The organism is Flavobacterium litorale (assembly GCF_019613795.1).
Lineage (GTDB): Bacteria > Bacteroidota > Bacteroidia > Flavobacteriales > Flavobacteriaceae > Flavobacterium > Flavobacterium litorale.
This window is the reverse complement of the sequence record NZ_CP080429.1, coordinates 1602951-1660000: the sequence shown is the minus strand read 5'-3', so window position 1 is coordinate 1660000 and position 57050 is coordinate 1602951. Positions and strand designations below refer to the sequence as shown.

General features: G+C 37.4%; 57 protein-coding genes, 7 tRNA genes and 2 rRNA genes (2 of these 66 cut by a window edge). 38 read left to right on the top strand and 28 right to left on the bottom strand.

The genetic code is table 11. The features are described from left to right. The 4 genes from K1I41_RS07545 to K1I41_RS07530 all read right to left on the bottom strand — a co-directional run. Nucleotides 1–642, bottom strand: a 23S ribosomal RNA gene (locus tag K1I41_RS07545) (it extends 2180 nt beyond the left edge of the window). A gap of 109 nt (nucleotides 643–751) precedes the next feature. Then, nucleotides 752–825, bottom strand: a tRNA-Ala gene (locus K1I41_RS07540). A gap of 103 nt (nucleotides 826–928) precedes the next feature. Continuing rightward, nucleotides 929–1005, bottom strand: a tRNA-Ile gene (locus K1I41_RS07535). A 165-nt stretch (nucleotides 1006–1170) separates the two neighbouring features. Beyond that, nucleotides 1171–2690 (bottom strand): 16S ribosomal RNA (locus tag K1I41_RS07530). The 16S and 23S rRNA genes sit together here with 2 tRNA genes alongside, the layout of an rRNA operon. 709 nt (nucleotides 2691–3399) lie before the next feature. On the opposite strand from K1I41_RS07530, the gene K1I41_RS07525 reads away from it, so the two are divergent. The 6 genes from K1I41_RS07525 (at nucleotide 3400) to rplT (ending at nucleotide 8050) form a co-directional block, all read left to right on the top strand. Beyond that, nucleotides 3400–3906 carry a hypothetical protein gene (locus K1I41_RS07525; protein WP_220639759.1) on the top strand — a complete coding sequence of 169 codons (507 nt, stop codon included), beginning with the start codon at nucleotides 3400–3402 and terminating at the stop codon, nucleotides 3904–3906. 106 nt (nucleotides 3907–4012) lie between these two features. Beyond that, complete coding sequence (locus K1I41_RS07520) at nucleotides 4013–4591, top strand: NAD(P)H-dependent oxidoreductase (protein WP_220639758.1); 579 nt, start codon at nucleotides 4013–4015, stop codon at nucleotides 4589–4591. Nucleotides 4592–4776: 185 nt separating this feature from the next. After that, complete coding sequence (gene thrS / locus K1I41_RS07515; RefSeq protein ID WP_220639757.1) at nucleotides 4777–6723, top strand: threonine--tRNA ligase; 1947 nt, start codon at nucleotides 4777–4779, stop codon at nucleotides 6721–6723. 29 nt (nucleotides 6724–6752) lie between these two features. After that, nucleotides 6753–7301: a translation initiation factor IF-3 gene (gene infC, locus K1I41_RS07510; protein ID WP_220641830.1), complete on the top strand. Its 549-nt coding sequence runs from the start codon at nucleotides 6753–6755 to the stop codon at nucleotides 7299–7301. A gap of 110 nt (nucleotides 7302–7411) precedes the next feature. Beyond that, the gene (gene rpmI, locus K1I41_RS07505) at nucleotides 7412–7609 is read left to right on the top strand and encodes a 50S ribosomal protein L35 (RefSeq protein WP_220639756.1); all 198 of its coding nucleotides are present in this window, start codon (nucleotides 7412–7414) and stop codon (nucleotides 7607–7609) included. Between the two features lie 96 nt (nucleotides 7610–7705). Beyond that, complete coding sequence (rplT, locus tag K1I41_RS07500; protein ID WP_220639755.1) at nucleotides 7706–8050, top strand: 50S ribosomal protein L20; 345 nt, start codon at nucleotides 7706–7708, stop codon at nucleotides 8048–8050. A 94-nt stretch (nucleotides 8051–8144) separates the two neighbouring features. On the opposite strand, the gene K1I41_RS07495 is transcribed toward rplT, so the two are convergent. Next, a complete protein-coding gene (locus tag K1I41_RS07495) occupies nucleotides 8145–8675 on the bottom strand; it encodes a DUF4833 domain-containing protein (protein WP_220639754.1) in 531 nt (176 codons plus the stop codon). Nucleotides 8676–8750: 75 nt separating this feature from the next. On the opposite strand from K1I41_RS07495, the gene K1I41_RS07490 reads away from it, so the two are divergent. Then, on the top strand, nucleotides 8751–9074 hold the full coding sequence (locus K1I41_RS07490) for a hypothetical protein (protein WP_220639753.1): 324 nt from the start codon (nucleotides 8751–8753) through the stop codon (nucleotides 9072–9074). A 6-nt stretch (nucleotides 9075–9080) separates the two neighbouring features. Here K1I41_RS07490 and K1I41_RS07485 read toward each other — a convergent pair whose 3' ends face one another. Further along, on the bottom strand, nucleotides 9081–10340 hold the full coding sequence (locus K1I41_RS07485; protein ID WP_220641829.1) for an asparagine synthetase B: 1260 nt from the start codon (nucleotides 10338–10340) through the stop codon (nucleotides 9081–9083). 258 nt (nucleotides 10341–10598) lie between these two features. Here K1I41_RS07485 and ppsA point away from each other — a divergent pair, with 258 nt between their 5' ends. Continuing rightward, nucleotides 10599–13040, top strand: coding sequence for a phosphoenolpyruvate synthase (gene ppsA / locus K1I41_RS07480; protein ID WP_220639752.1), 2442 nt, complete (start codon nucleotides 10599–10601; stop codon nucleotides 13038–13040). Nucleotides 13041–13250: 210 nt separating this feature from the next. Here the strand turns inward: ppsA and dnaB are convergent, their stop codons facing one another. The 5 genes from dnaB to tgt all read right to left on the bottom strand — a co-directional run bounded on the left by dnaB (nucleotide 13251) and on the right by tgt (nucleotide 19148). Beyond that, nucleotides 13251–14801, bottom strand: a complete 1551-nt coding sequence (gene dnaB / locus K1I41_RS07475) for a replicative DNA helicase (protein ID WP_220639751.1) — start codon at nucleotides 14799–14801, stop codon at nucleotides 13251–13253. 153 nt (nucleotides 14802–14954) lie between these two features. Beyond that, on the bottom strand, nucleotides 14955–15908 hold the full coding sequence (locus K1I41_RS07470) for an acetyl-CoA carboxylase carboxyltransferase subunit alpha (RefSeq protein ID WP_220639750.1): 954 nt from the start codon (nucleotides 15906–15908) through the stop codon (nucleotides 14955–14957). Between the two features lie 78 nt (nucleotides 15909–15986). Further along, nucleotides 15987–16871 (bottom strand): DMT family transporter, encoded by an 885-nt coding sequence (locus tag K1I41_RS07465; protein ID WP_220639749.1) that lies wholly within the window; start codon nucleotides 16869–16871, stop codon nucleotides 15987–15989. Next, nucleotides 16858–17934 carry an LptF/LptG family permease gene (locus tag K1I41_RS07460; protein ID WP_220639748.1) on the bottom strand — a complete coding sequence of 359 codons (1077 nt, stop codon included), beginning with the start codon at nucleotides 17932–17934 and terminating at the stop codon, nucleotides 16858–16860. Before K1I41_RS07460 ends, K1I41_RS07465 begins: the two co-directional genes overlap by 14 nt. 83 nt (nucleotides 17935–18017) lie before the next feature. Next, a complete protein-coding gene (gene tgt / locus K1I41_RS07455; RefSeq protein WP_220639747.1) occupies nucleotides 18018–19148 on the bottom strand; it encodes a tRNA guanosine(34) transglycosylase Tgt in 1131 nt (376 codons plus the stop codon). Nucleotides 19149–19246: 98 nt separating this feature from the next. On the opposite strand from tgt, the gene K1I41_RS07450 reads away from it, so the two are divergent. The 5 genes from K1I41_RS07450 to K1I41_RS07430 all read left to right on the top strand — a co-directional run bounded on the left by K1I41_RS07450 (nucleotide 19247) and on the right by K1I41_RS07430 (nucleotide 23392). Continuing rightward, nucleotides 19247–19675, top strand: coding sequence for a MarR family winged helix-turn-helix transcriptional regulator (locus K1I41_RS07450; RefSeq protein ID WP_220639746.1), 429 nt, complete (start codon nucleotides 19247–19249; stop codon nucleotides 19673–19675). A gap of 226 nt (nucleotides 19676–19901) precedes the next feature. Beyond that, nucleotides 19902–20393 carry a hypothetical protein gene (locus K1I41_RS07445; protein WP_220639745.1) on the top strand — a complete coding sequence of 164 codons (492 nt, stop codon included), beginning with the start codon at nucleotides 19902–19904 and terminating at the stop codon, nucleotides 20391–20393. 118 nt (nucleotides 20394–20511) lie between these two features. Continuing rightward, complete coding sequence (locus K1I41_RS07440; protein ID WP_220639744.1) at nucleotides 20512–21360, top strand: transketolase; 849 nt, start codon at nucleotides 20512–20514, stop codon at nucleotides 21358–21360. A gap of 76 nt (nucleotides 21361–21436) precedes the next feature. Then, nucleotides 21437–22390 (top strand): transketolase family protein, encoded by a 954-nt coding sequence (locus K1I41_RS07435; protein ID WP_220639743.1) that lies wholly within the window; start codon nucleotides 21437–21439, stop codon nucleotides 22388–22390. A 78-nt stretch (nucleotides 22391–22468) separates the two neighbouring features. Further along, nucleotides 22469–23392 (top strand): hypothetical protein, encoded by a 924-nt coding sequence (locus K1I41_RS07430; RefSeq protein ID WP_220639742.1) that lies wholly within the window; start codon nucleotides 22469–22471, stop codon nucleotides 23390–23392. Between the two features lie 57 nt (nucleotides 23393–23449). Here the strand turns inward: K1I41_RS07430 and K1I41_RS07425 are convergent, their stop codons facing one another. Further along, nucleotides 23450–24340 (bottom strand): FKBP-type peptidyl-prolyl cis-trans isomerase, encoded by an 891-nt coding sequence (locus K1I41_RS07425; RefSeq protein WP_220639741.1) that lies wholly within the window; start codon nucleotides 24338–24340, stop codon nucleotides 23450–23452. Nucleotides 24341–24420: 80 nt separating this feature from the next. On the opposite strand from K1I41_RS07425, the gene K1I41_RS07420 reads away from it, so the two are divergent. The 3 genes from K1I41_RS07420 to K1I41_RS07410 are packed head-to-tail and all read left to right on the top strand — an operon-like array spanning nucleotide 24421 to nucleotide 25891. Beyond that, nucleotides 24421–24813 carry an RNA-binding S4 domain-containing protein gene (locus K1I41_RS07420; protein ID WP_220639740.1) on the top strand — a complete coding sequence of 131 codons (393 nt, stop codon included), beginning with the start codon at nucleotides 24421–24423 and terminating at the stop codon, nucleotides 24811–24813. Next, on the top strand, nucleotides 24800–25384 hold the full coding sequence (locus K1I41_RS07415) for a methyltransferase (RefSeq protein ID WP_220639739.1): 585 nt from the start codon (nucleotides 24800–24802) through the stop codon (nucleotides 25382–25384). Before K1I41_RS07420 ends, K1I41_RS07415 begins: the two co-directional genes overlap by 14 nt. A 12-nt stretch (nucleotides 25385–25396) precedes the next feature. Beyond that, nucleotides 25397–25891: a phosphoribosyltransferase family protein gene (locus K1I41_RS07410; RefSeq protein ID WP_220639738.1), complete on the top strand. Its 495-nt coding sequence runs from the start codon at nucleotides 25397–25399 to the stop codon at nucleotides 25889–25891. Here K1I41_RS07410 and K1I41_RS07405 read toward each other — a convergent pair. Beyond that, entirely contained in the window at nucleotides 25888–26403 is a 516-nt protein-coding gene (locus tag K1I41_RS07405) for a shikimate kinase (RefSeq protein WP_220639737.1), read from the bottom strand. The genes K1I41_RS07410 and K1I41_RS07405 overlap by 4 nt on opposite strands. A gap of 130 nt (nucleotides 26404–26533) precedes the next feature. On the opposite strand from K1I41_RS07405, the gene K1I41_RS07400 reads away from it, so the two are divergent. From K1I41_RS07400 to K1I41_RS07370, 7 genes are all read left to right on the top strand, one after another. Next, a tRNA-Lys gene (locus K1I41_RS07400) sits at nucleotides 26534–26606 on the top strand. Nucleotides 26607–26635: 29 nt separating this feature from the next. Continuing rightward, nucleotides 26636–26708, top strand: a tRNA-Lys gene (locus K1I41_RS07395). Between the two features lie 52 nt (nucleotides 26709–26760). Beyond that, nucleotides 26761–26842, top strand: a tRNA-Leu gene (locus K1I41_RS07390). Between the two features lie 179 nt (nucleotides 26843–27021). Continuing rightward, the gene (locus K1I41_RS07385; protein ID WP_220639736.1) at nucleotides 27022–27840 is read left to right on the top strand and encodes a class I SAM-dependent methyltransferase; all 819 of its coding nucleotides are present in this window, start codon (nucleotides 27022–27024) and stop codon (nucleotides 27838–27840) included. A gap of 115 nt (nucleotides 27841–27955) precedes the next feature. Beyond that, a complete protein-coding gene (locus K1I41_RS07380; RefSeq protein WP_220639735.1) occupies nucleotides 27956–29074 on the top strand; it encodes an amidohydrolase in 1119 nt (372 codons plus the stop codon). Beyond that, nucleotides 29074–30219 carry an alanine racemase gene (alr, locus tag K1I41_RS07375; protein WP_220639734.1) on the top strand — a complete coding sequence of 382 codons (1146 nt, stop codon included), beginning with the start codon at nucleotides 29074–29076 and terminating at the stop codon, nucleotides 30217–30219. Before K1I41_RS07380 ends, alr begins: the two co-directional genes overlap by 1 nt. An 88-nt stretch (nucleotides 30220–30307) precedes the next feature. Then, nucleotides 30308–31357, top strand: a complete 1050-nt coding sequence (locus K1I41_RS07370) for an endonuclease/exonuclease/phosphatase family protein (protein ID WP_220639733.1) — start codon at nucleotides 30308–30310, stop codon at nucleotides 31355–31357. Between the two features lie 3 nt (nucleotides 31358–31360). On the opposite strand, the gene K1I41_RS07365 is transcribed toward K1I41_RS07370, so the two are convergent. The 7 genes from K1I41_RS07365 to proS all read right to left on the bottom strand — a co-directional run bounded on the left by K1I41_RS07365 (nucleotide 31361) and on the right by proS (nucleotide 34973). Then, entirely contained in the window at nucleotides 31361–31687 is a 327-nt protein-coding gene (locus K1I41_RS07365; RefSeq protein WP_220639732.1) for a hypothetical protein, read from the bottom strand. A gap of 145 nt (nucleotides 31688–31832) precedes the next feature. Continuing rightward, nucleotides 31833–32201 (bottom strand): hypothetical protein, encoded by a 369-nt coding sequence (locus K1I41_RS07360; RefSeq protein WP_220639731.1) that lies wholly within the window; start codon nucleotides 32199–32201, stop codon nucleotides 31833–31835. Nucleotide 32202: 1 nt separating this feature from the next. Beyond that, on the bottom strand, nucleotides 32203–32757 hold the full coding sequence (locus tag K1I41_RS07355; protein ID WP_220639730.1) for an RNA polymerase sigma factor: 555 nt from the start codon (nucleotides 32755–32757) through the stop codon (nucleotides 32203–32205). 168 nt (nucleotides 32758–32925) lie between these two features. Next, nucleotides 32926–33177, bottom strand: coding sequence for a 30S ribosomal protein S20 (gene rpsT, locus K1I41_RS07350; protein WP_220639729.1), 252 nt, complete (start codon nucleotides 33175–33177; stop codon nucleotides 32926–32928). Between the two features lie 37 nt (nucleotides 33178–33214). After that, a tRNA-Glu gene (locus K1I41_RS07345) sits at nucleotides 33215–33286 on the bottom strand. A gap of 59 nt (nucleotides 33287–33345) precedes the next feature. Then, a tRNA-Glu gene (locus K1I41_RS07340) sits at nucleotides 33346–33417 on the bottom strand. 80 nt (nucleotides 33418–33497) lie between these two features. Then, nucleotides 33498–34973 (bottom strand): proline--tRNA ligase, encoded by a 1476-nt coding sequence (gene proS / locus K1I41_RS07335; RefSeq protein WP_220639728.1) that lies wholly within the window; start codon nucleotides 34971–34973, stop codon nucleotides 33498–33500. Nucleotides 34974–35076: 103 nt separating this feature from the next. Between proS and K1I41_RS07330 the strand changes: the two genes are divergently transcribed. Further along, nucleotides 35077–36162: a hypothetical protein gene (locus tag K1I41_RS07330; protein WP_220639727.1), complete on the top strand. Its 1086-nt coding sequence runs from the start codon at nucleotides 35077–35079 to the stop codon at nucleotides 36160–36162. Nucleotides 36163–36229: 67 nt separating this feature from the next. Next, a complete protein-coding gene (locus tag K1I41_RS07325; protein WP_220639726.1) occupies nucleotides 36230–37726 on the top strand; it encodes an OmpP1/FadL family transporter in 1497 nt (498 codons plus the stop codon). A 492-nt stretch (nucleotides 37727–38218) separates the two neighbouring features. Here the strand turns inward: K1I41_RS07325 and K1I41_RS07320 are convergent, their stop codons facing one another. The 4 genes from K1I41_RS07320 to K1I41_RS07305 all read right to left on the bottom strand — a co-directional run bounded on the left by K1I41_RS07320 (nucleotide 38219) and on the right by K1I41_RS07305 (nucleotide 41433). After that, on the bottom strand, nucleotides 38219–38746 hold the full coding sequence (locus tag K1I41_RS07320; protein WP_220639725.1) for a hypothetical protein: 528 nt from the start codon (nucleotides 38744–38746) through the stop codon (nucleotides 38219–38221). A gap of 12 nt (nucleotides 38747–38758) precedes the next feature. After that, nucleotides 38759–39166, bottom strand: a complete 408-nt coding sequence (locus tag K1I41_RS07315) for a hypothetical protein (protein WP_220639724.1) — start codon at nucleotides 39164–39166, stop codon at nucleotides 38759–38761. Nucleotides 39167–39272: 106 nt separating this feature from the next. Continuing rightward, entirely contained in the window at nucleotides 39273–39803 is a 531-nt protein-coding gene (locus K1I41_RS07310; RefSeq protein WP_220639723.1) for a hypothetical protein, read from the bottom strand. 10 nt (nucleotides 39804–39813) lie between these two features. Further along, complete coding sequence (locus K1I41_RS07305) at nucleotides 39814–41433, bottom strand: T6SS effector amidase Tae4 family protein (RefSeq protein ID WP_220639722.1); 1620 nt, start codon at nucleotides 41431–41433, stop codon at nucleotides 39814–39816. Nucleotides 41434–41614: 181 nt separating this feature from the next. On the opposite strand from K1I41_RS07305, the gene rimO reads away from it, so the two are divergent. Further along, nucleotides 41615–42934 (top strand): 30S ribosomal protein S12 methylthiotransferase RimO, encoded by a 1320-nt coding sequence (gene rimO, locus K1I41_RS07300; RefSeq protein ID WP_220639721.1) that lies wholly within the window; start codon nucleotides 41615–41617, stop codon nucleotides 42932–42934. 73 nt (nucleotides 42935–43007) lie between these two features. Then, nucleotides 43008–43433: a hypothetical protein gene (locus tag K1I41_RS07295; protein ID WP_220639720.1), complete on the top strand. Its 426-nt coding sequence runs from the start codon at nucleotides 43008–43010 to the stop codon at nucleotides 43431–43433. On the opposite strand, the gene K1I41_RS07290 is transcribed toward K1I41_RS07295, so the two are convergent. Then, nucleotides 43430–45664, bottom strand: a complete 2235-nt coding sequence (locus tag K1I41_RS07290; protein ID WP_220639719.1) for a B12-binding domain-containing radical SAM protein — start codon at nucleotides 45662–45664, stop codon at nucleotides 43430–43432. The two genes, K1I41_RS07295 and K1I41_RS07290, sit on opposite strands and share 4 nt — an antisense overlap. A gap of 128 nt (nucleotides 45665–45792) precedes the next feature. Here K1I41_RS07290 and rluF point away from each other — a divergent pair, with 128 nt between their 5' ends. After that, nucleotides 45793–46593, top strand: coding sequence for a 23S rRNA pseudouridine(2604) synthase RluF (gene rluF / locus K1I41_RS07285; protein WP_220639718.1), 801 nt, complete (start codon nucleotides 45793–45795; stop codon nucleotides 46591–46593). Nucleotides 46594–46603: 10 nt separating this feature from the next. After that, nucleotides 46604–46813 (top strand): zinc ribbon domain-containing protein YjdM, encoded by a 210-nt coding sequence (locus K1I41_RS07280; RefSeq protein WP_220639717.1) that lies wholly within the window; start codon nucleotides 46604–46606, stop codon nucleotides 46811–46813. Between the two features lie 61 nt (nucleotides 46814–46874). On the opposite strand, the gene K1I41_RS07275 is transcribed toward K1I41_RS07280, so the two are convergent. Together K1I41_RS07275 and ffh are read right to left on the bottom strand one after the other, a co-directional pair. After that, the gene (locus K1I41_RS07275; protein WP_220639716.1) at nucleotides 46875–47759 is read right to left on the bottom strand and encodes a bifunctional 5,10-methylenetetrahydrofolate dehydrogenase/5,10-methenyltetrahydrofolate cyclohydrolase; all 885 of its coding nucleotides are present in this window, start codon (nucleotides 47757–47759) and stop codon (nucleotides 46875–46877) included. A gap of 82 nt (nucleotides 47760–47841) precedes the next feature. Beyond that, the gene (ffh, locus tag K1I41_RS07270; protein WP_220639715.1) at nucleotides 47842–49182 is read right to left on the bottom strand and encodes a signal recognition particle protein; all 1341 of its coding nucleotides are present in this window, start codon (nucleotides 49180–49182) and stop codon (nucleotides 47842–47844) included. A gap of 404 nt (nucleotides 49183–49586) precedes the next feature. Between ffh and K1I41_RS07265 the strand changes: the two genes are divergently transcribed. Genes K1I41_RS07265 through K1I41_RS07235 form a run of 7 tightly spaced genes read left to right on the top strand, consistent with a single transcriptional unit; the run spans nucleotide 49587 to nucleotide 54393 of the window. Continuing rightward, the gene (locus K1I41_RS07265) at nucleotides 49587–51116 is read left to right on the top strand and encodes a hypothetical protein (protein WP_220639714.1); all 1530 of its coding nucleotides are present in this window, start codon (nucleotides 49587–49589) and stop codon (nucleotides 51114–51116) included. Between the two features lie 18 nt (nucleotides 51117–51134). Further along, nucleotides 51135–51677, top strand: coding sequence for a DUF6705 family protein (locus K1I41_RS07260; protein WP_220639713.1), 543 nt, complete (start codon nucleotides 51135–51137; stop codon nucleotides 51675–51677). Beyond that, nucleotides 51677–52213, top strand: coding sequence for a hypothetical protein (locus K1I41_RS07255; protein WP_220639712.1), 537 nt, complete (start codon nucleotides 51677–51679; stop codon nucleotides 52211–52213). Before K1I41_RS07260 ends, K1I41_RS07255 begins: the two co-directional genes overlap by 1 nt. Beyond that, nucleotides 52213–52770, top strand: a complete 558-nt coding sequence (locus K1I41_RS07250) for a hypothetical protein (protein ID WP_220639711.1) — start codon at nucleotides 52213–52215, stop codon at nucleotides 52768–52770. The genes K1I41_RS07255 and K1I41_RS07250 overlap by 1 nt, the downstream gene beginning before the upstream one ends. Next, on the top strand, nucleotides 52770–53312 hold the full coding sequence (locus K1I41_RS07245; RefSeq protein WP_220639710.1) for a hypothetical protein: 543 nt from the start codon (nucleotides 52770–52772) through the stop codon (nucleotides 53310–53312). Before K1I41_RS07250 ends, K1I41_RS07245 begins: the two co-directional genes overlap by 1 nt. Next, complete coding sequence (locus tag K1I41_RS07240; protein WP_220639709.1) at nucleotides 53312–53854, top strand: hypothetical protein; 543 nt, start codon at nucleotides 53312–53314, stop codon at nucleotides 53852–53854. Before K1I41_RS07245 ends, K1I41_RS07240 begins: the two co-directional genes overlap by 1 nt. Further along, nucleotides 53854–54393, top strand: coding sequence for a DUF6705 family protein (locus K1I41_RS07235; protein WP_220639708.1), 540 nt, complete (start codon nucleotides 53854–53856; stop codon nucleotides 54391–54393). The genes K1I41_RS07240 and K1I41_RS07235 overlap by 1 nt, the downstream gene beginning before the upstream one ends. Before the next feature lie 596 nt (nucleotides 54394–54989). On the opposite strand, the gene K1I41_RS07230 is transcribed toward K1I41_RS07235, so the two are convergent. Continuing rightward, nucleotides 54990–55454, bottom strand: coding sequence for a hypothetical protein (locus K1I41_RS07230; RefSeq protein WP_255566897.1), 465 nt, complete (start codon nucleotides 55452–55454; stop codon nucleotides 54990–54992). Between the two features lie 219 nt (nucleotides 55455–55673). On the opposite strand from K1I41_RS07230, the gene K1I41_RS07225 reads away from it, so the two are divergent. Beyond that, nucleotides 55674–56195 carry an RNA polymerase sigma factor gene (locus K1I41_RS07225; protein WP_220639707.1) on the top strand — a complete coding sequence of 174 codons (522 nt, stop codon included), beginning with the start codon at nucleotides 55674–55676 and terminating at the stop codon, nucleotides 56193–56195. 40 nt (nucleotides 56196–56235) lie between these two features. Then, on the top strand, nucleotides 56236–57050 hold the 5' portion of the coding sequence (locus K1I41_RS07220) for a FecR family protein (RefSeq protein ID WP_220639706.1). Its footprint extends 79 nt past the window's final position; only the first 815 of its 894 coding nucleotides appear in the window; its start codon is at nucleotides 56236–56238; its stop codon lies off the right edge, out of view.

Genomic DNA, 57050 nt, shown 5'->3' with positions numbered 1-57050 from the left:
AACTGAATTGCTTATCCTCGCCGGCAACGGTAACTCGTAGGCTCATTATGCAAAAGGCACGCCGTCACCACATATGTGGCTCCGACCGCTTGTAGGCGTATGGTTTCAGGTTCTTTTTCACTCCGTTATTCACGGTTCTTTTCACCTTTCCCTCACGGTACTGGTTCACTATCGGTCTCTCAGGAGTATTTAGCCTTAACGGATGGTCCCGCTAGTTTCAGACAGGGTTTCACGTGCCCCGCCCTACTCAGGATACCACTATCTATTATATTGCTTACCTATACGGGATTATCACCCTCTCTGATGCAACTTTCCAGATGCTTCTAGTTCGCTTTACATAGAATGGCGTGGTCCTACAACCCCAATTATGCCGTAACATGATTGGTTTGGGCTGTTCCGCGTTCGCTCGCCACTACTTACGGAATCACTTTTGTTTTCTTTTCCTCCGCCTACTTAGATGTTTCAGTTCAGCGGGTTTGCTTCCTTTCGGATACTATGTCTTCAACATAGTGGGTTGCCCCATTCGGATATCTACGGATCTATTCGTGTGTGCCAATCCCCGTAGCTTTTCGCAGCTTATCACGTCCTTCTTCGCCTCTGAGAGCCACAGGCATTCCCCATACGCCCTTATTTTGCTTATTGTACTTTTATGCTGTATAGCTATATACAGCACCTTTATGCTTTCTATTTTTCTACTTTGTTTTTTATCGCAATATGTCAATGAACGTTTGTAGTGTTTATAACTACTTCGTGGAGAATATCGGAGTCGAACCGATGACCTCCTGCGTGCAAGGCAGGCGCTCTAGCCAGCTGAGCTAATCCCCCGTTGTAAGTTTGCAGTTACCTGTACCAGTTTGCAGCATATGATAAGGTGCTCACTTTACGTGTAATCACTCAACTTCTAAATTTTCCTAAGTGTCTGAGGGCTTGGTAGTCCCGGGCAGACTCGAACTGCCGACCCCAACATTATCAGTGTTGTACTCTAACCAGCTGAGCTACGAGACTAGTTTTAGTAGTGTGTATTGAGATTTGAGGGGGAGATGGTTCTCGTTCTCAATTCTTAAAACTCAATACTATATTCAGCTCTCTTCTTCTTATTTTTTTTATTTGAACTAACAGCGAGAGTAAGCTTTGCTTGTCTTTCGTTTTACCTAACGGTCGTGTCTCTAGAAAGGAGGTGTTCCAGCCGCACCTTCCGGTACGGCTACCTTGTTACGACTTAGCCCCAGTTACCAGTTTTACCCTAGGCAGCTCCTTGCGGTCACCGACTTCAGGTACCCCCAGCTTCCATGGCTTGACGGGCGGTGTGTACAAGGCCCGGGAACGTATTCACCGGATCATGGCTGATATCCGATTACTAGCGATTCCAGCTTCATGGAGTCGGGTTGCAGACTCCAATCCGAACTGTGACCGGTTTTGTAGATTCGCTCCTAGTCGCCTAGTGGCTGCTCTCTGTACCGGCCATTGTAGCACGTGTGTAGCCCAGGACGTAAGGGCCGTGATGATTTGACGTCATCCCCACCTTCCTCGCGGTTTGCACCGGCAGTCTTGTTAGAGTTCCCGACTTTACTCGATGGCAACTAACAACAGGGGTTGCGCTCGTTATAGGACTTAACCTGACACCTCACGGCACGAGCTGACGACAACCATGCAGCACCTTGTAAAGTGTCCGAAGAAAAATCTGTTTCCAAATCTGTCACTCTACATTTAAGCCCTGGTAAGGTTCCTCGCGTATCATCGAATTAAACCACATGCTCCACCGCTTGTGCGGGCCCCCGTCAATTCCTTTGAGTTTCAAACTTGCGTTCGTACTCCCCAGGTGGGATACTTATCACTTTCGCTTAGCCACTCAGTATTGCTACCGAACAGCTAGTATCCATCGTTTACGGCGTGGACTACCAGGGTATCTAATCCTGTTCGCTACCCACGCTTTCGTCCATCAGCGTCAATATATTATTAGTAACCTGCCTTCGCAATTGGTATTCCATGTAATCTCTAAGCATTTCACCGCTACACTACATATTCTAGTTACTTCATAATAATTCAAGTTCTACAGTATCAATGGCAGTTCGACAGTTGAGCTGCCGGATTTCACCACTGACTTATAAAACCGCCTACGGACCCTTTAAACCCAATGATTCCGGATAACGCTTGGATCCTCCGTATTACCGCGGCTGCTGGCACGGAGTTAGCCGATCCTTATTCGTACAGTACCGTCAAACTGGCTCACGAGCCAGGGTTTCTTCCTGTATAAAAGCAGTTTACAATCCATAGGACCGTCATCCTGCACGCGGCATGGCTGGATCAGGCTTGCGCCCATTGTCCAATATTCCTCACTGCTGCCTCCCGTAGGAGTCTGGTCCGTGTCTCAGTACCAGTGTGGGGGATCTCCCTCTCAGGACCCCTACCCATCATTGCCTTGGTATGCCGTTACCATACCAACTAGCTAATGGGACGCATGCTCATCTTGTACTGATGAATCTTTAATATAGTAGTGATGCCACTGCTATATACTATGGGGTATTAATCCAAATTTCTCTGGGCTATCCCCCTGTACAAGGTAGATTGCATACGCGTTACGCACCCGTGCGCCGGTCTCTAAGTTAGCAAGCTAACTTATACCCCTCGACTTGCATGTGTTAGGCCTGCCGCTAGCGTTCATCCTGAGCCAGGATCAAACTCTTCATCGTATATTTTAATATTTTACGACTTTTTTGCTAGGTTTTTTCGCTTCTAAGCGAGTTCTTACTCTCTCTTTTTTGCTGTCAATTCAATATGTCTATGAACGTGTCTTCTCTTATTATCTGCTCTCAACTTCATCGCTGTTGTTGTAAGCGGGTGCAAATGTACGCCTTTTTTTTTCTCTGACAAGGGTTCTGAAAAATTTTTTTAGCTTTTTTTCACAACGCTTTCACAACTTGGCTTTGTCTGGTTTCCTATCTTTATAACAGGGCAGCAAAGGTAATTGCTTTTTTTAGCTTTTCAAAGGGTTTTTTTGCCTTTTTTTTTACTAATTCTCGTCTTCAATCTGTGTCTGTACGGCGCTGTATTGCGGGTGCAAATGTAGTACTCTTTCCCAATCTCGCAAAATCTTTTCACCCCTTTTTCTTAACTTTTTTGTAACTTTCTGGTTAACTAATATTTACATAAAAGAGGTATTTGGCTTGTCGGGGTTGAGTAACTCGTGTTAATAAAAAATTACTATGTTTTTTGGTTGTATTGTTATTACAGTACCCAATCGTAATCTAAAGGAAAGGCTCGAATATTATTGTAATACTATATATAGTACGTAAAAATCTAGTATAATATTTTTCAAAAATAATTTCTTGTATTTATATCGAGGTATTACTGTAGGAATACGAAAAACAACTATTTTTATAGCATCTAAAAATAACCATTATGAATGATGCACATTTTCACTTAATAGTAAATCACCTACCTATTATTATACCAGCCATTGGGTTGCTTGTTATGCTTGGTGGTTTTATTACCCGTTCGGCAATAGTAAAGCGTACCGCCTACCTTATTTTTATATTGGGGGCATTGTGCACATTCCCTGCAGCTTTTTCGGGCGAAGGCGCAGAGGAAGTTGTGGAAGAGTTGCATTTAGCGAGCCACGATATTATACATGAACATGAGGAGGCTGCCGAAGTATTCATACTATTTTCGTACGCGCTTGGTGCAGTAGCATTAGTAGGTTTTTGGGCAAACCTAAAAAACAAGTCGTTTAGTACTGTATTAAATGTAATAACATTAGCACTTAGTGTTACGGTACTATTCCTATCTGTAGGTGCTGCTACAACTGGTGGCGAGATACGCCATACCGAAATACGCGAAGATGCAAATACAAATGGTATAGAAGACACAAACCATGATGAGAAACACGAACATTACGATAATGATTAGCTCCTATACCTATATATAATATACTATTAAAAATATAACAAAATGTTGATGTTTATCATTTTAGATAAACACGCGGTATTGTAATTTTACAATATAGAGTTACAATATGAAAAAAATAGTTATTATTAACGGACATCCTAAACCGAATAGTTTTAATACTGCTTTAGCAGAAGCCTATAAACAGGGCGCTATTGCTGGCGGAGCAATTATTCGGGAAATAAACATAGGGCAACTTCAATTTAACCCGAATTTAAGTGATGGGTACAGCGAAATAACTGAACTTGAGCCTGATTTAATAGCCGCTTGGGAAAAAATTAAATGGGCAAACCACTTGGTTTGGGTACATCCTGTATGGTGGGGCGGACTGCCTGCAATAACCAAAGGGTTTATTGACAGATTGTTTTTGCCTGGTATGGCATTTAAGTATCGTGAAAATTCTGTTTTTTGGGATAAGTTATTAAAAGGTAAAACAGCGCGAATTATAACCACTATGGATCAGCCAGGTTGGTACTACTGGCTTGTTTTTGGTCGCCCTAGCATTAACCAACTTAAAAAAACAGTACTACAGTTTTGTGGTGTTAAACCTGTAAAAGTAACTGCTATAGGTATTATAAAAACAAGTAGTGTTGCCCAACGTGAAAAATGGTTACAGCGCGTACGCATGCTTGGCGAAAAACTCAAATAGCCTATTTTGTAGTATTAAAACACTTTTCGAACTATAATTAAATCCCAGTTACACTAGAAACCATCTAGAAAAGCCAAAATATACGAGCTAAAAATTGATACCCTTACACCAATAATCTAAACATAGTAATGTTATTGCTTCTGTTAGGTTAATCTCCTATCTTTGCGTTTCATAAAATTTTAACAATGATACATATTACATTACCCGACGGGTCAGTAAAAGAGTTCAACGCAGGGGTTACACCTCATGACGTTGCTATGAGCATTAGCTCAGGTTTAGCTAGAAATGTTATTTCGGCAAGTTTTAATGGTACAACCGTTGAAACCAAAACCCCACTGACCACCGACGGTACGTTAATATTATATACTTGGAATGATGCCGAAGGTAAAAAAGCTTTTTGGCACTCGTCTGCACACATTTTAGCACAAGCATTACAAGAGTTATATCCTGGTGTAAAACTTACCATTGGTCCTGCTATAGAAAATGGTTTTTATTACGATGTAGATTTTGGCGACCACGTAGTGGGTGATAAGGATTTTAAAGCTATAGAGGATAAAGCATTAACTATTGCACGCGAAAAATACGAATTTACAATGCGCTCGGTTACCAAAGCAGAGGCATTGGCAACCTACAAAGCAGAAAACAACCCATATAAAGTAGAACTAATAGAAAACCTAGAAGATGGCACTATTACGTTTTGCGACCACAGTACATTTACCGATTTATGCCGTGGCGGACACGTACCTAACACTGGTATTATAAAAGCATTTAAGGTTATGAGTGTGGCAGGTGCTTACTGGCGCGGCGACGAGAAAAATAAACAACTTACCCGTGTATACGGTATATCATTCCCGAAACAAAAGGAATTAACAGAATATCTACAGTTATTGGAGGAGGCAAAACGTCGTGACCACCGTAAATTAGGCAAAGAGTTAGAATTGTTTACATTCTCGCAAAAAGTGGGGCAAGGTTTACCATTATGGCTACCAAAAGGTGCTGCATTACGCGAAAGACTGGAACAGTTTTTAAAGAAAGCCCAGAAAAAAGCAGGTTACGAGCAAGTAATAAGCCCACACATAGGGCAAAAAGAACTTTATGTAACATCGGGGCATTATGCTAAATATGGTGCCGATAGTTTCCAACCTATCAATACACCAAACGAAGGCGAAGAGTTTTTACTAAAACCCATGAACTGCCCGCACCACTGCGAAATATATAACAGCAAACCATGGTCGTATAAAGATTTACCAAAACGTTATGCCGAGTTTGGAACGGTATACCGTTACGAGCAAAGTGGTGAGCTGCATGGTTTAACACGTGTGCGTGGCTTTACGCAAGATGATGCGCACATTTTTTGTACACCAGACCAATTGGACGAAGAGTTTAAAAAAGTAATAGACCTTGTGCTTTACGTATTCAGCTCATTAGGGTTTGAAAACTTTAGCGCCCAAATATCGTTACGCGATAAAGAGGATAAGGAGAAGTATATAGGTGCTGAGGAAAATTGGGAAAAAGCAGAAAATGCAATTATAAATGCCGCTAAGGATAAAGGGCTCGATACTGTTGTAGAGTATGGTGAAGCTGCTTTTTACGGACCAAAGCTGGACTTTATGGTTAAAGATGCTTTAGGACGCCAATGGCAACTAGGTACAATACAAGTAGATTACAACCTACCTGAACGTTTTGACTTAACCTATAAAGGTGCCGATAACGAGTCGCACCGCCCTGTTATGATTCACCGAGCACCCTTCGGATCGATGGAGCGTTTTATTGCAATTTTGCTCGAAAATACAGCCGGAAACTTCCCGCTTTGGCTAATGCCAGAACAAGCTATCATATTGTCTCTTAGTGAGAAATATGAAAATTATGCTAAAAAAGTTTTAGATTTGCTGGAAAATCACGAAATTCGCGCCCTAATTGATAATCGAAACGAGACGATTGGTAAGAAAATTCGCGAAGCCGAAGTACAAAAACTACCTTTCATGCTCATAGTAGGTGAAGAAGAAGAGAAAAACGGAACGGTTTCTGTACGTCGTCATGGTGATGCTGGAAAATCAAATCAAAGTATGACAATTGAAGCGTTTGCTACCGTAGTAGCAGAAGAAGTTAATAAAACATTGAAGCCTTTTTAAGTTTAATTTAAAATTTTAGAGCCATAGCTATAAGAAACAACAGAGGTTACCAACCTCGAGTAGAAAAAAAAGATGCACACAGGACTAACAACGCAATTCGCGTACCTGAGGTAAGACTTGTGGGTGATAATGTAGAAACAGGTGTTTACAAAACAGCCGAAGCGATGCGTATGGCCGAGCAACAAGAGCTTGACCTTGTAGAAATATCGCCTAATGCTAGCCCACCTGTTTGTAAAATAATGGATTACAAGAAGTTTCTTTACGAACAAAAGAAACGCGAAAAAATGCTCAAGGCAAAATCGAGCCAAATTACGGTTAAAGAAATTCGTTTTGGACCACAAACCGATGAGCACGATTATGAGTTTAAGAAAAAGAATGCTGTTAAATTCCTTAAAGAGGGTTCAAAACTAAAAGCGTTTGTATTCTTTAAAGGACGTTCTATTATATATAAAGAACAAGGACAAATATTATTACTTCGTTTAGCGCAAGACCTTGAAGAGTATGGTAAAGTAGAATCGATGCCAGTGCTTGAGGGTAAACGTATGATTATGTTTATTGCGCCTAAGAAGAAGAAATAAAAAACAATAGCCATAAATTATGTGTCTAAAGTCCTGAAAAGGACTTTATGACTTTAAAAACTTTAAGGCTCACAATAAGTAAGTAAGAATAAATTAAATACAGGAACAAGATGCCTAAAATGAAAACTAAATCCAGTGCCAAGAAACGCTTTAAAGTGACTGGCTCAGGAAAAATTAAAAGAAAGCACGCTTTTAAAAGTCACATCCTGACTAAGAAAAGTAAAAAGCGTAAGCTTGCGCTAACACACTCAACTTTGGTACACCAATCAGATGAGAGAAGCATTAAAGAACAATTACTTATAAAATAATTGTCCTTTCGGTTAACTAAATTAATAACCCTGGAGTATGGCCAATACAAGTTTCTGTAAATTAACAGAACGCCTGCTACAAAAACAAAGAAAATTATGCCTAGATCAGTAAATTCAGTAGCTTCGAGAGCTCGTAGAAAAAGAGTAATGAAGCAAGCCAAAGGATACTTTGGCAGACGTAAAAACGTTTGGACAGTAGCCAAAAATGCGGTAGAGAAAGCAATGCTTTACTCATACCGTGACAGAAAACAAAAGAAAAGAAATTTCCGTGCTTTATGGATTATGCGTATTAATGCAGGGGCAAGATTACATGGAATGAACTACTCTCAGTTTATGGGTAAAGTAAAAGGTGCAGGTATCGAATTGAACCGTAAAGTTCTTGCCGACCTTGCCATGAACCACCCAGAAGCGTTTACTGCAATAGTAAACAAGGTTAAATAAAAACGTTTTAAATAATATATTTATCTCTTACTTATACAAAACGCCACTCAATTGAGTGGCGTTTTTATTTTAAGCAATGCAAGTAATTTAAATCCTACTCAGGGTAAAATCGTTCTACGGTATTTTTATCTTTTAATACGTCGTTACCATAAAAATCAATATACTTTACATTGGTACCTGTTATACTGGTAACTAAAAACATTTTAGTTATAGCAATACGTTTCTTGTTTACTACTACGGTTACATAAGGTTTTCCTTTTTTATCCAGTTGTAATCGTAACTTTTTATTGGGATATGCTGCCAAGGTAAACTCACAAAATGTACTATCAATGGTACTAAACGTTATACCATACGCCATTTTACGTTGCAAAGCGGTTAACTCACGTTTAATACCTCCCTTAGTATAAATAATGCGGTACACTACTACAGGATTTTCCTTATCGAGTCTTCCTGCTTTAATATTAGCATCATAAACATAGGTGTTATGGTTGTTGCTGTGCTGTATGTAAAATAGCCTGTTAGCGTTGGTAGGTGGTATAGGGTATCCCTCTTGCGCGTTTATGGGCAACGTAATTAAAAATAGTAATAGTAGTGTTATTTTACCCATAAATTGCGATTTACTCAAATGTAACAAATTTTAAAACTATCTATGTAATTGATTTTAAGTATTTTTAAGTTCAAATTCGTAAAACCTATAATTATGAAAACAGACCGTTACACAAAAACAATCCTTACCATTATTGCAGTATGCTTAGTTATAAACGTATTAAACAGGATAGATATTATACCAAAAGCTCATGCAGGCAACACAACCAATACTATTACAACACCTGTAAATACAAATTACGCTATGGTTCCTATTAACGAAGATGGTAGTATAAATGTAACCTTAAAAAGTACTGAGGTTATGGATGTTAACTTGGTAAGAATTAATACAAACGATGACCTTGATGTAAACGTAAATTTACAGGAGATAGGTGGCAGAAATATATATGGAGAACTGCCTATAAAAGTTTATGAGTAAAATAGTTTACGTTTTCAACTTCTTTTTTCTGGCAGCAGGAAAAAGCACATTGTTAAGTATAAGCCTGTATCCTGGTGAGTTTGGGTGTAAGTCTAAAACCGTTGGGGCATCCCCTACCCTGTGCTGGTAATCTTCAGGATCATGACCGCCATAAAAAGTAAACATACCCTTTCCTTTGGTGCCGTGTATGTAGCGAGCTTCGTTATTTTGCTTGTTTTCGCCCATTACCAATACGTTCGATTTTACCCTGTCGCCTCTAAAGGCGGTAGTTTGCCCCATAAACCCCTTAACCAATTGGGTATGGTTTTGGCAAAGCATGGATGGAATAGGATCCCATTTCGCAGAATATTCCATTAAAGTAAAATAATCGTTATCAGGTAATATACGTCTGTCCCTAGTAGTATCAATATCCGAAAACTCATATACTATAGGGTTACGCTCTAATATAAAATTTTTAAATGCAAACGAGTTAATATAATCTATTCGAGATTGGTAATTGGCATCGCTGGCATCGCCGTCAAACATAGGTTCGCAGATATCTACCCCCTCGGCAGATAATGCAATATCAAAACTATCGGTAGCCGAACACATGGCAAACATAAAACCGCCACCTACAACGTAATCACGTATTTTATCGGCAACAGCCATTTTTTCTTCCGATACTTTACTATAGCCTAGTTTTGCAGCTAGTTCCTCAGCCGCTTTTTTCTGCTCCATATACCATGGTGCGGTGCGGTATGCCCCGAAAAATTTACCGTATTGTCCTGTAAAATCCTCATGGTGTAAGTGTAGCCAATCGTACAGCAAAAGCCCATCACTTAACACCTCTTCATCATAAATGGTAGTAAAAGGTATCTCGGCATACGTAAGTACTAACGTAACAGCATCATCCCAAGGTTGTTTTCCAGGTGGCGAATACACGGCTATTTTAGGTGCTTTTTCCAGTACAACCGTTTCCATGTTTTGCGATGGGCTACTAATTTCATCCAATATGTTACTAGCTTCGCCATCACTCAACACTTCAAAACTAACCCCTCGTATTTGGCACTCACGGCGTATCTCTTCTGTATCGGGCAGTAAAAATGAGCCTCCACGGTAATTGAGCAGCCAACTCACTTTGTAGCTTTTATCCAACGTCCAATAAGTTATACCATACGCTTTTAGGTGGTTAACCTGAGAGGTATCGTCCATAGGTAATAATATCATGGATGCTTTTGCACCCAAACTCGTTACCATTACAAATAGTAAAATTATAATCTTTTTCATCATCATAGCAGCAGATTTATTTCAAAGATAGCAAAATGATTCGTCAGTTAATAGTAACTCCAAAAACAGTACCTTATTTTCATTCTAGCCGATGAAGCCATAGCTATTCTTATAAAAAGTTAAATTTTGCGAAATAATTACTAAAAAATACAACTAAAACGTTTTCGTATGTAACAAAAAGCGTATATATTCGCGAAATATTCAACAATTTAGATTATTTCATATTTTTTAATAATTATTTAACAATTACAACACACTATGGACTTCACTTTGTTACTAAAAGATGTAGGCATTAACGACATTCCTCGCGTTGGAGGAAAAAATGCTTCTTTAGGTGAGATGCTTCAAAACTTAACAAGCCTAGGGGTAAACATACCCGATGGTTTTGTGGTTACGGTAGCAGCCTATAAAACATTTTTAGAGTACAACTCGCTCGACAAAACTATTAATGAAACGGTAGAGCGTATTAATTATGATGATATCGAATCGTTACGACGAGGCGGTATGCAAATCAGGCAGGCTTTCCTTAATGGTAAATTTCCTGAGGAAATGAGTGCCGAAATTGCAAAACGTTACGAGGAACTTTCTGGGCAGTACGGTCAGGAAATGACTGATGTTGCAGTACGTAGTTCGGCTACAGCCGAAGATTTACCCGATGCCTCTTTTGCAGGACAACAGGAAACGTATTTAAATGTTAGAGGTGCACAAACGTTAATGGATAGTATCCGTAAATGTTTTGCATCGTTATTTACTGATAGGGCTATTAGTTACAGACAGCGTTTTGGGTACGATTTGTTACAGCTCGGGCTATCGGTATGTGTACAAAAAATGGTGCGTAGTGATTTAGGGACATCTGGAGTTGCTTTCTCTATTGATACAGAAAGTGGTTTTAAAGATGCTGTAGTTATAAACGGTACTGTTGGACTTGGCGAAATGCTGGTACAGGGTGCCATATCCCCTGATGAGTTTATTGTATTTAAACCTGCTTTAAAGCAAGGTTATAATGCCATAATAGAGAAAAAGTTAGGGAACAAAGATAAAATGATGATTTATGGTAAAGGTGGTTACGAAAGGGTAAAAATTATCTCTACTGAGGAAAAATTCCGTACCCGTTTTTGCCTTAGCGAAGAAAACATACTAAAACTAGCCAAATGGGTAGTAATTATTGAAGAATATTATACCAAAATACGCGATAAATGGACACCCATGGATGTGGAATGGGCTATTGACGGGCTTACTAAAGAGTTGTTTATTGTACAGGCACGCCCCGAAACAATACACTCACAAAACGATAAACCTACTACCATTACCGAATATGTAATGGAGGACGAGAGCCGTAAGGATAAAGTAATTGCCGATGGTATTGCTGTAGGCGATAAAATAGGTACAGGCAAAGCCAACATTATATTCTCTATGGATAAAAGGGTTACCGAAGGGCACGAGTTTACACCTGGTGCTGTATTGGTAACTGAGATGACAGACCCCGATTGGGAGCCTATAATGAAGAAGGCATCGGCTATTATTACCAACAAAGGTGGGCGTACCTGCCATGCTGCTATTATAGCGCGCGAAATGGGTATTCCTGCTATTGTAGGTTGTGGTAATGCTACCGAAATAATAAAAGAAGGCATGACCATAACAGCATCGTGTGCCGAAGGTGATAAAGGTTTTATATATGAGGGAGAGATTGCATACCTTGAAAAAGAACATGATTTAAGTTTATTACCTGAAGTAAAAACGGATATTATGCTAAATGTAGCATCGCCAGGTATGGCTTTCCAATTCTCCCATTTACCCAATAAAGGAGTTGGTTTGGCACGCGAGGAGTTTGTAATTAACAACTACATAGAGGTACACCCGTTAGCGTTGATGAACCACCGTAGCCTTAACGATGCAGCACTTACGGCTGAAATTGAGAAGAAAATTACAGGTTACCCTGATGAGGAAACCTTTTTTATAGATAAGCTAGCCAATGGTATTGCTAAAATTGCCGCTTCGTTTTACCCGAATAAAACCATAGTACGTTTCTCGGATTTTAAAACAAACGAGTATTACAACCTACTAGGCGGTAAGTATTACGAACCTAACGAAGAGAACCCAATGATAGGTTGGCGTGGTGCATCGCGCTACTATTCTGATGCGTATAAAGAGGCATTTGGTTTAGAGTGCCGTGCTATTAAAAAAGTACGTGAAGAAATGGGGCTTAAAAATGTTACCGTTATGGTACCGTTTTGCCGTACGGTAGAAGAACTTGTAAAAGTAAAAGAAGTAATGCAGGAGTATGGATTGGTGCGTGGTGAGCATGAATTGGAACTTTTCCTGATGGCAGAGGTACCATCCAACATACTAATGGCTGCTGAATTTGCCGAGCATATTGATGGTTTCTCTATTGGTAGTAACGACCTTACGCAGCTTACACTTGGTTTGGACAGGGACTCATCGTTAGTGGCACATTTGTATGACGAGCGTAACCCAGCGGTTAAAAGAATGCTAGAAATGCTTATTACCACTGCTAAAAAAGCAGGTGTAAAAGTAGGTATTTGCGGGCAAGGACCGTCTGACTTTCCCGATTTTGCACAGTTTCTGGTAGGCTTGGGTATTGACAGTATTTCGGTAACGCCCGATTCTGTTATTAAAACCGTTAATGCTATTGCAGAGGCAGAGAAACTTATTGCCGAAAACGAAGTGGCAGCAGTATAAAATTGCATCTAACCTTTATTTTTTATATAAAAAAAGCGTACCAGTTAATACTGGTACGCTTTTGGTTTTTTAAACTTAATAAACTTATTTACACGGCAGTAATAATTTGGGCGTCATGCACTGCTATTTCACGTATTGTTTCAGTTATTACTACTTGTACATTGTTGTTGTTACTCATTATATCTCTTGCTTAAACGTTATTATCATTCATTAAAATGGTACATCGCCACCATCATTATTGGTATTACCACCATTCATGTTACTACCAAAAGCATCGTTTGCCGATGGTAAATTTTTAGTAATAAAAGCACTACTATCGTTCATACTGGACGGCAACTCATCAAACGGCGAGCTAAAATCGTCTAAGTTATCAAACTTACCAAGGTTACCAATAAATTTAAGTCTAATATTATCCAAACCACCGTTACGGTGCTTGGCTACTATAAACTCCGCCTGCCCTTCGGTTGGCGAACGTTCCTCATCATCCCATTCATCTATTTTATAATATTCTGGACGATAAATAAACGATACAATATCGGCATCCTGCTCTATTGCTCCCGATTCCCTCAAATCCGAAAGTAACGGGCGTTTACTAGAGCCTCGTGTTTCTACTGCACGCGATAACTGCGATAGGGCTATTACTGGAACGTTAAGCTCTTTTGCGAGTGCTTTTAAGTTTCGGGAAATAGTAGATATTTCCTGCTCCCTGTTACCACCATTTTTACCACTACCACCAGCCGTCATTAACTGCAAATAATCAATTACAATTAATTTAATGCCGTATTGCGATGCCAAACGCCTTGCTTTCGCCCTAAGGTCGAATATGGATAGCGATGGGGTATCGTCTATATAAAGAGGTGCTTTTTCAAGGTCTTTTACCTTAATACTTAGTTGCTCCCACTCGTGTTTTTCGAGTTTACCTGTTCGTAGCTTTTCAGATGAAAGTCCCGTTTCACTCGATATTAAACGGGTAATTAACTGTACGGATGACATCTCTAGTGAAAATAGTGCTACAGGATGCCCAAAATCGATAGCAATATTACGCGCCATAGAGAGTACAAAGGCGGTTTTACCCATACCCGGTCGTGCTGCTATAATAATCAGGTCACTCGGTTGCCAGCCCGATGTTAGTTTATCTAAACTTTCAAAGCCTGTGGCAATACCACTTAACCCCTCTTTGCTTGCTATCTCTTCTATGCGTTTTTTAGCCTGTATTACAAGGCTTTGTGCGGTTTCGGAACTACGCTTTATATTACCTTGCGTTACCTCGTACAATTTTGCTTCTGCTTTATCGAGTAAATCAAAAACATCCGTAGTTTCGTCGTACGACTCCTCTATAATTTCACTAGAAATTTTTATAAGGCTTCGCTGTATAAATTTCTGTAATATAATTCTGGAGTGAAACTCAATGTGTGCCGACGATGATATTTTTTGTGTAAGCTGTATCAGGTAAAAATCGCCACCTGCTAGTTCCAGTTTAGCATTTTTTTTAAGCTGCGACGATACCGTTAGCAAATCTATGGGCTGTGTATCGTTAAAAAGCTGTACAATAGCTTCGTAAATATGCTTGTGTGCATCTTTATAAAAAGCATCGGGCTGGAGAATATCAATAACCTCATCAACCCCTTTTTTATCTATCATCATTGCGCCTAAAACAGCCTCTTCTAAATCGAGTGCTTGCGGGGGCAATTTTCCTCTTTCAAGGTTGATAATTGTTGACTTATCAACTCTTACCGGGTTCATATTTTTGATGTTATCCATGGTGCTAAAGTAATTAAATTTGGAGAGTGTAGTTTAAGAAATTGTTAAGAGAAACCTGTTAATAAGATGTTTATAAACCCCACCTTATTTGTTAATAAGTCAAAAAAAATCCGAAGCCATAAGGCTTCGGATATATTTGCCCTAAATGGCTTACTATTCTTTAAACTCACCCATTTTACTGTACTTATCCATCCTTTTAGCTATTAAATCGGTTGTTGATAAGTCTTTTAATTCACTGTAGGCTTTAAGTATGTATTTTTCCACGCTTTTAAAGGTTGTTTCCCTGTCGTAATGGGCACCTCCAAGTGGTTCTGGAATGATATCATCTATTAATTTTTGTTTCTTCATATCAAAAGAAGTCAGCTTTAATGCTTCGGCAGCTTGCTCCTTATATTCCCAGCTTCTCCAAAGTATTGATGAGCATGATTCTGGTGATATTACGGAGTACCATGTGTTCTCTAACATGTACACTTTGTCACCCACACCTATACCTAATGCGCCACCCGATGCACCTTCGCCGATAATTACGGTTATAATAGGTACTTTAATACGGAACATTTCAAAAATATTCCTTGCAATAGCTTCTCCTTGTCCACGCTCTTCCGCTTCAAGACCTGGGTAGGCTCCTGGTGTATCTACAAGTGCAATAATAGGTATACCAAATTTTTCTGCCATTCGCATAAGGCGTAATGCCTTGCGGTATCCCTCAGGGTTTGCCATACCAAAGTTACGATACTGCCTTGTTTTTGTATTGAAACCTTTTTGCTGACCAATAACCATAAATGACTGATTGCCTATTTTACCCAATCCACCTATCATGGCTTTGTCGTCCTTAAAGCCCCTGTCGCCAAAAAGCTCTAAAAAGGTATCGCCCATTAGTGCTCTTACGTGGTCCATAGTGTAAGGTCGGCTGGGGTGCCTAGATAGTTGTACCCTTTGCCAAGCGGTAAGGTTTTTATATATCTTCTTTTTTGTTTCTTGTAATTTCTTCTCGATTTGTTTGCATGTAGTGGATACATCAACATCTGACTCCTGACCTATTACTGTACATTTTTCCAGCTGATCTTCAAGCTCTTTGATAGGTAATTCAAAATCTAAATATTCCATAATTCTGGTAGAATTTTGCTTTTTATTCGAACAACAAATATAAAAGTTTAAGATTACATAAAACTAAAACCTTGCTATTTACTTTTCGGTTTTGGTGTATTTTTTAAGTATTCCGTTGAGAATCACCATTGTTAATATAATTGCGGCACCAACATAAAACGTCCAGTTCATCTTTTCTTTTTCGTTAAATACTAACAATGCGATAATAATACCGTAAACAGGTTCCAGGTTTATAGTTAACATAACGGTGTAGGGGCTAAGAAATTTCATGATATCTACCGATACTATAAAAGCGTAAGCGGTACAGATAGAGCCTAATATAAAAAGCCAAATCCAATCGGTAAGCGATACTATAAAAAAATCGGGGGTAAAGCTACCTGTAAATAATAGGTATATGGATAGGAAAAACACACCGCCAAAAAGCTCGTATAACGATATTATAGTTGGGTTGTATTTGCTGGCATAAATTCCGTTGATGGTAGAGAATAATGCTGATAGGAATGCGGATGTAAGTGCGAGTATTATACCGTATGTATAATCGCCTTCAAAACGGAATATTAGGTACAACCCACCCACTACAAATAAACCAAATACTACTTCGTACCAGATTATTTTTCTGCTAAAGAATATAGGCTCTAACAACGAGGTAAAAAAAGCTCCTGTACTTAAACAGGCAAGTGTTACCGAAACGTTTGCTACTTTTATGGCTTTAAAAAAGGTAAGCCAATGCAAGGCTATTACCAAACCCGCAAACAAAAAGACTATAACCGCTTTTTTGGGTAGTTGTATGCTTAGCTTTTTAAGGTAGGCGTACAGCCAAATAATAGCTACGGCAATACTCATCCTGAACCAAACTAACGGTAAGGCATCCAACGATATTAGTGCGCCTATTACCGCAGTAAATCCCCATATAAATACAATAAAATGGAGTTGTAAATAGCTTTTTACTTTAGCGTCTGGCATTACGAAGTAGGAATATGGCTAGTATACCAAATGAAATATTAGGAAACCATACCGCAATAAGTGGTGGTATGCTCGATTTTTCTGCCATAGTACCAAATACCTTATCAAAAAAGATGTAAGTAAAGGCTAAACCTATACCCATGGCTAAGTTTACCCCCATACCTCCCCTACGTTTCATGGAGGAAACAGCTACAGCAATAATAGTAAGGATAAATGCCGAAATGGGTATGCTGTACTTTTTATACTTTATTACCAAATAGGTATTGATATTTGCCGAACCACTCGCCCGCTCTTTCTCTATAAAGCGGTTCAGTTCGCCCAACGTCATGGTTTCGGCAACATAAATAACAGGAGTTAAATCGTCGGGTTCAAAATTAAACTTGAATTTCTTTTCGGGTGCCGACTCTAATACATCACCCATTTCGCCTACCGTTCTTTTTGTATAGTTGGCTAGTGTATAAGTACTATCACTGGGGTTCCACTTTATGGAGCTGGCTTTAATCCAGTAATCTATTTTGTTATCCTTAAATTTTTTTAAATCAAAATTATAGCCCGTTTTTTGCCCATAGTTAAAACTACTTACATATATCTGTTCGTCTGGGCTTATTTGCTTGTATACCTCTTGGCTTTCTCGTACAACTTTATTGCTTTTAAGATATTTATACCTAAAATCGTTAAAGCCTTTACTGGCTTTGGGTACGAAAAAGAAGCCCATAACAAGTGCTAATAGCGATATAAGGGTAGCCCCTACAATATAAGGTCTTAAAAAGCGGTTAAAGGATATGCCCGAACTCAATATGGCAATAATCTCGGTATTGTTTGCCAATTTTGAGGTAAACCATATTACCGATAAAAATAGGAATATAGGGAATAAAAGGTTGGCAAAGTATATGGTAAAATCGGCATAATAGGCAGCTACCTCAACAAAGGGTACTTTATTGGCGAGTATCTTGTTTATTTTTTCCGATACATCAATTACTATCCCTATCGGGATGAAAAGCAGCAACATTACAAAAAACGTAGCTAAGTATCGCTTTAAAATATACCAGTCTATTATTTTCATTAATTCTCAGTAATGAGATTTAGCATTGTTGCAGCACAAAAGCCAAGTTTACAGTGCTAGTTAAAATCTCTGTTCTAAAATAATTACAGCCTTTTATCCATGTTTTTTACCATCATATCTTTCCATTCGCGGAAATCTCCTGCTAATATATGCTTTCTTGCTTCACGAACCAACCACATATAAAAGCCCAAATTGTGTATGGTTGCTATTTGTTTTCCTAAATACTCGTTAGAGGCAAAAAGGTGTCTTAAATAGGCTTTGGTATATTCGGTATCAACAAAGGTTATGCCCATTTCATCTATAGGAGAAAAATCGTCCTCCCATTTTTTATTTTTAATGTTAATAGTGCCATTAGCTGTAAATAGCATACCATTACGTGCGTTACGGGTTGGCATAACACAATCGAACATGTCTACGCCCAATGCAATGTTTTCCAGAATATTTATAGGCGTACCCACCCCCATTAAATAACGGGGTTTGTCTTCGGGTAGTATTTCGCATACAACATCCGTCATTGCATACATTTCTTCGGCAGGCTCTCCTACCGATAATCCTCCAATGGCATTACCAACAGCGCCTGCATTGGCTATATATTCTGCCGATTGTTTACGCAAATCGGTATAGGTACTACCTTGCACTATTGGGAAAAATGCCTGACTGTAGCCATACTTATACGGTAATTTTTCCAGATGGTTAATACAACGATCTAGCCAACGGTGCGTCATGTGCATGGAGCGTTTTGCATAACGGTAATCGCACGGGTACGGTGTACACTCATCAAATGCCATAATAATATCGGCTCCTATGGTACGCTGAATTTCCATTACATTTTCGGGTGAAAAGAAATGGAGTGAGCCATCTATGTGCGATTTAAATTTTACGCCTTCTTCCTTAATTTTTCGGTTTGCCGAAAGTGAATATACCTGATACCCTCCGCTATCGGTAAGGATAGGTCTGTCCCAGTTCATAAATTTATGCAGTCCGCCTGCTTTTTCTAATATATCTGTTTGCGGACGCAGGTATAAATGGTAGGTATTCCCTAAAATAATATCAGGGTCTATATCGTCTTTAAGCTCGCGCTGGTGCACGCCCTTTACGGTTCCCATAGTACCTACAGGCATAAATATAGGTGTTTCTATAACACCATGGTCGGTAGTTATGCTACCTGCTCTGGCTTTGCTCTGTGGGTCTTTAGTAATTAAATCAAATTTCATGAGTGTCTTTTACAGCCTGCAAAGGTAATTCTTTTATAATTTATATTCAGCATCTTATTTAAACGGTTGTATATACAACTTTTTATATATTTGTATTGATGAAAGAAACTATTTATACCCATATTGCTAGTTGCAACCCTACATTATGCATTTCGGGAAAAATAAACCGATGCACCCGAATAATAGGGAATGTGTTTAGGAAGCACTTAAAGGATTTTAATATTACTAGTAGCCAGTTGAGTGTGCTGTTTGTAATTATGAAGAATAAAGAGGTTAACCAGAAAAAAGTATCTGATGTACTTTACTTAGAAAAATCGACTGTTAATAGAAATTTAAACCGTTTGGTAAAGAGTAGCTATGTGTATACTGATGAGCATTTGAAATTAAAGATAACCGAAAAGGGCTACGAGTTTCTGGAAAAAGTTATTCCGCAGTGGAATAAAGCAATGGATGAAATTCGTGAAAAAATAAAACCAGAGGGCGAAGAGGCACTCAATATACTATTATCAACATTAACCAAGCAATAATACCATGCTAAAAACAGCTTATATTTTACTTTTCGTCGTTCTTTTATTAATTATACTATGGTGTTATAATTTGGCACTTAAAAAAACTAATGTTAGTAGCCCTTTACGGTACCAAAGGTTGTTACGGTTTACTGGTATACTCGCTGGGTGGATAACTTTACAATATGCAATAACAACTACAGGCTTTTATCAAGATTTATCGTTTCCGCCAAGAATACCTTTATTCATGATTATTCCTTTATTTCTGTTTACAGTCATCTTCTTATTTAAAAACCGAAATAGTAATATTCTAAAAAACCTACCAATACACATACCCATATTCTATCAGAGCTTCAGAGCCGTAATAGAAGTACTTTTTTATTATACTTTTTTAGCAGAAATTTTACCCGTACAAGCTACTTTTCATGGCTACAACTACGATGTTTTACTTGGTATTTCGGCACTGTTTATAGGGTTATACGCTATGCAAAAAAATGCATCTAAAAAACTATTGATTGCTTGGAATATAGTAGGTATTGCCATTGTGTTGTTTGCAGCATTTATATTTATTACATCCTTTTATGCGCCATCTGTATGGGGTACATCTACAAAATTTATTTTACGAGAATTCAATCAGTTTCCATTCTTACTCCTCCCTACATTTTTTATGCCTTCAGCAATATTTGTACACGTACTATCTATTATACAACTCAGAAAGCAGCTAAATAATCTGCAATAAAGTACAATTGATTTTTTCGTAATTATTTAACTAAGTGCATCGCCTTGGTAGCTCAAATTAATTTTGCCACACATAAAATTTAGGAGTACTTTTGCAACTGTTTAACTAATTTCTACAAATGAAACCTAATACACAACAACTTAACGATTTAACTACTCAGGTAAGAAGGGATATCCTTCGTATGGTGCATGCCGTAAATTCAGGTCACCCAGGTGGCTCATTAGGCTGTACCGAATTTATGGTAGCGCTCTACCAAAACATAATGCAGCGCAAGGAAGGTTTTGATATGGATGGCATAAATGAAGATGTATTTTTCCTTTCTAATGGGCACATATCGCCTGTATTTTATAGCGTGTTAGCTCGTAGCGGTTATTTCCCCGTATCGGAGCTCGCTACTTTTAGATTGCTTGACTCAAGACTACAAGGGCACCCTACTACACACGAGGGATTACCAGGTATACGCGTAGCATCGGGCTCGCTTGGGCAAGGCATGAGCGTGGCAATAGGTACAGCACAAACCAAAAAACTAAATAACGATAGTCATCTTGTTTATAGCCTACATGGTGATGGCGAATTACAGGAAGGTCAAAACTGGGAAGCCATTATGTATGCATCGGCTTATAAAGTAGATAACTTAATTGCCACTATAGACCTTAACGGGAAGCAAATTGATGGTCCTACAGACGAGGTTTTAAACATGGGAAGCCTTAAAGCAAAATTTGAGGCTTTTGATTGGGATGTACTGGAAATTAAGGAGGGCAATAACATGGATGCCATTATTGCTGGACTAACTGAGGCTAAAGCAAAAACTGGAAAAGGAAAGCCTGTTTGTATACTACTACATACTGAAATGGGTAACGGTGTTGATTTTATGATGCATACCCATGCATGGCACGGTAAAGCACCTAACGATGAGCAGCTTGAAAAAGCATTGGCACAAAATGCAGAAACTTTAGGCGATTATTAAATAGTGATAATAGAGGCTGGATTTGATATTAGATTTCTGTAAATTCTAGCTACTAAAATCTCAATTCTTTAAAAAAATGAAAAAATATACAAATACAGGAAATAAAGATACACGCTCTGGTTTTGGAGCAGGTTTAACCGAGCTGGGGCAAACCAACGAAAATGTAGTAGCACTTTGCGCCGACCTTATCGGGTCGCTTAAAATGGACGATTTTAAAAAGAATCACCCTGAGCGTTTCTTCCAAGTAGGTATTGCCGAAGCGAACATGATAGGTATGGCTGCGGGTATGACTATAGGTGGCAAAATACCGTTTACTGGTACTTTTGCCAACTTCTCTACAGGTAGGGTTTACGACCAGATTCGTCAATCGGTTGCGTATAGTGGTAAAAACGTAAAAATATGTGCATCGCATGCAGGGTTAACACTTGGCGAGGACGGTGCTACACACCAAATATTAGAAGATATTGGTTTGATGAAAATGCTACCCAGCATGACGGTTATTAATACCTGCGATTACAACCAAACCAAAGCAGCCACTATTGCAATAGCAGAACATGATGGTCCTGTTTACCTACGTTTTGGTCGTCCGTCGGTAGCCAACTTTACACCAGAGAATGGTACTTTTGAAATTGGTAAAGGTATATTACTTAACGAGGGTAACGATGTTACTATAGTAGCCACAGGGCATTTAGTATGGGAGGCGCTTATAGCTGCCGAAGCTTTAGAGGCTAAAGGTATAACTGCCGAAGTAATTAACATACATACTATTAAACCACTAGATGAGGAAATCGTACTAAAATCAGTGGCTAAAACAGGATGTATTGTTACTGCCGAAGAACACAATATACTAGGTGGGCTTGGCGAAAGTGTAGCACGTACACTGGCTACTAACAACCCCACACCGCAAGAATTTGTTGCCGTACAAGATAGTTTTGGCGAAAGTGGAACACCTGCACAACTAATGGAAAAATACAAATTGAACAGCGATGCTATAATAGCTGCTGCCGAAAAAGTGATAAAAAGAAAGTAATCGTTTTATTTACTATATTTAAAATCCCAATCGAAAGGTTGGGATTTTTTTATTGTTCCACTAAAATTTACTATAGATATGGGTTCAATTTTTAACTTTCAATTCGGGCAATTTGCCGAAGCTTCTTCCCCAAATTGGTTTGATTGGCTTTCTCTAATTTTATCAATTATTATAAACATAATAGCAATATATGGAGGTTTCAAAATCGCAGAGCATATATATAGAAGAGAAAAGACTGACTCTGAAAGAGATAACAACCAAATTTTAGAAATTGAACTAAAACTCTTCAAAAATAGCCTTTCAAGTCTTAAAGATGCATGTGGTGGACAGCTAAATGAAATAGAAACATATATAAGAGAGAAGGATTTTAAACTTATCTTTTACCAAAATGTGAATGTAGATTTTTTACAGTTTATTGACATCAAAAGTATTTATAGGAAATATGGAATAAATGATGATGAAAAAATAAAAAAGATTAACAATCTATTATCAAACCTTTATACTCTCTATGATTTTAGAGAATCATTAAGGAGTGAATTCAGAACATACATTGAGAAATATAATTTTCACGAATCTAAATTCTATAAATACAGAGAAATTATGTACACAAAACATTATACGTTATGTAACAAACGAGCCATAGAAATATCAATTCATGAAGGCATAAAAAAGTGGACATTTAATGAAAATGATTTATTTATGCCTGAATACTCCAACCTTATTAATGACACACATAGAAACAGTAATATTATAGATGATAACGGACTAAAAGATAGAGGTCTTTTAGTTCAAATGTTCGTTATACCATTACTTCAAATTACAGCAAAATATATCCCTGAAGATAGCGATGCTATAGAAGTAAATGGTATTGCAAATCAAGTAAATGCTGCTTATATAGATATGGAGAATGTTACTGAGAAGCATTTTACTGTCATTGAAAGCTATAAGGATAACTTATCAAAAATCATTGATACTATTAGCAATTTTTTATCTAATGACTAAATAAAAAAGCCTGTTCAAATTGAACAGGCTTTTTTATTTTATGGTAGTATATTCTCCTTAAAAACAGGAAGCATCTAAATGTTTTTTAACCGTACCACCATCGCAAGTAGGTATATCTTCAAAGTCGTAAACCTCATCCGTATCAGGTATTGTTATCTCTAAACGGGTAGAGTAGCCGTCATTATCATCATCAATATCCAAGTAGTCAGGCGCACCATCGCCATCGCTATCAAAATCACGAATATCAATACCGTTATCGGTTTCATACTTACTTAGGATGCCATCGCCATCGCTATCAACAAATTGTAAATCATATAATTTAAAGCTAAATACAAGCGGATTGTAGGCAGGTATACCTGTACGAACATTATTATAATACCCGTAAGCCGACGGTAAAAACATTATGCCAGCACCATAATCTTCAAACTCAGCAGGGTTTGGACTATCAGGTTCATCTATATACACCCCTGTTTTAAACAATGGGATAATTTCGTGCCATCCATTAACATAAGTTATAAGAGAAATATTATCTTGCGGAAACGGATCAGAATCAAACTGTGTTCCATCCAATCTAAAACCTCTGTAAGCTACACGAACCCTATCGGCTCTTGTAGGCTGCTCATTAACCCCCTGTCGTAAAACCAAATAATACAACTCAAAATTTACGCCTGCAAGGTTAACATCTTTAGCTAATAATTCATATTCCGTTTGGTCCCAAATAGAAACCTGATCGCCGCCATCTGGAATTTCTTCTATCGTTACATTAAAATCTTCATCAACACTGGCTATATAATGCTCTTTCAGGTAATTTTCAATGTCTACTTTCTCTACTGCATACTGCTCTGCATAATCTCTTGGTGGCTCTACAGACGACCCATCATCTTTATTACAGGCAGCAAAAAATGCAACAAATGCAAGTAGGCTAAAAACCTTAAAAAATCTCTTCATTTTTATTTTTATTTTAATGGCGCAAGATACAATTTTACTTTATTTTTGTACAGCTATAACAACGATTTTTAGGATTTAGTATGAGGATTGACAAATATTTATGGTGTGTGCGCTACTACAAAACACGCAATATAGCTACGGAGGCATGCAAAAAAGGACATGTTGCCGTAAACGGGCAGCAAGTTAAACCATCTAGAGAGGTTTACCCTACTGACGTTATAACATTACGACGCGACCAAATTAATTATAAACTTAGTGTACTGGATATTCCTGCCAATCGTGTAGGGGCTAAATTGGTAGACATTTACCGTAAAGACGAAACGCCTAAAGAAGCTTTTGAGCATTTGGCATTGCTAAAATTAGCCAAGGAGCATTACAGAGCGAAAGGTAGTGGCCGACCTACTAAAAAAGACCGCAGGGACATTGAAGATTATACTGATGATACTTTAGATTTTGAAGATGACAACATTTGATAAAAATTACTGGGAAAACCGTTACCAAAACGATTCCTCGCCTTGGGACATAGGCACAATTACAACACCATTAAAAGAGTATATTGACCAAATTACCGATAAATCGTTACGGATATTAGTCCCTGGCGCAGGTAATGGGCATGAATTTGAATACTTGGTAACACAAGGGTTTACCAATAGCCACGTGTTGGATATTGCCCCAACCCCCTTAGAGAATATTAGGGAACGATTGCCTGAATTGGATAGTAGCCGTTTAATTTATGATGATTTTTTTAAGCACGATGCAACCTACGATCTTATTATAGAGCAAACTTTCTTTTGTGCACTCGACCCATCATTACGGGAAAAGTATATTAAAAAAATGCATAGCCTATTAGCCCCTAAAGGCAAACTGGCGGGGTTACTGTTCCAGTTTCCGCTTACGGAGCAAGGACCGCCATTTGGGGGAGATAGTGAAGAGTATAAAAAGTCTTTCGGCGATTTATTTACGATACATACATTAGAAACAGCTCATAACTCTATTAAACCCCGAGAAGGTAAAGAACTCTTTTTTATCTTTGAGAAAAAATAACCCCAGTACACAATGAGCCACGTTATCCTTACACAGCAAGAAATAGAGCATAAAACCATGCGCATGGCGTACCAGATATACGAAACGTTTGTTGACGAAAACGAGGTTGTATTGGCAGGTATAGCAAGTAACGGCTATATTTTTGCACAAAAGCTGGCAGCAACCCTAGAGAAAATATCCGATTTAAAGGTTATTTTGTGTGAAGTAAAAATAAATAAACAGCAACCGCTAGAGGCAATACAAACATCCTTACCCGCATCAGAGTACACCAATAAAGCTTTGGTACTTGTAGACGATGTTTTAAACTCAGGTACTACATTAATATATGGGGTAAAACACTTTTTGGATGTACCCCTAAAAAAGTTTAAAACTGCGGTTTTGGTAGACCGAAACCATAAAAAATACCCTGTAAAGGCCGATTTTAAAGGGCTTTCGCTCTCTACATCGTTGCAAGAGCATATACAGGTAACTTTTACTAATGATGATGCCTACGCTTGCCTAAGCTAAAACAAACTCATTATTTCGTTTACAATATTCTCGGATGTTTTACCATCTGTAGTTACCCTGTGTTTTGCCTGCATATAGTAATAACTACGGTCAAACAAATGCTTGGCTACAAACTCGGTTAGCTCCTCCCCTTTCATGCCGTTTAACATGGGGCGGTTACTGCCTTGCAACTCAATACGGTTTACAATTTCTGGTACAGAGGTTTTTAAATATATTGATAGTACATCATCGCGTTGTAAAAATTCATGATTATTAGCATAACAAGGCGTACCACCACCTAAACTCAAAATAAAGGCTTCGTTATTGTTTACAATTTCTTTTAATGCAAGGTGCTCTTTCTTCCTAAACTGTATTTCGCCCTCTTCTTCAAAAATCGTGGCTATCGTTTTTCCAGTCTGTTCTTCAATAATAGCATCAAGATCAAAAGAGGTAATTCCCGAAGCCTGAGCAAGTAAACGTGCTATTGTGGTTTTGCCAGAAGCCATATATCCACACAAAATAATTTTTTTCATATAATAAGCCCTTATATACTAAGTTCTTAAACAATTTTAGGCAAAAAAAACTCAAATTTATAACAAAATGGCTTTGAATAATTAATAATACATCCGTATATTTGCACCCGCATTCAGGGAATGATATAATGACTCGATAGCTCAGTTGGTAGAGCACATCACTTTTAATGATGGGGTCCTGGGTTCGAGCCCCAGTCGGGTCACTAAAAGACCTTATATTTCCTAATGCAACGACTCGATAGCTCAGTTGGTAGAGCACATCACTTTTAATGATGGGGTCCTGGGTTCGAGCCCCAGTCGGGTCACTAAAAAGTTAAGCGTAACGATAGCTTAACTTTTTTTATTTACTACCGTTTAGGCCATGTGGTGGAATTGGTAGACACGCCATCTTGAGGGGGTGGTGCCGTAAGGTGTGCTGGTTCGAATCCAGTCATGGTCACTTTAAAAAGCGTAATATACTAACCGTATACTACGCTTTTTTTATGCCTAATTACTATATTTGGTCTATTATTATTGTTTTATAAAATACCACCAATAAAAAGCTTTACAATAGCTTATTCACAAGCCTCTTATAAATAAGCGGGCTAAAACACTTTACATTAATTTTATACAAACAATATGAATACTATAGCTACTGAAATAAAAGATTTTTACACCCAAAGTAGCGAAGACTTACGATTACAAACGGGTTTAGGACCCCTTGAGTTTGAACGCAACAAAGAATTGATTAATCGGTTTATACCAAAACAAAAAGCCATTATTGCCGATGTAGGTGGTGGCACGGGGCATTATGCTGCATGGCTAAGCAACATGGGGCATAATGTTACATTGATAGAGCCCGTACCCAAACACATTGCACTTGCCAAACAAAGGGCAAAAAACAATGCCAATAAATTTACGGTTATTGCTGGAGAAGCTTCTACGCTACCGTTTAGCGATAATAGTGTTGATGTAGTAATACTGCACGGACCATTATACCATTTACAGGAAGAAGTAGCGCGGTTACAAGTATTACAAGAGGCGAAAAGAGTCCTAAAAGATGGTGGTATTGTGTTGGGTTTTGCTATATCGTACACCGCATCAACAGTAGCTGCACTTAGTAGCGGAATGTTTCATGAACCTGCCGTATTTGCTATGTGTCAAGAGGAACTTGCTACAGGATACCATTTTCCGCCCGAAGCATTCCCTGGTATGCTTTGTAACGCCTATTTTCATCGTCCGAAAGACTTTAGGAAAGAGTTTGAGAGTGCTAATTTAACCGTTACGGCGCATTTAGCGGTAGAAGGTTTAGCTTGGTTGGATAAAAACTTTTTTGAGAATTGGTTCATCCCCAAAAAGAAAGAACAATTACTCAAATTAATACAAGCCACGGAGAGTAACGAAGATACTTTAGCACTTAGCCCGCACATGATGATAGCTGCTAAAAAATCGAGATAAAAATATAATAACCACAAATTAAATAAAGTGCATACAATATTAACCATTGTTTGCACTTTATTGTTTTTAAAGGCGTAATATTTTTCGTATTATTATAAAAATTAAAAAACGAATCATGGAGGAACTTACCGCCCTGAGGCATTACTTGCATAAACACCCTGAGGTGTCGCAAAACGAATACAAAACGCAAGAGTATATGCTTAACCTTTTGGGTAAGCTAAATGCTGATAAAGTAGAAAAAACGGCCAATACGGGTATACTTGTAACGTTTAAAGGCAAAGCAGTAGGGAAAAACATATTGTTACGTGCCGATATTGATGCTTTACCGATACAAGAAACGATAAGTACCACATATAAATCCAATACCGAAGGGGTATCGCACAAGTGCGGGCACGATGGGCATACTACTATAATGTATGGTGTTGCCCAGCATTTTGCAGCGCAACGTCCCGAAAAAGGGAATGTATACTTGCTGTTTCAGCCTGCCGAAGAAAACGGTTGGGGCGCACGCAATGTGGTTGCCGATGGTACATTAAAAGGCTTGAATATAGATATGGTTTTTGCACTGCATAATTTACCCGGTTACACCATGCATAGTATTGTTTGCAAAACAGGCAGCTTTACATCAAGCGTAGTGAGTTTAGCAGCTCATTTTAAAGGATACACCGCACACGCTGCAGAACCTTGGAATGGCAGAAATCCTGCAAAAGCAATGAGCCAATACATGCTGGAGGCATTGGCTCTGAATATGGAAGATAAACCCGCGTATGTAACCGTAACACCAGTACATACAGCAATGGGCGAAAAAGCTTATGGTATTTCTGCAGGAGAAGGGTCAGTACACTTAACCGTTAGGGCTGATAGTAACCAAAGGTTAGATGCTGCTATGGCAAGCATTAAAAGCAAAGCAACTGAAATAGCTAAGGATGAAGAACTGGAAGTTAGTTTTGAGATTATAGAGCCTTTCGAATCAAATCAAAACCATAACGATGCTGTAGCTGTAATTCAAAAAGCAGCAAAGACAACTAATTCAGAATATAATGCTATTGATGATGGATTCCGATTTGGCGAGGACTTTGGTATTTTTACCAACCTATACCCTGGTGCCATGTTCGGTGTTGGGTCTGGTAAAGATTGTTTTCCGCTACACCACCCCGCCTACGATTATCCTGATGAAATAACACAAACAGGAATAAAAATGTTTACCACCATACAAAAAGAAGCACAGGCATAATGAAAGCATCATCGGTTATTAAGCTAGACCAAGCTGCACTACAGTCCAACTGGAAATTTTTAAAAACATATTTCAATAAAACCAAAATAAGTGCCGTTGTAAAGGGTAACGCCTATGGGCATGGCATTAGTACCTACGTACCTATGGCAGAAGCCTGCGGTGTAAACCACTTCTCGGTTTTTAATGCAAGCGAGGCTTACGAGGTATATGAGGTAGCTTCGGCAAATAGTACCATAATGATAATGGGTTCGTTAGATGAGCAGGATATTGAGTGGGCAATTGCAAACGGTATTGAGTTTTATGTATTTACTATGGAGCGTTTGGCAACAGCCATAAATACAGCAGCAAAACTCAACAAAAAAGCCATTGTACATATTGAGATAGAAACAGGCATGTTTCGCACAGGCTTTGAGCACGCAGAAATACCTGAACTAATAACACATTTAAAAAATAATACCGATACGTTAATTTTTAAAGGACTATGCATGCATTTTGCAGGTGCAGAAAGTATTGTAAATTATGTTCGGATTAAAAAGCAAAAAATAGGTTTTAAAAAAGCCATAAAAGCGTTTAAAGAGGCTGAGGTAATGCCCGAAACGATTCATGCATGTTGCTCGGCAGCAGCAGTACGAATACCTGATATGCATTACGATATGATACGCATCGGTATTATGCAATACGGTTTTTGGTCGGGTCCTGAGGTGCTTATAGAATATCTTAATAAACATAATTTAGAAGAATCGCCATTAAAACGTATTATTAGTTGGGAAAGTACCGTAATGAGCATGAAAGAGGTACCACCAGGGGAGTTTATAGGCTACGGAACTTCATTCTTTTCGCATCAAAGCATGCAACTTGCCATTGTTCCTGTAGGGTACGCACACGGTTTTAGCAGAAGCCTGAGCAATACAGGTATAGTACTTATAAATGGTAGGCGCGCTCCTGTAATTGGCACTGTTAATATGAATTGTATTGCCATAGATGTAACCAGTATAGGCGACGTAAAAATAAACGATACCGTAACGTTAATAGGAATGCAAGGCGAACACGAAGTAAGCGTAGCATCGTTTGGCGAAATGAGTAATCAGCTTAATTACGAGTTGCTAACACGACTTCCTAAAGGAATAGAGCGAAAAATGGTATAAGCCAAAACGTAGACTAAGTGTTATAATAAAAATAACATTTATTAAACGTAGTAATATTATATTTGTAAGTAAACCAATACAAGAAATTTTGAATGTATTTCTTACTGTTTTAACGGGGCTTTTGTTGCTGTTTACATTATTATCGTTAGTGCGAAATGATTATTGGGTTTTTCGTGTTAACGATTATCCGCGTTTGCAAAAGTTTACGTTATCTGTAATTTGCTTGATACTTTTATTAAACCTGTATAATGGTAACGATACTTTATTTTGGATATTAACTGTATCAATTGCACTAAATATTATTTATTTAGGATGCCAAATACTCCCATTTACAACGCTTGGTAATAAACAAGTATATAGGGCAAATACGGTTAAACCCAACCAAAGCGTTAGCATAATGATTAGCAACGTATACCAATACAATACCAATATAAAGGGCTGCCTTAGTGAAATATACAAAACCAACCCCGATATTGTTTTTCTGTTGGAAACAAACAACACTTGGAAAAAAGGTACTGAAGAACTTAAAGAAAAATACCCACATCATGTACTAGTACCGCAAGAAAACACCTATGGTATGCTACTCTACTCCAAACTAAAACTAACCAATACTGCGGTTAAATTTATAGTAGAAGATGATGTACCATCAATACATACATGTTTTACTTTAAAAAATGGTCAGGAAGTACAATTGTACGGCGTTCACCCCACCCCGCCATCGCCTACAGAGAACATTCGTGCTACCGAGCGCGACAAAGAGTTATTATTATTAGCTGATATTGTAGCGGAGCAGAGTAATCCTGTAATAGTAATAGGCGACTTAAATGATGTAGCCTGGAGCCACACCACAAAACTATTTTTAAAAATGAGTGGTTTACTTGACCCAAGGCGTGGCAGAGGCTTTTTTAACTCGTTTCATGCCAAATATCCTTTTTTACGCTTTCCGTTGGACCATGCTTTTATTTCACCCAATTTTAGGCTCAATACAATAAAACGCTTGAACAATTACGGGTCTGACCACTTCCCTATTTTTATTGATGTACAATATGAGCCTGAAGGTAGTAGTAACGAACACGAGGTTTTACAACCCGATTCTGATGATGTTGCTGAAGCAAAGGAAAAGAAAAATAAAACCTAACAATTAGTGATGCGCTAATTTTTCATCTTTCATTGTAATGGTACGAAGCACAAAGGAAGCACAAAACAAATAGTAAACAACGGGTTGTGCACCTGCGTATTTGTAGCCATCGCTAAGCAGTAATATTAATAAGCCTCCAAGAATAACCTCCGATATAAAAGGGGCTCTAAATTTAAAACCAGCCTGAAAAATAGTAACTACTGTTAAAACGGCATAAGCAATGGTAGCACTCACAATAACAGTTTCCGCCAAATAAGGACGCGAAAAAAAAGTGAGTAAAAAGCTAGCGCCAATAGCCACAAAAGTTATAAGAATAAGATGTCGTAACATAAGATTAAGCGTTGTACGGTACACAACTAAGCAGCTATACTTGCGTAATCATTTAATGGGAGCAAAAAATCTAATAATTAGAATTTTTGCTAAAATATAAATTTATTCTCATAAAATTATGCTCTATTTAAATAAATTTCGACTATTATTTATAAGGTAACAGTTCGCAACGTCTATCTAATTCCTCTTTAAACTTTCTAAGCTCTTCGTTGCTCATATCATCTAATTGTTTATATTGGTTTTCCTCACTTTTCATTTTTTCTGTTGCCTTTTTTTCAGAATTAAACTTGTTGCCCGAACCTAAGCCACCAAATAATATTTTAGAGAGTAATAGTAAGCCCATAGCATGCCAATACCCTACTTGGTTTACCCCTATTAAATCTGGTAAAATAGTATTCCACAACCACATTACTAGTGCCGATATACCAAATATTAAACCGATAATAAGCGGTACAAAAAACATAAATTTTACTGCATCGCGATACTTTTTGTTATTATCCATTTTTCGTCTCATTTTAGTGTTTATTTAAATCGTTATGTAAATAGTGTAGTTTTTTGCGCAAGTGCTTTACAGCATACCCTTTACGGCTAATAATTGTTTTAATATTCTCCTGCTGCCTATCCGCAATTTCTTTCAAGGTTACGCCATCTATTTCGTTAAGTACAAAAACTTCTCTTTGCAGTGCTGGTAATTCGTTTAACGCAATTAATAGTGCTTCCCAAAACGCTTTTTTATACAGCGCAAGTTCTGGGTCGTTTGTTGTATCTAATAAAAGAATATCTCGAATTTCTATAGTACCATCTTCTGCTTCGTAAGTATAATCCTCTAGTAAGTCATTTGTTTGTTTGCGGTAGAGATCGGTAATTTTGTTTCGGGCAACACGGTATAACCATGCGCCTATGTTCTCTACCTCATCCATGTTAGTGAGCCTACTTAATTGATACCAGACGTCTTGCAGTATATCTTGAGCATCTTGGTTTTGATGTACACGACCTGTAATAAAAATGGATAGCTGTACTCCAAATTCTTTGATTATTTCTGATGTAAGGCGGGCTTTTCTTCTTGGCATTAGTGGTAGTACTTGCTGTATACTATAGAAGACGAACGAAACGCTATTTTACTTTAAAAAATGACTTTTTTTTTCAAAATAATTTTAATTGAAGGGTATGGGTAGGTATACAAACAAAAAAAGCTCCCTAAAAGGGAGCTTATGCTATATTATAAACGGTAGTGGCTATTAAAGTGTAGCTACGTGTTTTGTTAGTTTTGATTTAAGGTTTGAAGCCTTATTAGCATGAATAATGTTTTTCTTAGCTAATTTATCTATCATAGCGATAACACCCGAAAGCTTTTGTGAAGCATCATTCTTATCTGTAGATGTACGTAGTGCTTTTATGGCATTACGAGTCGTTTTGTGTTGGTATTTATTCAACACTCTTTTCTTTTCGCTAGTTCTTATTCTTTTTAAAGCTGACTTATGATTTGCCATTTTCTGTTGTCTTAAATGTCTTAATTATTCTATTTTGTAGTCCGTAGGGGAATCGAACCCCTGTTACCAGGATGAAAACCTGGCGTCCTAACCCCTAGACGAACGGACCAGTGTTAGCTTAAACAAAAAGTAAACCTTTTTACAGGTGGCTACTTTTTTTTAACTTAGTAGCCCGTAGGGGAATCGAACCCCTCTTACCAGGATGAAAACCTGGCGTCCTAGCCGATAGACGAACGGGCCATTTTGTTTCTGTAATGCGGATGCAAAAATACAACTATTTTTTATTTACGCAATACTCGAAACAAAAAAAATATAAATTTTTAATATGCCTTTGCAAACAGTACTCTTCCAGCCGATGGATTACCTGTTAATACACAGCTTCCTGGCTCCTCTTTCCTGTTTAAAGCTATACAACGTATGGTTGCTTTTGTAAGGTTTTTTATTTTATCTTCTGTCTCTGGTGTACCATCCCAATGGGCAGCTATAAAGCCTCCTTTGTTTTCTAGTACATCTTTAAACTCATCAAAATTATTTACTTCGGTTATATTCGCATCCCTATAGGTTTGTGCTTTAGCATACAAATTGGTTTGTATTTCCTCTAGTAAATTTTGTATGTGGGCTACAACATCTTCGCTAGCCACAACTTCTTTAGAGAGTGTATCTCTACGCGCTACTTCAAAAGTACCATTCTCCAAGTCTTTTGGTCCGAGTCCTATACGTACTGGTACGCCTTTAAGCTCGTATTCGTTAAATTTAAAGCCTGGTTTATGCGTATCCCGATTATCGTACTTAACGGATATATTCAGTTTACGCAACTTAGCCATAAGCTCTTTTGCCGTTTCAGACACAGCATCAAACTGTTCATCTGTTTTGTATATTGGCACTATAACAACTTGTATTGGTGCAAGGTTTGGTGGTAATACAAGTCCGTTATCATCAGAATGCGTCATTATCAATGCACCCATCAACCGTGTAGAAACCCCCCACGAGGTAGCCCAAACATACTCTTGCTTCCCTTCTTTATTGGCAAACTTAACATCAAAGGCTTTGGCAAAGTTTTGCCCTAAAAAGTGCGATGTTCCTGCCTGCAATGCTTTACCATCTTGCATTAAGGCTTCTATACAATACGTTTCTATAGCCCCTGCAAAACGCTCGTTAGCGGTTTTAACACCTTTAATAACAGGTATTGCCATAAAATTCTCTGCAAAGTCGGCATATACATCCAACATTTGCTCTGCCTCAGCAACCGCTTCTTTTTCTGTAGCATGTGCTGTATGCCCTTCTTGCCATAAAAACTCGGCGGTACGCAAAAACAATCGTGTTCGCATTTCCCAACGCACTACATTAGCCCACTGGTTTATTAACAATGGTAAATCACGATACGATTGTACCCAACCCCTATAGGTATCCCATATAATAGTTTCGGATGTTGGGCGTACTATTAACTCCTCCTCTAGTTTAGCATCAGGGTCTACCTCTATTGTTTTTCCGTCTTCAGCAGTTCTAAGCCTATAATGGGTAACCACAGCGCACTCCTTAGCAAAACCATCTACGTGGCTTGCCTCTTTGCTAAAATAGGATTTAGGTATAAATAAAGGAAAGTAAGCATTTTGATGCCCCGTTTCCTTAAACATTCTATCTAATTCTGCCTGCATCTTTTCCCAAATTGCATAGCCGTATGGTTTTATAACCATACATCCTCTTACTCCAGAATTTTCTGCAAGGTCTGCTTTTACAACCAGTTCATTGTACCATTTGGAATAATCTTCTGATCGCTTCGTTAAGTTCTTACTCATTTTTTATTAGATTGGCACAAATATTGTTTATATTTATTTCAGTAGAAATCGTTTGGCAAAAATAACCATTTTGGAAAGCCCAACAATAAAAAAATGCAGAGATATGAAAACTAATTACTACAGCCTAAAACAAATCTCCATATACTCGATACTGGGTATATTAGGGCTCACTATAACCTCGTGCAGTTCTTACAAAAATAATTCATCTTATGATACCGATGGTATATATGGTTCTGTACCTCACGATAGTAACGACGAACCTATATATACTTATAATGATGGTAATGTTACCGAATACCGCGATGGCGATGTGTCGGGACAAAACATGAATTATAAGGCTTACTTTAATTCATTACAAAACCAATATCCTGCAACGGCTTTTACTGATGTAGAAGATTACAGCTCGTACGATGACGACGCTGGCGCAATACAAACCCAAGATAACGGCAGTTATACCGTGTATAGCAATGGTAACCCTGGTTGGGGTGAAAACCCCGATAACGTAAATGTTAATGTTTACGCTGGCTGGGGTGGCGGCGGTTGGAACAATTGGGGCTGGGGTCCTGGTTGGAATAACTGGGGCTGGAACGGCGGTTGGGGCTGGGGCGTTGGTCTTGGCTGGAACAACTGGGGCTGGGGCGGCGGCTGGGGTTGGAATAATTGGGGCTGGGGTTCTGGTTGGAACAACTGGGGCTGGAACGGCGGTTGGGGTTGGAACAACTGGTACACCCCCTACTACGGTAATGGTTGGAACAATTTTTACAATGGTAACAGAGGCGGCAGAAACACGGGTTACTATACAGGTGGTAGAAATGCTTACTATAACAACGGAAGAAACTCTGCTAGAAGCGCAAATTACAACTCGGGCAGAAGAAACACCAACTATAGTTCCAGAAGAGGTACTACAGCAAATAGCTCAAGAAGAGCAACCAATACACGAGCAACAAGAACACGTGGAACGTCTCGATATAATAATAGTTCCAGAAGTAATAGTAGCAGAGGTAACTATAACAATTCTTCCCGAACGCGAAGTAATAACCGGAGTTACTCGCCATCCAGAAGTTCGAGAAGCAGCTCTCCGTCCAGAAGAAGTTCTGTTAGCCCATCTAGACGATCAGGTGGTTTTGGCGGAGGAAGATCTGGCGGATCACGCGGAGGCTCTCGCGGTGGTGGTGGAAGAAGAGGTTAAAACACCACTATAGTTACTATCCTATACCATTAACTTAACATAGGGTTTAAAAACAAAAAACAAGGTTATGAAAAATATACTATTAGGTGCATTAAGCCTAGCAGCAGTAACTACGTACGCCCAAAGAGATATGAACTCACCAGCAGATGCTGTTCGGTATGGAATGGACGATTTAAATGGTACAGCACGCTTTCGTGCTATGGGTGGTGCTTTTGGTGCATTAGGGGGCGACCCTTCGGCAATAATGGTTAACCCAGCAGGTGCTGCCATATTCAATTATAATTCGGGTACACTATCAATGTCCAACTACAACCTAAGTAATACATCTACCTACTTTGGTACGCAGGCAAAACGTAATGATACTGCGTTTGACCTAAACCAAATGGGAGCTATTTTTGTTTTTAATAATAGCAACGAAGAGGCTTTTATGAACAAGTTTACACTTGGTTTTAACTACGATAATATTAAAGATTTTGATAACCGAACTTTTACGAGAGGTACAAATCCTAATAATTCGATAGATAGCTACTTCATAAATTATGCTAATGGTGTACCGCTAGGCACACTAAACAATAATAACTTTGAACAACTTAATTTTAGAGAGCAACAAGCCTATCTAGGTTATAACACCTACATTATTAACCCAGCTATAGATACTCCGAATAATACTACCTACGTATCCAATTATAACCCCGCAGCAAGCAATTATTATCAAGAAGATTTTGTAAATACTACAGGGTTCCACGGCAAAGTAGCTCTTAACTTTGGCGCACAGCTTAAAAAGCGTGTGTACGTAGGTGCTAACATTAATGTACACTTTACCGATTATATCCGCACAAGCAGCTTTTACGAAGATGCAAACACTCCCACAGGGTTAAATGGCATTCGTTTTAATAACGAACGTTATACTTACGGCGGTGGAGTATCGTTTAATTTAGGAACGATAGTTAAAATAACTGAAGAGCTACGTGCTGGTGTAGCCTATGAATCGCCTACATGGTTGCGACTACAGGACGAAATACGCCAAAACATATCGTCGTTCTGCCCCGATTGTGGAGGAGGAACCCAAGATAACTTCGTAGTAAACCCTTTTATAACGTTTATTATGGATGACTATTCGTTAAAAACGCCCTCTAAATGGACGGGTAGTTTAGCATACGTGTTTGGAAAAACAGGGTTACTAAGTGTAGATTATTCTATTAGAGACCACAGCAATACAGAATTTACAAGCAATGGTTACGAGGCTATTAACGCCGAACTTAGTAACACGCTAGATGTTGCAGGCGAACTACGCGTTGGTGCAGAATATCGTATTAAAAATTTTAGTATGCGTGGCGGTTATCGTTACTCCGAAAGTCCGTATAAAAATGGTACAACGGTGGGCGACTTAACCAGCTATTCTGGGGGTATAGGCCTTGCCTTTGGCAACTCAAGAATCGACCTTGCCTATACATGGTTTCAGCGCGATATGGATACACAGTTTTTTAACGCAGGGCTTACCGATAATGCTCGTATAGAAACCACGAACAATAACGTAACACTATCATACACATTGGATTTATAATTATTAATTCATTTTAACTATATTACTAAATTGGAACAATTTTCACAAAAGCCATTCCTGATTTGGGAATGGCTTTTTCAATCTATTTTATACTTTATGGTTTAAGTTAGATTTAAAAAATTGCTTATATAAAACGATTAATACTAGAGCCAAATACACTGAAAGCGAAATTATAAAAAGTGAGCTTTTATTAAAGTTAGCCATATTGATATTAGGAGCTAACCAAGCGAAAGACAAGACATAGCCAAAAGCGAGTAAATACTTGTTTTTATTAAACATCAATAGTAAAACTAATAAAGTAATCAGTAGAAATAAGAAGTTGCTTATATTCATTACATCAGGATTAAAGATATTTATCAATCCTAAAAAAATTAGTCCTCCATTAATAAGTTCAAACTTTTCGTTAGGTACTACAATTAATAGAAAAGAAAGTAGCGTTATTATTTTTAAATATTTCATTTGATGATAAACTCTTCTAACCCCCTAATCATACTAGCCAGGCGATAGTTTGTGTTTCTCATTTATAAACTCAAGAATTTGCTCAATATCTGCATCAAGCAAAATATCTCTGATAGGGTTAGCGTAATCAAACCCTCTTACTTCGTTATTATCACTGTATCTATTATATTCGTTAGTGAAATCACTTGTCGAAACAATGTAGAGTTGTGATTCTAACATTTTCATTCTCCCCAAAAAATTTAAAACTATATCCTTAAAAAGCTTCTCTTTCTGCGCAATAGAGATAGACTTATTTTCAGGAAATTTTGCAAAATAGAAAACGGCATTACCCATATTTTCTTCGGCAATCAATTTCTTAACTGCTAGTATTTTATCATCCTGATTTATAGTATCAACAATAAAAAAAACGCTTTTAACAGGGATAATTCTATTATTCTTACGCTTAATCTCCGTGAATTCAATACCTGATTTTTCTTCTACTATTTTATTATGGTAGAACTCTTGTGAAAAAAGTGATTTCGACAATAACAAGAGTATATAAGTATAAATAAATGTTTTCATGGTATTTTTAAATTACTGTTTCAAATAGCGTTCATACTCCATTTTTGCAAGAGAGTCAAGTTCGCTACTTTTATAGTAATGCAAGCATGTTGCCATATAGTAATTTACGCCTTCGTCGCAACCTTCACACATAGAAGGTTCAGGTATATTTTTTGCAATATTTGTACCTAGTTTATTTGCTGTTTTGATTGCTTCTAAATCTAAGCCGTCATAAGGGTTAAAGGCATCTCTTTTTTGTATTAACTTAAAAATGGTGTCATCAATTTGGTAACTCTCTCTAAGGCAAGCTATAAAAGCACGATCTTTAAAAGCATCAATCCATGGATTAGTCGATTTGTTATAATCAAATTTCTGATATTTTGGCTTACAACAACCTAAGAAAATAACGATAGTAAATATAAAGGTTAGACATTTTCTCATATTGTTTAATTTAATAACCAAACATGTACCAACCAATTAATAACTACTTATTATTTTCAAATATTTCATTTGATGATAAACTTTTTCTATAAATACTTGTAACCCCCTAATCATAATAGCCAGGTGGAATTTTATCTTTCTCAACAATAAATTTAAGTAAATCACCTATTCTATTACTCACTAAAGTATCGCGAAGAGGTCGCGGATAACCAAATCTCCTCGTTTTCCATTCTTCCTCTACTTTCGTTCTGTATATATCAGTAATATCTTCTTGTACTATGGCGTAAAAGTCAGATTCAACCATTTTCTTTCTACTTAATAAATCATTTGAAATATTATCAAAGGCTTTTTCTTTGGCTTCTATAGTCATATTAGCTGGAAGTTGTAAAAAATAAAAAACCATATCATCAATATCTTCTTTCTTTATAAATTCCTTAACTGCCACTATTGTTTCTTCCTGATTTAAAGTATCTACAACAAAAAATACATCTTTTACAGGCACTAACCATTTATACTGCCTACTTACTTCAGTATAATACATTCCTGAAACTGTATCTTGAAACTTTCTCTCTATAATTTTTTGAGCATCTGCATAGCTTACAAAAAATAATAGCACAATAATTAAATAAACTCTCATATCAAAAATATCAATTTAGAACCCACACATGAATAGCGAAAGCATTACCAAAAAAACAAAAATTGGTAAGACATAAACCATCTACGAGTGCATCACAGTGACCTGATGCTTGAAACGCTTCAACACTGATTGGCTGCATAGCGTAAATACCCGTAGTATTCTCAAGTTGAGTAACAAAATTCGTACCATTAGCACCTCCATCATCCAAATACATGTGGTTACTATTATAAGGAATTAATCCCCCCGAACTGTTACTGATACCAAAAGTAAAGATCATCCATGCAGTAATATCTGAAGCAAAAGTAAAATAATAGTTACCATCACCACCTAGCTTTGTTTTACCTGGTATATTTGGAATGTTAATACCTGAATAATTTAATGCTCTAGACAAGCGTACTGTACAACTATTCATGGGCTTTCCAGTAGCAATAATAGCATTATATAGTGTTAGCACATCGCCACCAATTAAACTGCAAAGTTGAGAGGTTGGCATTTGAGGATATGCTGCTAAAAAAGCAGCTTTAGTAGGTAATTGCTGTTGAGGTATAATTAAATTAGGATTATCCCAGTAACCATCAACATAAGGCTCTGTGCTTTCTACACCCTCAACTTCTCCCATAAACCAGTTATCAAATTGTAGTGCCGTAACGTTAGGATTATCGATTAAATAATCTACAGCCCAGCTCACAAATCTGGTACTATTTTGAGAGAAATTCTTATCCTTTAAATGGTTTAGAAGCGGTGTTAACAAACTCACATCACGCATACCTAAATCTACCATTAATGTAGCGGAAGAGAGTATGGCTGTATGCTCAATAAAATCGTAGATGATATTTTTAACCGTTGGGTTAGCGTTTAAAAAGGCTGTTTGTTGTGCTGTCAGTCGGTTGTTAAAACGATCTATGTTTGACATGCTTGATCCACCACCACCGCCTATAAAAGTACCAGGACTAGTATAATCAAATTCTGTCCAACAGGTTTCTACGATATCCACTAAGGAATAGTAGGCATCGTTTACATAACCAGGTGCACACGATTCGCCAGGAGCATGCTCACCACCATTACTACAATTGTGTACATTTACAATTACATTCTCTACACATATTGTAGTACCTATTACCATAGGAACTGCTTGCCCCTGATTAAAAACTATCTCAGCCTGAAAATCCATATCGTTATTTAAAAGCTTTAATTTACCTGAAAATTTAGTAGCATCGAGAACTGAAATGGGCTGATCTGGAATATATTTTAAAAAACCAGATTTTTCCTTTAAATCAATATCAACAGTAATAATATAGTACAAAAAGTACGGGCGGTCTGGAGTATACCCATTTAAATACAGTGTGTATTGATGGAACTTATCTTTAACACCAACCTTTTCAAAATATTCAGCGTTTTCAAAATCGTTAAGTCTAGATTTCAAATTCGGATTAGTAAGGTTTTTTATAGTATTTTTAATTTCAGAACTATTAATTTTGGATAAAACCTCATCAATGGTCACCAGGGCAGGCTGTGCCTGTTCAGTAGGAACTGTCTCAGTTGTTATGGTCTCTTCTGTTTCACAGGAAATAAACAAAAACGAACAACACAATAACGCTAAAACAGAAATCTGTTTCAAATAATTATTCATAATTTAATAATTGTTTGGATTTACAACAATTATAACAGTAAAATTTGAATACTATTATTTTTATTTGATTATGAAATCGTTAATTATAATTTTTAAAATACTACAACGCTTCAAACTTTAACGCACATATACCACTCATTATCAATAAAAAGCGTAATTTTGCACTCCAATTTTCAACTACATGAGAACCAAAACGTTAAAGAAGAATAAAATCAATGTAATTACCTTAGGATGTTCCAAAAATGTGTACGATAGCGAAGTATTAATGGGACAGCTAAAAGCAAGTGGTAAAGATGTTACACACGAAGCACCTGCCGAAGAGGAAGGGAACATCGTGGTAATAAACACTTGTGGTTTTATTGATAATGCAAAGGAGGAATCGGTAAACATGATATTGAATTATGCCGATAAAAAAGAGCAAGGTATTGTAGATAAAGTATTTGTAACAGGATGCCTATCTGAACGTTATAAACCCGATTTGGAACGAGAAATCCCGAATATTGACCAATATTTTGGCACTACAGAGTTACCTCATTTACTTAAAGCATTAGGCGCCGACTATAAGCACGAGTTACTTGGCGAACGCCTAACAACTACACCTAAAAATTACGCCTACTTAAAAATTGCCGAGGGGTGCGACCGCCCTTGTAGTTTTTGTGCTATACCGTTAATGCGTGGCAAACACGTATCGCAACCTATAGAAAAACTGGTTAAAGAGGCTGAAGGACTAGCACGTAATGGGGTTAAAGAGCTTATACTTATAGCGCAAGACCTTACTTACTACGGTTTAGATTTATACAAAAAACGCAACCTTGCCGAATTATTAGAAAATTTAGCTAAGGTAGAAGGTATTGAGTGGATACGCCTACATTATGCATTCCCTACAGGTTTCCCAATGGATGTATTGGATGTAATGAACCGTGAGCCAAAAATATGCAACTATATTGATATTCCGCTACAACATATTGCCGATAGTGTTTTAAAATCGATGCGCCGCGGTACTACCCAAGAAAAAACCACAAAACTACTAAAGCAATTTAGAGCTGCTGTTCCAGAAATGGCAATACGTACTACGTTAATAGTAGGCTACCCTGGCGAAACGGAAGAAGATTTTCAAACCCTAAAAAAATGGGTTGAGGAGATGCGATTTGAGCGTTTGGGTTGCTTTACGTATTCGCACGAAGAAAATACACATGCCTATAATTTAGAAGATGATGTTCCTGCCGAAGTTAAGCAGCAACGTGCTAACGAGATTATGGAATTGCAATCGCAAATATCTTGGGAACTGAATCAGGAAAAGATCGGTGCAACTTTCCGTTGTATTATCGACAGAAAAGAAGGCAACCATTTTGTAGGGCGTACCGAGTTTGATAGTCCTGATGTTGATAACGAAGTATTAATAGATGCTACCGAAATATACTTAAAAACAGGCGAATTTGTAAACATTAAAATTACCGATGCTACAGAGTTCGACTTGTATGGTATTCCTGTTACTGCATAAAGCAGTATGTATATTAAAAATTACTTTGGCATTTTTATTGTAAATTTGATTACTGTATAACACGCTTACATTTATGAAAACTATAAAAAATATCCTAGCCGTTTTTATTTTCCTTTTGGGAGCTACCGAAGTACAAGCACAATTTCATGACCCGTATAATACAGGTGCAGGTGTAGACCGTAGTATAGCACGCCAAAGAAATGCACCCCGAACTAAAAATAAAGATGCAAAGAAAAATAAGATTGATATTATTGAAGCTACTGTAAAGCAACTTGACAAAAAATTAAACCTAGACGATTTTCAGGAGGCAGCCGTAACGGTAATTTATAACGATAATAAGGAAAAGATATTTGGGGTAGCTGAACAGGATATTCCTAAAGATGCAAAAATTGAAAAGGTAAAAGAGATTACTAAAGAAATAGATGAAGAGATACTTAAACTTTTAAATGAAGAACAAACTAAAAAGTATCAGAAAATGATTGCTGATAGGAAGTTTTAAAGTACTAGCAAACCATAATCGCGTAACGTATTAATAGGTTTGCTATACCAAAACAGTTCAAAGTCATCTAAACCTAGTGCTTCATAACTTTGTTTTACCTTTGCAAAAGTTACTACACCTTTGGTAGTACTAGCTGCATCGTTTAAAAACTGTACAAGCCATTCTTCTTGCTGTTGCTGTATTTGAATGGTATACGATTCTTTTTTGTCATGAAACGTTAATTCAGCCACTTCGTACTTATTTCCCTTTTTTGTTTTAATAAATCGCGAAACAGTAGGCTTACCTCCCATCCATATTAATTTAGCTGTAGGTGGTTTTACAGTAAACGTATTTTCTTCGTGTAAGGCATCGTAAATATAACTGGGCGATACTTTAGTGCGTGGCACTTTAAAATCGAACCACTCTTGCAACGAATAATCGAAACAGATACCGTGCATATAGTTAAATAACGATTTTTTTAGCCCAAAACTAAACTTATCGTGATTAGTGCCCTTTTCGTCAATATGTACAATATCGTTGTTCGCAAAACTACCTATAGCATCATTTTCCTTTAGTACGCCAAATTTTTCAGGATATAGTCCTACGGGGCTATGTGCCGTCACGGCAAACTGATGCCAAAACCCTGATTGTAATACACCTACCTCAAACATTTGGCGTACCATCTCTAACGAATCTATTGTTTCCTGTGCTGTTTGTGTCGGGAAACCATACATTAGGTAGGCATGCACCATAATACCTTCTTCGGTAAAATTTCGGGTTACGCGTGCTACTTGTGCTACGGTTACTCCCTTTTGTATTAAATTTAACAAACGGTCCGATGCCACTTCAAGCCCACCCGAAACAGCAATGCAACCCGATGCTTTAAGCAATCGGCAAAGGTCGGCAGTAAAACTTTTTTCAAACCGAATATTTGTCCACCATGTTACTGCTAGGTTGCGTCGCAATATCTCCAAAGCTACCTCACGCATTAAAGCAGGCGGTGCAGCCTCGTCTACAAAATGAAACCCATTTTGCCCTGTTTGTAGGGTTAATTCTTCCATACGGTCTACCAACAACTTAGCAGTAACAGGCTCGTAAATTTTTATATAATCTAACGATATATCGCAAAACGTACATTTGCCCCAATAACAGCCATGTGCCATCGTTAGTTTATTCCAGCGCCCATCGCTCCACATACGGTGCATGGGGTTTACAATCTCTATAACCGAAATATAACTATCCAACGGCAACCCTGTATAATCGGGTGTGCCTACCTGTGCCTGTTTATAATCAGGTTTACCCAAATTATCTATATACGTTACTTTATTATCCTGTAAGATAAAAGTACGCTTCAGGCGACTAAGTTCCCTCTTGCCCTCAATATAGTCTACTAAGCATTCTATTGGTGCTTCGCCATCATCCAATGTAATAAAATCGAAAAACTCCATTACGCGCACATCACTTAACGACCGTAACTCAGTATTTGGGAAACCGCCCCCCATAGCAATCTTTACATTAGGGAAATGCTGCTTTATGTATTGCGCGCTCCTAAAAGCAGCGTACAGGTTGCCAGGAAATGGCACCGAAAAACAAACCAAATCGGGTTTTTCTGTAACCAATCGTTTATGTAATAATTCAAGCAACAACTCATCAATATAGGTATAGGGCTGTTGTAAACTCTCATACAATTCGTCAAACGAATTGGCAGAACGCCCCAACCGTTCGGCATAACGGCTAAAGCCAAAATGTGGGTCAACGCACTCCACAATCAAATCCGAAATGTCTTCAAGGTACAATGTAGCAAGGTGCTTTGCCCTGTCTTGCGTACCCATAGTACCAAAAGCCCAATCCAATTCATCCAATTGTGCAAAGCGTGATGCTTCGGGCAAAAAATCTTCCTGACAAATAAGGTGTGACAATGTTGGATTCTTGCCCTGTAAGAATAAAATAACCGAATCGATTGTTTTAATATACTCGTCTTTAAGCGCAATGATTCGTTCCGAGTTTGGGGTTCCGAGTTTAGCCTCTCCCCCTGCCCCTCTCCAAAGGAGCGGGGAGTTCAATTCTATATAATTGAAAAGATCCGTAAGCCCTTGTTTCGAGAACAGTTTTATAATAACATCAATTCCCAAATCGGCTTGGGATGCTGCCATGCCTTTGGTATTTAAAAACCCTTTTAAATATGCCGTTGCAGGATAGGGTGTATTAAGTTGTGTAAAAGGTGGCGTTATTAAAAAAAGTTTGGTGCTCAAAGTGTATCTTAATTAAGATTGTAAAAGTAGGGCATATTTTTGTGATTTAGGATAAACACATAAAGTTGCAGGTTAGATAGCCTGTGAGAAGCATTCTGAAAATCGTTAATTTATTCTATTTTTGTAGTATGGAACAAGAATTGAAACGACTGAACAAATTTATATCGGAAACGGGTTATTGCTCCCGTAGGGAAGCTGACAAGCTGGTAGAGGAAGGTCGTGTTACCATAAATGGTGTAGTCCCTGAAATGGGTACTAAAGTAACTATTGATGATGAAGTACGAATTGACGGTAAACTCATCCGAGAAAAAACGGGTAAGCGAACCTATCTCGCTTTTAATAAACCTGTAGGTATAGAGTGTACTACCAACCTTGATGTTAAAAATAATATTGTAGATTATATTAATTATCCGAAGCGGATTTTCCCCATTGGTAGGCTGGACAAAGCTAGCGAGGGTTTAATTTTTATGACGGACGATGGCGATATTGTAAATAAAATACTCCGCGCGCGTAACAACCACGAAAAGGAATATGTTGTAACGGTAAATAAGCCTATTACAGATAGGTTTATTCAGCGTATGGGTAACGGCATTCCTATATTGGACACTGTGACGCGAAAATGTAAAGTAGAGCAAATTAGTAAGTACATTTTTAGGATTGTACTTACACAAGGGCTTAACCGACAGATTAGGCGTATGTGCGAATATTTGGGCTATGAGGTTACGGGGCTAAAGCGTATTCGTATTATTAATATATCGCTTGATGTTCCTGTGGGGCGTTACCGCGACCTTACGGCTACTGAAATTAAAGAGCTTAATGCCTTAATTGCACCAAGTAGTAAAACCGAAGAAGCTAGCTTACCTAAAGCACAAACGAACCGACCACGAAACACTCGGAACAGTAGAAACAACAACAGAAATAGCAATTAACACAATACACATGGAAGTAAAAGATAGTAACGGAAACATTCTTAACGATGGCGATACGGTAACGGTAATTAAAGATTTAAAGGTAAAAGGGACATCTTCTGTTATAAAAAGAGGTACATCGGTAAAAAACATTCGCCTTACGGACGATCCTGCCGAAATTGATTGCCGCGTAAACAAAACAGCAATGGTTTTACGAACGGAATTCGTTAAGAAGGCATAAAACCAAAATCCCCAAACGGTATAAACGTTTGGGGATTTTTATATGTAGTAAATTCCTGAATCTATTTTTTATACTTACGTTGCTCTCTTGCTAGTAATGTATTTTTTAGTAGCATTGCAATTGTCATGGGTCCTACCCCACCAGGTACTGGCGTTATAAACGATGCTTTTTTACTTACATTTTCAAAATCTACATCGCCCGTTATTCTGTACCCTTTATCAGTAGTATCGTCAGCAACACGTGTTATACCCACATCAATAATTACGGCATCATCTTTAATCATCTCTGCTTTTAAATAATTAGGTACTCCTAATGCTGTAATTATAATATCGGCTTGTGTGGTAATTTGATTTATGTTTTTGGTATGGCTATGCGTTAGGGTAACGGTACTGTTACCAGGAAATCCTTTACGCCCCATTAATATGCTCATGGGCCTACCTACAATGTGGCTACGCCCTATAACAACGGTGTGTTTACCTGCGGTTTGCACATCGTAACGCTCTAAAAGCTCTAAAATACCAAAGGGTGTAGCAGGGATAAAGGTTGTCATATCCAGTGCCATTTTCCCAAAGTTTTCGGGGTGGAAACCATCCACATCTTTACTGGGGTCAATAGCCATTAGTACTTTTTGCGTATCTATTTGTTCGGGCAAGGGTAACTGTACAATAAAACCATCTATATCATCATTTTGGTTTAGCTCTTCTATTTTCTTTAAGAGTTCCATCTCGGATGTTGTACTTGGCATTTTTATGAGTGTGGACTCAAATCCTACGCGTTCGCAGGCTTTTACTTTACTACCTACGTACGTAAGGCTAGCACCGTCGTTACCCACTATTACAGCAGCAAGGTGCGGCACTTTTTCGTTATTCTGTTTCATTTTGGTTACCTCTGCAGCGATTTCATTTTTAATATCGTTGGAGGTTTTTTTACCATCTAATAATTGCATGTGTGTTGTGTGTTTTAATTTTAGAATAGCTATTAATTAAAAAAGACGCGGTTAACCGCGTCCTTTATAGTGTGTTTTCTCATTATTGTCGCATGCCTTTCATACCGCCCATCATTCGCATCATGTTTTTAGCACCTCCACCCTGCATCATCTTCATCATTTTGCTCATCTGGTTAAACTGCTTTAGCAACTGGTTTACTTGCTGTATGGATGTGCCCGAGCCTTTTGCAATACGGTTTTTACGTTTTGCATCCAGTACCGATGGTTTACTACGCTCATCTGGCGTCATGGAGTGTATAATGGCTTCTATATGTTTAAAAGCATCGTCTTCAATCTCCACATCTTTCATTGCTTTTCCTGCACCAGGTATCATGCCAACAAGGTCTTTCATGTTACCCATTTTTTTAACCTGTTGTATTTGCGATAAAAAATCGTCGAAACCAAACTCATTTTTGGCAATTTTCTTTTGCAGTTTTCGTGCCTCATCTTCATCGTACTGCTCCTGTGCCCTTTCTACAAGCGAAACAACATCTCCCATTCCCAAAATACGGTCGGCCATACGGTTGGGGTAAAATACATCAATGGCTTCCATCTTTTCACCTGTACCAATAAACTTAATAGGTTTATTAACTACCGATTTAATAGATATTGCTGCACCACCGCGTGTATCACCATCTAATTTAGTAAGGATAACACCATCAAAATTCAATCTATCATTAAAGGCTTTAGCTGTATTTACAGCATCTTGCCCCGTCATGGCATCTACTACAAATAAGGTTTCTTGGGGCTGAATTGCTTTGTGTACATTGGCAATTTCGGTCATCATTTGCTCATCAACGGCTAAACGACCTGCTGTATCGACAATTACAACATTAAAACCATTTGCCTTGGCATGCTTTATGGCATTTTGGGCAATCTCAACAGGGTTTTTATTCCCCTCTTCGGAGTATACTTCTACACCTATTTGCTCTCCTACTACATGCAACTGGTTAATTGCAGCAGGACGGTAAATATCGCAAGCTACTAATAAAGGCTTTTTTGTTTTTTTGGTTTTAAGGAAATTAGCCAGTTTACCCGAAAAGGTGGTTTTACCCGAACCTTGTAAACCTGACATTAGTATTACCGACGGATTGCCCGATAGGTTGATGCCCGCAGCATCGCCTCCCATAAGCTCGGTAAGCTCGTCTTTTACTAGTTTTACCATAAGTTGCCCTGGCTGTAATGTAGTAAGTACATCCTGCCCCAGCGCTTTTTCTTTTACGGTATTGGTAAACTCTTTGGCTATTTTAAAGTTAACATCGGCATCAAGTAATGCACGGCGTACTTCTTTTAGCGTATCGGCTACGTTTACTTCGGTTATTTTACCATGACCCTTTAATAGGTGTAAGGCTTTATCTAATTTATCACTTAAATTATCGAACATAAAAATCGAGGATTTCTTTTATAGAATTGCAAATTTAATAATTTGATTTTTAAGTTAGGTGGCTATAGTAATAAAAAGCAAAAAGTACTTGAAATACACCACAAATTAAAAATCTTTACAATTATAAATAACATTAACTTATTGTTAAATGTATCCTCTTTAAGCAAAAAAAATATACTATATACAATTATAATTCCGTTATTGTACCTGCTAAACAATTACTATCATGAAAAAACTAAAAAATTACACTGTACTCCAAAAACAACCTGTTATACACTTAATACATTAAATGTAGCGTTGTTCCCAACCTTTTTACGTGTAAAGCACTCTTTATATATACAATTATAGTGTACCCCCAATGCTGTAATAAACATTTTTACTATTGTTAACCAAAAAACTATTTTATGCACAAAGCCCAACTAAAGTTATTGTACCTACTGCTATTTGCAATACTGGCTATAACTGGCTGTGAACACGACGATGTTTACATGAACAACCAAAATGCTTCGGCTAACGGAATTACCACAAAAACCATTAGCTACAAAGAGTTGCAAGCCATGCCCAAAGCAATGGCGGCACTACAAAGTTTAAAGCAAGAGGGTAGAAAAAAATCGGTGTACAACGTACGGTACGATTTTAGTGTAGATACTACGGATATAGTACTTACAACTATGGATAACAATTACCACTCGCTTACTTTTAGTATACTACGCGATAGTACCTATGCCCCTACTATAGAGAATTTGGTATTAAACTGGGAACCGTACAGGGAGTATAGGGCGTACTTGGCTAAGTACACACTAACCCCAGAAGAGATTGATAAAATTGTAAATGATGAGTTTGTTGATTTGGACGGGAAGGCAACAATAGAAACCTTACCACAATTTGATACGGCTGCTGTAATACGCGCCAAAAGTGGTACACCTGGCGAAATTGTTGTAGTTAATGGTGAGTGTTACCGATTAACATATGTTAGGGTTATTACGTATAGTAATATACCAGGGCAACGAGAAGCATCTACATGGATGCCCAAATGGGTAAAAATGCCGTGCCCTGAAGAATATACTGACTATTCGTTAACAGAGGGTAACCACCCTGGCGGTGCGGGTGGCGTATACATACCTGTATTTAATACCCCATACCCCATACCGAACGGACCCGTTTCTGAACTACCAGGCATTAGCGGGGGTAGCGGCCCTAGTAGTGGTAACCCCTACCACCCCGTACTAACAAAACCTAAAATTGTAATTCCGAACTTTAGAGAATGTGATAAGGTAAAAAATGCTTTGGATAGCGGTAATTTTAGGCAAGAAGTAGTTAACTTAGCAGGAACCGTTAATGACCCTGTAAACGAAAACGGTGTGGGACTAAATTATTACGGTATTGTTATGAACTTTACACCTGCGCCCGAAATTACTGCCCCTATACCACCAGCAACCTCTGCTTTCCCTAATGGGTATACGGTGGTAAGCCATACCCATAATGTAGGTAAATTATCGGTATTTTCGTTTGCCGATTTTGAGGCAATTGCTAAATTATTGGCAAAGGACAAAATAAATACGGGTATCTTTGTAGCTACCCTAAGTACTGAAAAAGGCACCCATTATGCATTAACTATTAGTAATATAGTTAAATTTAAAGAGTTTTTCTATCACAGGCTTAATAACCTTGGTACATTGTCGTTGGAAAATAAAAATAAATATCGAAATAGCAGTGAAAATGCTTATAAACTGAGAAAAAAATATTTTGACAGTGAACAGAGATTGATAAAAGAAACTGTTACCAATAATACTGCAGTTTTAATACAGTTTTTAACTTTTTTAAAAGAAGCTAAAATGGGAGTAACCTTATTTGAAACCGATGCTACTTTCCAGAACTTTACACAGGTATCCTTAAAAAGTAACGGTACTATACGCCGTACCAATTGCGACTAACAACTAAACTAAATACTTATGAAAAATATATATAAAATATACTTAATAATCACTTTTTTGTTGTGCAACAGTAATGTAGTAATGGCGCAGTTTGTGCCTATAAACCCATCAACACCTTCATCACCCTACGAGGGTACATGGCATTACCAAGATGGTAATGAATTATTCATAGTCAGTCTATGGAAAGAAGATAGCGGCGACTTCAGGGGTCATTACAAAAAAGTAGAATATAACAATGGAACCATTGGGGCTACTATACTAAATTCGAGAAAAGTATATAATGATGGCTTTGTATTCCCTCCTGTAATTTATGGAGATTTTAATTCAGCGACTGGTGTGTCTGGTGTAATATGTGATAATACTTTAGATAATAATTTATATGATTGTAAAGATGGAAGGTTACAAATTCAAATCAACAGTAACTGTACAAATTGCCCTGTAACAGCAATATGGAAAATAGAGGAAGTTCCAGGACTTAGAATTGAAGGTTTTATATCTGGTTTTAGTATCCCTACTGATGTTGTACTTACTAAAGTATCGGATGAAATTGATTTGGATTGATGATAGACTTTATAAAAAACATATATAAAATATCCTTACTGCTTACTCTTACCCTATGCGGTACTAACGAAATAAAGGCACAATTTACGATAGCATCGCCCTACGAGGGTACATGGCATTACCAAGATGGAAATGAACTATTCGTCGTAAGCCTATGGAAAGAAGATGACGGTAAATTTAGAGGGTATTATAAAAAAGTAGAATACAACAATGGAACTATTGGAGCTACTATTTTAAATTCCAGAAAAGTATATAGTAATGGTGCAATATTTCCTCCTGTAATTTCTGGAAATTTCTATTTGGAAAGTGGTATTTCAGGCACCGTTAATGATAACACTATAGTAAATAATCCTGACGAGAATTTTAAAAGAGGAAGATATCAAATGCAAATTACTAGCAGTTGTACCAACTGCCCTATAACAGCTACATGGAAAGTAGAAGAAACTTCGGGACTTAGGGTCAATTATGTGCCTGGTTATAGTATCCCTACCGATGTCATACTTACTAAAGTATCGGATGAAATTGATTTGGATTGATGGCAGACTTTATAAAAAATACATATAAAATATGCTTAATAATCACTTTTTTATTGTGTAACAGTAATGTAGTACTGGCGCAGTTTGTACCCGTAAATCCTTCAGCACCTTCATCACCCTACGAAGGCACCTGGCATTATATAGACGGCAACGAGTTATTCGTCGTAAGCCTATGGAAAGAAGATGACGGTAAATTTAGAGGGTATTATAAAAAAGTAGAACACAACAACGGTATTATTGGAGCTACTATTTTCAATTCCAGAAAAGTAAACATTCATGGTTTTGTGTTTCCTCCTGTAATTTTTGGAAGTTTTCATAACTTATACGGTCTTTCGGGCTCAATCCGTGATAATACTATTCAAAATAATGCTGAAGATTTTAAAGGTGGACGCTTTCGTATGCAAATTAATAGCGATACAAATTGTACCAACTGCCCTGTAACCGCAACATGGAAAGTAGAAGAAACTTCGGGACTTAGAGTTGATTATGTACTTGGTTATAGTATCCCTACCGATATTATACTTACTAAAGTATCGGATGAAATTGATTTGGATTGATGGCAGACTTTATAAAAAACATATATAAAATATCCTTACTGCTTACTCTTACCCTATGCGGTACTAACGAAATAAAGGCACAATTTACGATAGAATCGCCCTACGAGGGTACATGGCATTACCAAGACGGGAACGAATTATTTATAGTAAGCTTATGGAAAGAACAAAATGGCACCTTTAACGGACATTATAAAAAAACAGAATATAGTAATGGGACTATTGGGGCTACTATTTTTAATTCCAATAAAACATATAATAACGGGTTTAAATTCGATACCATTATTTTTGGGAATTTTAATTTAATAACGGGTACTCTCAGTGGTTCGATTCATGATAATACAATTGAAAATAACCCTGAAGATTATAAGAGTGGGCGTTTTCGAATGAAAATTACTAGTAATTGTACCAACTGCCCTACAACCGCTACATGGAAAGTAGAAGAAAGACCAGGACTTAGAATTGATGGTATTTTTATACCTGGTTTTAGTATCCCTACTGATGTTGTACTTACCAAAGTATCGGATGAAATTGATTTGGATTGATGGCAGACTTTATAAAAAACATATATAAAATATCCTTACTGCTTACTCTTACCCTATGCGGTACTAACGAAATAAAGGCACAATTTACTATAGCATCGCCCTACGAGGGCACATGGCACTACCAAGATGGTAACGAGTTGTTTATTGTGAGCTTATGGCAAGAACAAAATGGTAAATTTAAAGGCTACTATAAGAAAACAGAATACAACAATGGAACGATTGGAAATACCATATTCAACTCTAGAGAATTATATGGAGTAACGATGTTCCCTCCAACAGTTTCTGCAGATTTGTATTCAGGAAGTGGAATCTACGGTTTTATATATGACAATACTATACAAAATAATCCCAGAGATTTTAAACGTGGTAATCTACATATGGAAATTAATAGCGATAGCAATTGCACTAATTGCCCTGTAACAGCAACTTGGAAAATAGAGGAAGAATCGGGACTTAGAATTGATGGTATTTTTATACCTGGTTTTAGTATCCCTACTGATGTTGTACTTACCAAAGTATCGGATGAAATTGATTTGGATTGATGACAGACTTTATAAAAAACATATATAAAATATCCTTACTGCTTACTCTTACCCTATGCGGTACTAACGAAATAAAGGCACAATTTACGATAGCATCGCCCTACGAGGGTACATGGCATTACCAAGATGGAAATGAACTATTCGTCGTAAGCCTATGGAAAGAAGATGACGGTAAATTTAGAGGGTATTATAAAAAAGTAGAATACAACAATGGAACTATTGGAGCTACTATTTTAAATTCCAGAAAAGTATACGATGATGGCTTTGTATTTCCCCCTACAATTTACGGACGATTCCACTTGGGTAGTGGTATTTCGGGTTTATTACATGATAATACCATCGAAAACAATCCAGAAGATTTCAAAGATGGAATATTACGTATGAAAATTAATAGCGATAGTAATTGTACTAATTGCCCTGTAAAAGCAACTTGGAAAATAGAGGAAGAATCGGGAATTAGGGTTAATTTTATAGAAGGTTTTAGTATTCCTACTGATGTTATACTTACCAAAGTATCGGACGAGATTAATTTGGATTGATGATAGGCTGTAAAATAGTAATGGGTAATAACAGTAGAATAGGCAGGTATTATTTCTTCGTAATACTAATAGAAGTAAATAATTGATTTTCAAATACAAGTATTTTTGTGGCGTTAATTAAGTACTACAAATGAAATGAAAAAACCGACTCTGGGAAATGAGTCGGCTTTTTTCTTGGAAAAAACCTGAATATTTAAAAAAAACACAACTTATACATATTAGTGGTACAGAAAAAGCTGTACACAACTACTGTATTCCTTACCGAAGCGGATAACTATACCGCATAGCTTATGGATTGCTCTTCGGTAAGGTAGTAACAGTATTCAATTAATCGTTTCAAAAAAGGAGTGAAATTTTAGTACCCCCCAGTAAAACCAACCGTTACAGTTGGTTTTTCTTTCTAGGGATAAGAAATCAACATTTCTTTTTCATATATCGTAAACTACTGTAAAGTAGTTGTTTTATTGGTTTCAGTGTACAAGTTAAAGTACCTAGTGTGTAAAGTGAAACAGCTATAAGCAAGAGAACCCTACCTTGTTAACAAAATTTTAACATTATTAAGCATAAAAAAAGCCAGAAATCCGACCTTTTTTATTTTAATTTTTCTCGAAAGTCAAATAATCCGTACCCCCGTTACCCCCACTCACATCAATTAATTTGATAACTCCAGATGAATATTCTATAATATCCCAGTCATCAGAAAGGTCAGTAAACTCCTGAGGCGATACAAAACCGATATTAAAATCAATATCATTTGCTGAATTATCGTCACTACTACTATTACTCGTAGTTACTGACCATGTTCCAGTATGCACATCAGCTCCATTTGTAGCCGTAAGCACATTGTTATCTCCAAATGTAAAATTATAACCCGTAAAATTATTGGTTTCATCATTCCCGTTTTCACTAAATGTAGTTATCTTCCAAGTTCCCGTTTTTACAACATTAGTAATTGCATTTATATTTCCATTATTTATGCCATTACTATCATCATCAGAATTACACGATGTTACCAATGTAAATAAAAACATCCCAGCTATAAACAAATTTAATCCTCTCATAATATTCGTTATTAAGTTTTAAAATCATATTAAAATAACACTAAGTTAACATATAAACAAAATTAAATAAAAAAATAATTTATAATTCCAAATTAACAAATCTGTATTTCAACTGAATACTCTACGTAAGCTAATCAGTAATTTAAGATGTTAAAAAATATCATATTTGCATAGGTCAAAAAAAAATTCATAATTTAACACCCACTTTTATACTCCCAAATGAAAAAGACTTCACTTTCGGGTATCTGTGAAGAGATTACATTTTCTGATTTTTTCAAGAATCATGTAAAATCACTTCGCAACTACCTTTTTTATAAATTCGGTAATGAGGAACAGGCAGATGATGTTACTCAGGAGGCTTTTATAAAGCTATGGCAAAACTGTGCCGATGTACCGCCCGAAAAAGCAAAGTCGTTTTTATATACCGTAGCCAACAATACCTCACTTAACCACATTGCACACCAAAAAGTAGTATTGCAATACGCAAAAAAGAAAATACATACTCATACCGACCAACAGAATCCTGAGTTTTTAATGGAGGAAGAGCAGTTTAAAGTTAAACTGCAAAAAGCCATAGCTGGACTTACCGAAGCACAACGTACCGCTTTTTTATTGCACCGAATAGACGGTAAAAAATACCATGAAATAGCAGAAATTTTAGGTATTAGTATTAAAGCTGTAGAAAAGCGAATACATGGGGCATTGGTAGAGTTGCGAAAAGAAATTGAGAATATAAGGTAGGGAAAAATACAGTATAACTGTTTTATAAAAAAAGAGAAAGATGAAAGAAGATGTAAAACTGGCAAAATGGCTTAACGGAGAGATGAGCGGTGAGGAATTGCGAGCGTTTGAAGCATCGGCAGGTTTTGAAACATACCGTAAAATCAAAGAATATTCAGGAGCACTATCTGCCCCTGATACTGATATAAATGCTATCTATCAAAACGTTACCCGTAATAAAAATAAAGAAGTTAAAGTGCGCACGTTAAACCCTTGGTTTACCAAAGTGGCTGCTATGCTACTAGTAGCTTTAGGCGTAAGTTACTTTTTTTATGCTACACATACTACCAACCAAAGTGCCACTTTAGGAGAACATACTGAGTTTTTGTTACCCGATAATTCAACTGTAATACTAAATGCAGATTCTGAAGCTACGTTTAAAACATGGAATTGGAATAATAACCGTACTATAAAACTTGATGGAGAGGCTTACTTTAAAGTGGCAAAAGGTAAAAAATTTGATGTAGTAACTAATCTAGGTACGGTTACCGTAGTAGGTACACAGTTTAACGTTAAAGCCCGAGAAGACCGTTTTGATGTTACTTGCTTTGAAGGTAAAGTAATGGTAAAAAGTAATGGTAAAGAGATACTGCTAACTCCAGGACAAAGTGCTATATTTGAAGGTGGTAACAATCTAAACGTTCCGTTGGAAGACGATGTACAGCCAGGCTGGATTAATTACGAAGTAAATTTCTATAATGAAGATCTTTATAATGTAATTGCCGAAATGGAGCGCCAGTATAACGTAACTATAAACTTAAAGCAAGGTGAATACAGTTCGTTTACAGGTCCGCTACCAATGAATGACTTAGATAC

What these genes read in the sequence shown, in the direction of transcription:
- K1I41_RS07525 (WP_220639759.1), top strand. Translation starts at nt 3,400, where the DNA reads ATGAATGATGCACATTTTCACTTAATAGTAAATCACCTACCTATTATT.
- K1I41_RS07520 (WP_220639758.1), top strand. Translation starts at nt 4,013, where the DNA reads ATGAAAAAAATAGTTATTATTAACGGACATCCTAAACCGAATAGTTTT.
- thrS (WP_220639757.1), top strand. Translation starts at nt 4,777, where the DNA reads ATGATACATATTACATTACCCGACGGGTCAGTAAAAGAGTTCAACGCA.
- rpmI (WP_220639756.1), top strand. Translation starts at nt 7,412, where the DNA reads ATGCCTAAAATGAAAACTAAATCCAGTGCCAAGAAACGCTTTAAAGTG.
- rplT (WP_220639755.1), top strand. Translation starts at nt 7,706, where the DNA reads ATGCCTAGATCAGTAAATTCAGTAGCTTCGAGAGCTCGTAGAAAAAGA.
- K1I41_RS07490 (WP_220639753.1), top strand. Translation starts at nt 8,751, where the DNA reads ATGAAAACAGACCGTTACACAAAAACAATCCTTACCATTATTGCAGTA.
- K1I41_RS07485 (WP_220641829.1), bottom strand. Translation starts at nt 10,340, where the DNA reads ATGAAAAAGATTATAATTTTACTATTTGTAATGGTAACGAGTTTGGGT.
- ppsA (WP_220639752.1), top strand. Translation starts at nt 10,599, where the DNA reads ATGGACTTCACTTTGTTACTAAAAGATGTAGGCATTAACGACATTCCT.
- dnaB (WP_220639751.1), bottom strand. Translation starts at nt 14,801, where the DNA reads ATGGATAACATCAAAAATATGAACCCGGTAAGAGTTGATAAGTCAACA.
- K1I41_RS07470 (WP_220639750.1), bottom strand. Translation starts at nt 15,908, where the DNA reads ATGGAATATTTAGATTTTGAATTACCTATCAAAGAGCTTGAAGATCAG.
- K1I41_RS07465 (WP_220639749.1), bottom strand. Translation starts at nt 16,871, where the DNA reads ATGCCAGACGCTAAAGTAAAAAGCTATTTACAACTCCATTTTATTGTA.
- K1I41_RS07460 (WP_220639748.1), bottom strand. Translation starts at nt 17,934, where the DNA reads ATGAAAATAATAGACTGGTATATTTTAAAGCGATACTTAGCTACGTTT.
- tgt (WP_220639747.1), bottom strand. Translation starts at nt 19,148, where the DNA reads ATGAAATTTGATTTAATTACTAAAGACCCACAGAGCAAAGCCAGAGCA.
- K1I41_RS07450 (WP_220639746.1), top strand. Translation starts at nt 19,247, where the DNA reads ATGAAAGAAACTATTTATACCCATATTGCTAGTTGCAACCCTACATTA.
- K1I41_RS07445 (WP_220639745.1), top strand. Translation starts at nt 19,902, where the DNA reads ATGATTATTCCTTTATTTCTGTTTACAGTCATCTTCTTATTTAAAAAC.
- K1I41_RS07440 (WP_220639744.1), top strand. Translation starts at nt 20,512, where the DNA reads ATGAAACCTAATACACAACAACTTAACGATTTAACTACTCAGGTAAGA.
- K1I41_RS07435 (WP_220639743.1), top strand. Translation starts at nt 21,437, where the DNA reads ATGAAAAAATATACAAATACAGGAAATAAAGATACACGCTCTGGTTTT.
- K1I41_RS07430 (WP_220639742.1), top strand. Translation starts at nt 22,469, where the DNA reads ATGGGTTCAATTTTTAACTTTCAATTCGGGCAATTTGCCGAAGCTTCT.
- K1I41_RS07425 (WP_220639741.1), bottom strand. Translation starts at nt 24,340, where the DNA reads ATGAAGAGATTTTTTAAGGTTTTTAGCCTACTTGCATTTGTTGCATTT.
- K1I41_RS07420 (WP_220639740.1), top strand. Translation starts at nt 24,421, where the DNA reads ATGAGGATTGACAAATATTTATGGTGTGTGCGCTACTACAAAACACGC.
- K1I41_RS07415 (WP_220639739.1), top strand. Translation starts at nt 24,800, where the DNA reads ATGACAACATTTGATAAAAATTACTGGGAAAACCGTTACCAAAACGAT.
- K1I41_RS07410 (WP_220639738.1), top strand. Translation starts at nt 25,397, where the DNA reads ATGAGCCACGTTATCCTTACACAGCAAGAAATAGAGCATAAAACCATG.
- K1I41_RS07405 (WP_220639737.1), bottom strand. Translation starts at nt 26,403, where the DNA reads ATGAAAAAAATTATTTTGTGTGGATATATGGCTTCTGGCAAAACCACA.
- K1I41_RS07385 (WP_220639736.1), top strand. Translation starts at nt 27,022, where the DNA reads ATGAATACTATAGCTACTGAAATAAAAGATTTTTACACCCAAAGTAGC.
- K1I41_RS07380 (WP_220639735.1), top strand. Translation starts at nt 27,956, where the DNA reads ATGGAGGAACTTACCGCCCTGAGGCATTACTTGCATAAACACCCTGAG.
- alr (WP_220639734.1), top strand. Translation starts at nt 29,074, where the DNA reads ATGAAAGCATCATCGGTTATTAAGCTAGACCAAGCTGCACTACAGTCC.
- K1I41_RS07365 (WP_220639732.1), bottom strand. Translation starts at nt 31,687, where the DNA reads ATGTTACGACATCTTATTCTTATAACTTTTGTGGCTATTGGCGCTAGC.
- K1I41_RS07360 (WP_220639731.1), bottom strand. Translation starts at nt 32,201, where the DNA reads ATGAGACGAAAAATGGATAATAACAAAAAGTATCGCGATGCAGTAAAA.
- K1I41_RS07355 (WP_220639730.1), bottom strand. Translation starts at nt 32,757, where the DNA reads ATGCCAAGAAGAAAAGCCCGCCTTACATCAGAAATAATCAAAGAATTT.
- rpsT (WP_220639729.1), bottom strand. Translation starts at nt 33,177, where the DNA reads ATGGCAAATCATAAGTCAGCTTTAAAAAGAATAAGAACTAGCGAAAAG.
- proS (WP_220639728.1), bottom strand. Translation starts at nt 34,973, where the DNA reads ATGAGTAAGAACTTAACGAAGCGATCAGAAGATTATTCCAAATGGTAC.
- K1I41_RS07330 (WP_220639727.1), top strand. Translation starts at nt 35,077, where the DNA reads ATGAAAACTAATTACTACAGCCTAAAACAAATCTCCATATACTCGATA.
- K1I41_RS07325 (WP_220639726.1), top strand. Translation starts at nt 36,230, where the DNA reads ATGAAAAATATACTATTAGGTGCATTAAGCCTAGCAGCAGTAACTACG.
- K1I41_RS07320 (WP_220639725.1), bottom strand. Translation starts at nt 38,746, where the DNA reads ATGAAAACATTTATTTATACTTATATACTCTTGTTATTGTCGAAATCA.
- K1I41_RS07315 (WP_220639724.1), bottom strand. Translation starts at nt 39,166, where the DNA reads ATGAGAAAATGTCTAACCTTTATATTTACTATCGTTATTTTCTTAGGT.
- K1I41_RS07310 (WP_220639723.1), bottom strand. Translation starts at nt 39,803, where the DNA reads ATGAGAGTTTATTTAATTATTGTGCTATTATTTTTTGTAAGCTATGCA.
- K1I41_RS07305 (WP_220639722.1), bottom strand. Translation starts at nt 41,433, where the DNA reads ATGAATAATTATTTGAAACAGATTTCTGTTTTAGCGTTATTGTGTTGT.
- rimO (WP_220639721.1), top strand. Translation starts at nt 41,615, where the DNA reads ATGAGAACCAAAACGTTAAAGAAGAATAAAATCAATGTAATTACCTTA.
- K1I41_RS07295 (WP_220639720.1), top strand. Translation starts at nt 43,008, where the DNA reads ATGAAAACTATAAAAAATATCCTAGCCGTTTTTATTTTCCTTTTGGGA.
- rluF (WP_220639718.1), top strand. Translation starts at nt 45,793, where the DNA reads ATGGAACAAGAATTGAAACGACTGAACAAATTTATATCGGAAACGGGT.
- K1I41_RS07280 (WP_220639717.1), top strand. Translation starts at nt 46,604, where the DNA reads ATGGAAGTAAAAGATAGTAACGGAAACATTCTTAACGATGGCGATACG.
- K1I41_RS07275 (WP_220639716.1), bottom strand. Translation starts at nt 47,759, where the DNA reads ATGCAATTATTAGATGGTAAAAAAACCTCCAACGATATTAAAAATGAA.
- ffh (WP_220639715.1), bottom strand. Translation starts at nt 49,182, where the DNA reads ATGTTCGATAATTTAAGTGATAAATTAGATAAAGCCTTACACCTATTA.
- K1I41_RS07265 (WP_220639714.1), top strand. Translation starts at nt 49,587, where the DNA reads ATGCACAAAGCCCAACTAAAGTTATTGTACCTACTGCTATTTGCAATA.
- K1I41_RS07260 (WP_220639713.1), top strand. Translation starts at nt 51,135, where the DNA reads ATGAAAAATATATATAAAATATACTTAATAATCACTTTTTTGTTGTGC.
- K1I41_RS07255 (WP_220639712.1), top strand. Translation starts at nt 51,677, where the DNA reads ATGATAGACTTTATAAAAAACATATATAAAATATCCTTACTGCTTACT.
- K1I41_RS07250 (WP_220639711.1), top strand. Translation starts at nt 52,213, where the DNA reads ATGGCAGACTTTATAAAAAATACATATAAAATATGCTTAATAATCACT.
- K1I41_RS07245 (WP_220639710.1), top strand. Translation starts at nt 52,770, where the DNA reads ATGGCAGACTTTATAAAAAACATATATAAAATATCCTTACTGCTTACT.
- K1I41_RS07240 (WP_220639709.1), top strand. Translation starts at nt 53,312, where the DNA reads ATGGCAGACTTTATAAAAAACATATATAAAATATCCTTACTGCTTACT.
- K1I41_RS07235 (WP_220639708.1), top strand. Translation starts at nt 53,854, where the DNA reads ATGACAGACTTTATAAAAAACATATATAAAATATCCTTACTGCTTACT.
- K1I41_RS07230 (WP_255566897.1), bottom strand. Translation starts at nt 55,454, where the DNA reads ATGAGAGGATTAAATTTGTTTATAGCTGGGATGTTTTTATTTACATTG.
- K1I41_RS07225 (WP_220639707.1), top strand. Translation starts at nt 55,674, where the DNA reads ATGAAAAAGACTTCACTTTCGGGTATCTGTGAAGAGATTACATTTTCT.